Origin of the sequence: Streptomyces sp. TM32 (assembly GCF_004122755.1) — a bacterium.
Classification (GTDB): Bacteria; Actinomycetota; Actinomycetes; order Streptomycetales; family Streptomycetaceae; genus Streptomyces; species Streptomyces sioyaensis.
Genome location: NZ_SDIG01000004.1, coordinates 57,672 through 98,445, shown reverse-complemented (window position 1 = coordinate 98,445; position 40,774 = coordinate 57,672). Strand labels below are relative to the sequence as shown.

The 40,774-nt window shown below is 72.4% G+C and carries 31 protein-coding genes and 1 pseudogene (1 of these 32 running past the window's edge); 17 read left to right on the top strand and 15 right to left on the bottom strand.

From position 1 onward, the window contains the following. Nucleotides 1–140 precede the first annotated feature (140 nt). From EST92_RS02120 to EST92_RS02105, 4 genes are all read right to left on the bottom strand, one after another. A complete protein-coding gene (locus tag EST92_RS02120) occupies nucleotides 141–1,181 on the bottom strand; it encodes a BadF/BadG/BcrA/BcrD ATPase family protein (protein WP_129279272.1) in 1,041 nt (346 codons plus the stop codon). Then, on the bottom strand, nucleotides 1,172–2,488 hold the full coding sequence (locus EST92_RS02115) for a 6-phospho-beta-glucosidase (RefSeq protein WP_129279271.1): 1,317 nt from the start codon (nucleotides 2,486–2,488) through the stop codon (nucleotides 1,172–1,174). Before EST92_RS02115 ends, EST92_RS02120 begins: the two co-directional genes overlap by 10 nt. 144 nt (nucleotides 2,489–2,632) lie before the next feature. Next, nucleotides 2,633–3,829 carry an ROK family transcriptional regulator gene (locus EST92_RS02110; protein ID WP_129279270.1) on the bottom strand — a complete coding sequence of 399 codons (1,197 nt, stop codon included), beginning with the start codon at nucleotides 3,827–3,829 and terminating at the stop codon, nucleotides 2,633–2,635. 343 nt (nucleotides 3,830–4,172) lie between these two features. Further along, entirely contained in the window at nucleotides 4,173–5,261 is a 1,089-nt protein-coding gene (locus tag EST92_RS02105) for a mechanosensitive ion channel family protein (RefSeq protein WP_129279269.1), read from the bottom strand. Nucleotides 5,262–5,548: 287 nt separating this feature from the next. On the opposite strand from EST92_RS02105, the gene EST92_RS02100 reads away from it, so the two are divergent. Beyond that, nucleotides 5,549–6,085: an HNH endonuclease gene (locus EST92_RS02100; protein ID WP_006605595.1), complete on the top strand. Its 537-nt coding sequence runs from the start codon at nucleotides 5,549–5,551 to the stop codon at nucleotides 6,083–6,085. A 144-nt stretch (nucleotides 6,086–6,229) separates the two neighbouring features. Here the strand turns inward: EST92_RS02100 and EST92_RS02095 are convergent, their stop codons facing one another. Further along, complete coding sequence (locus EST92_RS02095) at nucleotides 6,230–9,187, bottom strand: beta-N-acetylglucosaminidase domain-containing protein (RefSeq protein ID WP_129279268.1); 2,958 nt, start codon at nucleotides 9,185–9,187, stop codon at nucleotides 6,230–6,232. Between the two features lie 472 nt (nucleotides 9,188–9,659). Between EST92_RS02095 and EST92_RS02090 the strand changes: the two genes are divergently transcribed. From EST92_RS02090 to alc, 7 genes and pseudogenes are all read left to right on the top strand, one after another. Beyond that, nucleotides 9,660–9,929 carry a hypothetical protein gene (locus EST92_RS02090; protein WP_040899264.1) on the top strand — a complete coding sequence of 90 codons (270 nt, stop codon included), beginning with the start codon at nucleotides 9,660–9,662 and terminating at the stop codon, nucleotides 9,927–9,929. Nucleotides 9,930–9,935: 6 nt separating this feature from the next. Next, nucleotides 9,936–12,128: a 4-alpha-glucanotransferase gene (gene malQ / locus EST92_RS02085; protein WP_129279267.1), complete on the top strand. Its 2,193-nt coding sequence runs from the start codon at nucleotides 9,936–9,938 to the stop codon at nucleotides 12,126–12,128. An 84-nt stretch (nucleotides 12,129–12,212) separates the two neighbouring features. Further along, nucleotides 12,213–12,611: pseudogene (locus EST92_RS02080) on the top strand (alpha-L-fucosidase); the annotation flags it as partial. A 128-nt stretch (nucleotides 12,612–12,739) separates the two neighbouring features. Further along, a complete protein-coding gene (locus tag EST92_RS02075) occupies nucleotides 12,740–12,988 on the top strand; it encodes a hypothetical protein (RefSeq protein ID WP_129279266.1) in 249 nt (82 codons plus the stop codon). A 238-nt stretch (nucleotides 12,989–13,226) separates the two neighbouring features. Beyond that, complete coding sequence (locus EST92_RS02070; RefSeq protein WP_129279265.1) at nucleotides 13,227–14,207, top strand: acyl-ACP desaturase; 981 nt, start codon at nucleotides 13,227–13,229, stop codon at nucleotides 14,205–14,207. 88 nt (nucleotides 14,208–14,295) lie between these two features. Next, complete coding sequence (locus EST92_RS02065; protein WP_129279264.1) at nucleotides 14,296–15,300, top strand: LysR family transcriptional regulator; 1,005 nt, start codon at nucleotides 14,296–14,298, stop codon at nucleotides 15,298–15,300. A 92-nt stretch (nucleotides 15,301–15,392) separates the two neighbouring features. Continuing rightward, on the top strand, nucleotides 15,393–16,544 hold the full coding sequence (alc, locus tag EST92_RS02060; RefSeq protein ID WP_129279263.1) for an allantoicase: 1,152 nt from the start codon (nucleotides 15,393–15,395) through the stop codon (nucleotides 16,542–16,544). Between the two features lie 76 nt (nucleotides 16,545–16,620). Here alc and pepN (EST92_RS02055) read toward each other — a convergent pair whose 3' ends face one another. After that, entirely contained in the window at nucleotides 16,621–19,209 is a 2,589-nt protein-coding gene (pepN, locus tag EST92_RS02055) for an aminopeptidase N (protein ID WP_129279262.1), read from the bottom strand. Between the two features lie 123 nt (nucleotides 19,210–19,332). On the opposite strand from pepN (EST92_RS02055), the gene EST92_RS02050 reads away from it, so the two are divergent. Both EST92_RS02050 and EST92_RS02045 read left to right on the top strand, forming a co-directional pair. Continuing rightward, nucleotides 19,333–19,563 (top strand): ribbon-helix-helix domain-containing protein, encoded by a 231-nt coding sequence (locus EST92_RS02050; protein WP_129279261.1) that lies wholly within the window; start codon nucleotides 19,333–19,335, stop codon nucleotides 19,561–19,563. Between the two features lie 7 nt (nucleotides 19,564–19,570). After that, nucleotides 19,571–19,897, top strand: coding sequence for a type II toxin-antitoxin system PemK/MazF family toxin (locus tag EST92_RS02045; RefSeq protein ID WP_254068409.1), 327 nt, complete (start codon nucleotides 19,571–19,573; stop codon nucleotides 19,895–19,897). A gap of 93 nt (nucleotides 19,898–19,990) precedes the next feature. On the opposite strand, the gene EST92_RS02040 is transcribed toward EST92_RS02045, so the two are convergent. Continuing rightward, nucleotides 19,991–21,022: an aspartate-semialdehyde dehydrogenase gene (locus EST92_RS02040; RefSeq protein ID WP_129246395.1), complete on the bottom strand. Its 1,032-nt coding sequence runs from the start codon at nucleotides 21,020–21,022 to the stop codon at nucleotides 19,991–19,993. Between the two features lie 403 nt (nucleotides 21,023–21,425). On the opposite strand from EST92_RS02040, the gene EST92_RS02035 reads away from it, so the two are divergent. After that, nucleotides 21,426–23,171 (top strand): TIGR03767 family metallophosphoesterase, encoded by a 1,746-nt coding sequence (locus EST92_RS02035; protein WP_129279259.1) that lies wholly within the window; start codon nucleotides 21,426–21,428, stop codon nucleotides 23,169–23,171. Nucleotides 23,172–23,244: 73 nt separating this feature from the next. On the opposite strand, the gene EST92_RS02030 is transcribed toward EST92_RS02035, so the two are convergent. Both EST92_RS02030 and pepN (EST92_RS02025) read right to left on the bottom strand, forming a co-directional pair. Continuing rightward, nucleotides 23,245–24,267, bottom strand: a complete 1,023-nt coding sequence (locus EST92_RS02030) for a hypothetical protein (RefSeq protein WP_129279258.1) — start codon at nucleotides 24,265–24,267, stop codon at nucleotides 23,245–23,247. 124 nt (nucleotides 24,268–24,391) lie between these two features. Continuing rightward, on the bottom strand, nucleotides 24,392–26,995 hold the full coding sequence (gene pepN / locus EST92_RS02025) for an aminopeptidase N (RefSeq protein ID WP_129279257.1): 2,604 nt from the start codon (nucleotides 26,993–26,995) through the stop codon (nucleotides 24,392–24,394). Between the two features lie 120 nt (nucleotides 26,996–27,115). On the opposite strand from pepN (EST92_RS02025), the gene EST92_RS02020 reads away from it, so the two are divergent. After that, nucleotides 27,116–27,751: a DsbA family protein gene (locus EST92_RS02020; RefSeq protein ID WP_129279256.1), complete on the top strand. Its 636-nt coding sequence runs from the start codon at nucleotides 27,116–27,118 to the stop codon at nucleotides 27,749–27,751. A gap of 148 nt (nucleotides 27,752–27,899) precedes the next feature. Here EST92_RS02020 and EST92_RS02015 read toward each other — a convergent pair whose 3' ends face one another. From EST92_RS02015 to EST92_RS02005, 3 genes are all read right to left on the bottom strand, one after another. Continuing rightward, nucleotides 27,900–28,541 (bottom strand): superoxide dismutase, encoded by a 642-nt coding sequence (locus tag EST92_RS02015; RefSeq protein ID WP_129279255.1) that lies wholly within the window; start codon nucleotides 28,539–28,541, stop codon nucleotides 27,900–27,902. 215 nt (nucleotides 28,542–28,756) lie between these two features. After that, nucleotides 28,757–30,193, bottom strand: a complete 1,437-nt coding sequence (locus EST92_RS02010) for an amino acid permease (protein ID WP_129279254.1) — start codon at nucleotides 30,191–30,193, stop codon at nucleotides 28,757–28,759. A 289-nt stretch (nucleotides 30,194–30,482) separates the two neighbouring features. Next, entirely contained in the window at nucleotides 30,483–31,799 is a 1,317-nt protein-coding gene (locus tag EST92_RS02005) for an amino acid permease (protein WP_254068411.1), read from the bottom strand. Nucleotides 31,800–32,282: 483 nt separating this feature from the next. Between EST92_RS02005 and EST92_RS02000 the strand changes: the two genes are divergently transcribed. Then, nucleotides 32,283–32,879: a biotin transporter BioY gene (locus EST92_RS02000; RefSeq protein ID WP_129279252.1), complete on the top strand. Its 597-nt coding sequence runs from the start codon at nucleotides 32,283–32,285 to the stop codon at nucleotides 32,877–32,879. A gap of 163 nt (nucleotides 32,880–33,042) precedes the next feature. Here the strand turns inward: EST92_RS02000 and EST92_RS01995 are convergent, their stop codons facing one another. Then, entirely contained in the window at nucleotides 33,043–34,530 is a 1,488-nt protein-coding gene (locus tag EST92_RS01995; RefSeq protein ID WP_129279251.1) for an amino acid permease, read from the bottom strand. Nucleotides 34,531–34,740: 210 nt separating this feature from the next. On the opposite strand from EST92_RS01995, the gene EST92_RS01990 reads away from it, so the two are divergent. Both EST92_RS01990 and EST92_RS01985 read left to right on the top strand, forming a co-directional pair. Further along, entirely contained in the window at nucleotides 34,741–35,226 is a 486-nt protein-coding gene (locus tag EST92_RS01990) for a ribose-5-phosphate isomerase (RefSeq protein WP_129279250.1), read from the top strand. Nucleotides 35,227–35,297: 71 nt separating this feature from the next. After that, a complete protein-coding gene (locus EST92_RS01985) occupies nucleotides 35,298–36,119 on the top strand; it encodes a DNA-formamidopyrimidine glycosylase family protein (protein WP_129279249.1) in 822 nt (273 codons plus the stop codon). A gap of 69 nt (nucleotides 36,120–36,188) precedes the next feature. On the opposite strand, the gene EST92_RS01980 is transcribed toward EST92_RS01985, so the two are convergent. Further along, nucleotides 36,189–37,418, bottom strand: a complete 1,230-nt coding sequence (locus EST92_RS01980) for a GNAT family N-acetyltransferase (protein WP_129279248.1) — start codon at nucleotides 37,416–37,418, stop codon at nucleotides 36,189–36,191. Between the two features lie 127 nt (nucleotides 37,419–37,545). On the opposite strand from EST92_RS01980, the gene EST92_RS01975 reads away from it, so the two are divergent. Next, entirely contained in the window at nucleotides 37,546–38,691 is a 1,146-nt protein-coding gene (locus EST92_RS01975; RefSeq protein ID WP_129279247.1) for a PP2C family protein-serine/threonine phosphatase, read from the top strand. A gap of 116 nt (nucleotides 38,692–38,807) precedes the next feature. On the opposite strand, the gene EST92_RS01970 is transcribed toward EST92_RS01975, so the two are convergent. Further along, on the bottom strand, nucleotides 38,808–39,968 hold the full coding sequence (locus EST92_RS01970; protein WP_129279246.1) for an acyltransferase family protein: 1,161 nt from the start codon (nucleotides 39,966–39,968) through the stop codon (nucleotides 38,808–38,810). Between the two features lie 613 nt (nucleotides 39,969–40,581). Between EST92_RS01970 and EST92_RS01965 the strand changes: the two genes are divergently transcribed. After that, nucleotides 40,582–40,774: the 5' portion of a hypothetical protein gene (locus EST92_RS01965; RefSeq protein ID WP_093483217.1), read on the top strand. 2 nt of this gene lie beyond the right edge of the window; 193 of the gene's 195 nt are visible here — the first part of the coding sequence; it begins with the start codon at nucleotides 40,582–40,584; the stop codon is cut by the window's right edge — 1 of its three bases falls inside, at nucleotide 40,774.

Genomic DNA, 40,774 nt, shown 5'->3' with positions numbered 1-40,774 from the left:
GGCCTATGAGCGGCTGAGAGGGGCTTGGGGGCAGGGACCGGAGGGGGCCGGAGGTAGGGGAGGCGGCGGAGGCGACTGTCCTGCGGTGCCCCCTTGTGCCTCGGGCGGTCCCCGCACCCCCAGTGGCATGGGCCCGGTGGCTAGGGGCCCCGGTGGCCAGGGAGCCTTGGCCGCCCTCCTGTTCCTGCCCCCTCCGGTCCCTGCCCCCAAGCCCCTCTCAGCCGCTCATAGGCCTCCGCCGTCGCGCCCGCCCGGTCCAGGGTGTCGAGGGCGGCGCCCAGGACCGGTGGGGCGGTGACCACCCGCGGGACGGCCTTCGGGGCGCGTTCGGAAAGGAGTTGGGTGATCCGGTCGTCGAGGAGCGGGTGGCGGGCGGCGAGGACGCCGCCGCCGAGGATCACGGGAGCGGGCTCGTCGAGCAGGCCGAGGCGCCGGAGGGCGACCGTGGCCATCAGGGCGACCTCCTCGGCCTGGCGGACCACGAGGGTGCGGGCCACGGCGTCCCCGCAGGCCGCGACGGCGAAGAGGACCGGGACCAGTTCATGGCGGCGCTGGCCGGGGAGGGCGCGGAGGTGGAACGCCTCGATCAGCTCCGGCACGGTCGCCAGCCCGAAGTGCGCGGGCAGGGCGCGGACCAGCTCGGTCGGTGCGCCGCGGCCGTCCTCGGCACGGGCGGCGGCCCACAGCGCCTCCTCCGCGAGGTGCGAACCGCCGCCCCAGTCACCGGAGATCCGGCCGACGGCGGGGAAGCGGGCGGTGGCCCCGCCGTGCCCGAGGCCGGCGCAGTTGATGCCGGCTCCGCACACCACGGCGACGCCGAGCGGCTCCCCGTCGTCCGGCAGCCCGGCCCGCAGCAGGGCGAAGGTGTCGTTGCGGACGGAGACCGTGTGCGCCCAGCCGCGCCCGGCGAGTTCGGCGGTCAGGTCCGCCTCTTCGGAAGGGAGATCGGCGTTGGCGAGAAAGGCGGAGAGATGCCCGACGGGGCCCGTGCGCCCCGCCTGTTCCGTGACCGAGGCCACCAGGGGTGCCAGCACGTCGACCGCCGGCCCGGCGCCCACCCGCGGTGGCTGGAAGCCGCCGCCGCGGGCCGCGCCGAGCAGACTGCCGTCCGTGGCCACCAGCGCCACCTCGGTCTTGGTGTTGCCCGCGTCGACGGCGAGCGCCGTGCCGGTCAGGCCCATGGGAGGTGGTCCCGGTTGTGCGCGATCAGCTCGTTGGCGAGCCGGTCCGCGTGGTCGCTCTGACCGATGAGGGGGTGGGCGAGGAGGGCGGCGAACACGGCCTTGCGCCCGGCGGCCCGGTCGGTGTTCCGGTCGTCCCTGCCCAGCAGGGCCGCCTCCAGAGCGAGGTGTTCATAGGCGGTGACATGGGCGACCAGCCCGGCGTACTGCGGTTCCAGGGGGCGTACGGGCAGTGGCGCAGCGCCCGTCGGATCCACGGTCGCGGGGGCCTCGATCACCGCGTCGTCGGGCAAGAACGGCAGGGTGCCGGCGTTGTGGGTGTTGACGACCTGGACGCCCCTGGGGCCGCCCAGCAGCGACGAGGTCAGCGCGACCGCGGCTTCGGAGTAGTAGGCGCCGCCGCGCCGGGAGAGGAGGTCCGGCTTCTCGTCGAGAGCCGGGTCGCCGTACATACCGAGCAGTTGTTGTTCGAGGGCGGCGACCTGGGTCGCGCGGGACGGCTGGGTGCGCAACTCCCGTACGACGGCGTCGTGCCGGTAGTAGTAGCGAAGGTAGGAGGAGGGGAGGACGCCGAGATGGTCGAGGAGAGGGCGGGGCAGGTGCAGTGTCCCGGCGAGGGTGTCGCCGTGTTCCGCCAGCAGCCGGGGCAGGGCGTCCGCACCCGCGACGCGCACCGCGCGCTCCCAGGTGAGGTGGTTGAGGCCGATGTGCTCCAGCTCCACCTGCTCGGGGGACACGTCCAGCAGCCCGGCGAGGATGCGCTGCAGGCCGATGGCGACATTGCACAGCCCGACGGCGCGGTGGCCCTGGGCGAGCAGCGCCCTGGTGACGATGCCGACGGGATTGGTGAAGTCGACGATCCAGGCGCCGGGGTTGCGGCGGCGCACCCGCTCGGCGATGTCGAGCACGACGGGCACGGTGCGCAGTGCCTTGGCGAGGCCGCCGGCGCCGGTGGTCTCCTGGCCGACGCAGCCGCACTCCAGCGGCCAGGTCTCGTCCCGGAGGCGGGCGGCCTGACCGCCGACCCGCAGTTGCAGCAGCACGGCGTCCGCGCCGTCCACACCGGCGTCCAGGTCACCGGTCCAGGAGATCCGTCCCGGATGTCCCTGCCGGGCGAAGATCCGCCGGGCCAGGCCGCCGACCACCGCCAGCCGGCCGGCGTCCGGGTCGACGAGGACGAGCTCCTCCAGCGGCAGGACGTCACGCAACCGCGCGAAGCCGTCGATGAGTTCGGGGGTATAGGTCGAGCCGCCACCGACCACGGCGAGCTTGCGGCGGCGCGGGGTGCGTCCCTGGGGAGACGGCATAGAGGATCAGCCCTTCACTCCGGTGAGCGTGACGCCTTCGACGAAGGCCTTCTGTGTGAAGAAGTCAGGGGGTGTGGCAAGCGGTGCCGGTGGTGCCGTGGGACGCGGGCGGTGCGGGCCGGGGCGCCGGGTGTAGCGGAGTGCTCAGCCGGTGTGGAACACCGCCCCCCGCGCCTGTGCCAGTGCCGTCCGCAGGGCGCCGAGGAGGATCGGATTGCCGTCGACCCGGCTGAGCCGCAGGGCGGGGCGGGGCAGCGCAAGGCCGGTGAACTCCGCCTCGACCAGGGCGCGCAGCGCCTCCCCGCCGGCCTGGGGCACCGCGCCGGAGAGCACCACCAGCCCTGGATCGACGACCGCGGCCACCGCCGCGAGCCCGGTCGCCAGCCGCCGCGCGACCTCGGCACGTACCGCGTCGTGGGTCAGCGCACCGGCGACCGTACGCACTTCGGGACCCCCCAACTCCCGGCCCAGCGCGCGCACGCTCGGCGCGCCGACCAGCCGCTGGAAGCCGCCGCCGGCGTCGGGCCGGGCGGCGCTGCGGTCGCCGCCCCGGGACAACGGGGCGCCGGGCAGCGGCAGATAGCCGATCTCGCCGGCGCCGCCGGTGGCCCCGCGCAGCAGCCGCCCGCCCAGTACGAGCGCGGCGCCGATCCCCTCGTCGACCCACACCAGCACGAAGTCGTCGACGCCCCGCGCGGCCCCGTCGTACTGCTCGGCGACCGCCGCCAGATTCACATCGTTCTCCAGGGTGAGTGGCATCCCCAGCGCTTCGGCCAGCTCTTCCTTCAGCCCGTCCGACGGCAGGCCCGGCAGGTGCGGCGCACCGCGCAGCCGCCCGGTCCGCGGGTCCAGTGCGCCGGGTGTGCCGATCACCGCACCGTGCACCCGGTCCCGCCCCAGCCCCGCCTTGGCCAGCGCCCCGTCGAGCGCCCGTGCGGCCAGCCGCGCCATACGCTGCGGCGCCCCTGTGCCCACGGCCTCGGAGCCCGCCGCCTCGGTGCGCACGACCTCCTTGCCCACCGCCGCCGAGCCGACCGCCTCCGTGCCGACCCGTTCCTCGCCGAGCAACCGCCCGGTGATGTCGGCGACCGCCGCGGTGACCCCCCGCCCGTCGACGGCCAGCGCGGCGACCCGCGCCGCCGCCGGGTTGATCTCGTACAACTGCGCACTGGGCCCCGGCCGCCCGGTCACGCTCCCGGTCGTCCGCACCAGCCCCGCGGCCGTCAGCCGCGCCAGCAGCTGCGAGGCGGTGGGCTTGGACAGCCCGGTCAGCTGCCCGATCCGGGAACGGGTCAACGGCCCCTGCGACACCAGCAGTTCGAGCGCGGCCCGGTCGTTCATGGCCCGAAGCACCCGCGGCGTCCCGGGAGTTCCCCGTGTCTGCTGCTCACCGGCCATGACCGCCCCCCCGCTCACCGGTGCCCGAGAGGCCCGGCCGCCGCGTCTCCGCCGAGAAGTCCGTGAAGAAACCGCCTGGGAAGAACCCAGCCTGGGAAGAGACCAGTCTGTTAAGAAACCTTCCCATCGCTCCCCAGGAACGTAGGCGGGGGCCGGAAGGGCGTCAACGGGGCGGGCGCGGTGCGCTGCCGTCCCCGGGGGCCGCCCCGCGCGAGACGGCGAAAAGGGGCGCACCGGCGGTCACCGATACGCCCCTTCGCGGTCCGCCCATGCGGCCCCGGGCGGGCTACTTCCCCGCCTTAGGGGATGCCGCGAGCGGTTCCGTTGCCAGGGACTGGGGGGACGTCGGGTTGTTGAGCACCGAGGGGGCGGCGACGCCGGCGGTGGGGTCCGCGGTCTCCGGGGTCTCCTCCTCGGGCAGCGGGCGCGGGGCGAGGTGGACGCCCGCGGCGTCCAGGGCGCGCTTGATGCGCCAGCGCAGTTCGCGCTCCACTCCGGCGGCCTTGCCCGGCATGGTCCGGGCCGACACGCTGATGGTGACCGTGTCCAGGTGCACCTCGCTCAGGCCGAGGACCTCCACCGGCTCCCACAACTGCTCGTTCCAGGGCTCGGCCTTGGACATCTCCTCGCCGGCGCCGGTGATGATGTCGCGGGCGCGCTCCAGGTCCTGGTCGGCGGCGATCACCACATCGACGGCGGCCGTGGACCAGCCCTGGCTGAGGTTGCCGATCCGCTTGACCTCGCCATTGCGTATGTACCAGATCGCGCCGTTGGGACCGCGCAGCTTGGTGACGCGCAGGCCGACCTCGATGACCGTGCCGTTGGCCACTCCCGCGTCGATCTCGTCGCCGACGCCGTACTGGTCCTCCAGGATCATGAAGACCCCGGAGAGGAAGTCGGTGACGAGGTTGCGGGCGCCGAAACCGATGGCGACACCGGCCACACCGGCGCTCGCCAGCAGCGGGGCCAGGTTGATCTCCAGGACGGACAGCACCGTCAGCGCGGCCGTGCCCATGATCACAAAGGAGGCGACGCTGCGCAGCACCGAGCCGATGGCCTCGGAGCGCTGCCGGCGGCGCTCGGCGTTGACCAGCAGCCCGCCCAGCGCGGTGCCCTGGGCGGCGGCCGCGGTGCGGTTCATCCGCTCGATGAACTTGGTGATCGTGCGCCGGATCACATGCCGCAGCACCACCGCGATCACGATGATCAGCAGGATCCTCAGGCCGGACGTGAGCCACGTCCCCCAGTTCTCCTCGATCCAGCCGGCGGCGTTGGTGGCCTTCTGCGTGGCCTCGTCCAGCGAGGTCGGGCCGGTTGAGCCCGGTGCGGCGGCGCGCGGGGGTGCGCCGGTGACCGGCGAAGCGGACCAGAACACAGTCGAACCTTCCGTGTGGGACAGCAGGCCCGGACCGCGGGGTCCCCGGGAACCGGGCAGACCAACCACACTAACGGGGCAAGGAGGGCGGTCCGCGCCCTTGTTCGACACGCCACAATCCGCCGCGGCCGGATTGCGCCTGATCGAGCGGGCCGTTCCGGGGTGTGGTGGAAAACACCTCCGGCCCGTTACTCGGTCATGGTGGCGCTCCGACCAGGCACCGGGGGACACTGTGGGGAGATCGTCCCGGCGCGAGCCACGCGCCGCCGGCGTACAAGGAGGCACCCGTGCCGCATGTCCTGGTCCTCAATGCGTCGTACGAGCCGCTCGGCGTCGTACCGCTCCGCCGCGCGCTCATCCTCGTGCTCAATGAGAAGGCTGTGAGTCTCGAGGAATCCGGCGCCCTGATGCACAGCGCGACCCATGTCATCCCCGCTCCGAGTGTGGTCCGCTTGAAGCGGTTTGTGCGGGTGCCCTTTCGCGGCCCCGTCCCCCTGACCCGCCGGGCGCTGTTCGCCCGTGACGGCGGGCGCTGTATGTACTGCGGTGGCGTCGCAACCAGCGTCGACCACGTCATCCCGCGCAGCCGCGGAGGTCAGCACACCTGGGAGAACGTCGTCGCCGCCTGCCGGCGCTGCAATCACGTCAAGGCCGACCGCCATGTCGCCGAGATCGGCTGGCGGCTGCGGCACCAGCCCGCCCCGCCGTCAGGACTGGCGTGGCGGATCATCGGTACGGGCCATCGCGACCCGCGCTGGCTGCCGTATTTGCAGCCGTACGGCGCGGATGACGCCCTGGCCCGGATCGACGCCGTATCGGCGTAGGTCCGGGTTCTTCCGTCCGGGGCGGTGCTGCCGGACGGAACGCTCCGTCCGGGGCGGGTGCCGCCGGGCCCCTGCCGCCACGGTCCACACCGCGGCGGCAGGGGCCCGGCGGCACGACCGGCCACGGTCCCCGCGTCGGCCGGCTCAGCGCTGCTGCTCGACCGCGTAGGCCTCCACCGACCACAGCGAGTAGCCGAAGCGGGTGGCCCGTTTGTCGCCCTGGATGCGGACGAACCGCGCGTCCTTGGCGTCCATCCGGACCGACTCCCGGCCGCCCTTTCCGTCGCGGACCGTGGCCGCCGTGCGCCAGCTGCGGCCGTCCGGCGAGACCTGGACGCGGTATCGGGCGGCGTAGGCGTCCTGCCAGGTCAGGACGAGCCGGCCCAGCCGGGTCGGATGGGCCAGGGCGAACTGGAGCCAGGCGCCGTCCTCGGCGGGCGAGGACCAGCGCGTCCTCGGGTTGCCGTCGGTGGCCGCCGAGGCCGGGAAGTCGGGCGTCTCGTCCCCGGAGGAGGTGGCGACGGTCCCGCGCGCCAGGTCCTTGCCACCGGTGCGCGGGAACACCCGCACGGTCAGCGTCTGCTCCTCGCCCTGATAGTCCACCGGGATCTCGTACGTCCCGGAGCGGGTGCCCTCGGGCACATCGACGGCGATACGGACCGTGGCCGTGCCGCCACGCGGTGCGGTGACCTCCTGCGGCGCATGCACCGTGAAGCCCTTCGGTGCCTTCACGGTCAGCTTCTCGCGGACGTCGCCGGGGCGGCGGGAGAAGATCCGGGCGTCCACCGTCGCACTGCCGCCGGGCGGTGCGTCCAGCTCCTTGCGGGACAGTTCGAGGCCGGCCGGCGGGGTGTCGTCGAACCACGGCGTGAGCGCGTGCACGGACGGCGCGTCCGCGCCCTTCGCCCAGGTCAGCCGGACCGCGTCGGCCCGCAGTCGGGGCGTGCGCGACTCGGTCCAGCCCGTGGGGGAGAGCGCGTCGAGGCGGCGCCAGCCCTCGCCCGGGACGTGCGCCTCCAGGGACACGGCGCCCGCGCCCGGGCCCGGCTCGGTCAGCGCGGTGACCGCGGCCAGCCGGCGGGCCCGCTCGAAGGGGACTGTGAGGGACGTCGAGCCGGCGCCCTCGTCCCGCCGGGGGGCGTCGTGGCGGGCCCCGGTCCAGGCGTCGGCCTCGGACATCGCCCGCTGGAGGAACGGTGCCAGCACCCCCTTGCCGACGGTCGCCGGGCTGCGCCCGATCACCGTGCGCAGCCGCTGGACCGCGCGCTGGGCCGACCAGGCGGCGTCGCCGTCGTCGCGGGCCTGCGCCATCAGCGTGTCCACGGCGAGTTCGCCGGCGCTGCCGTAGCGGGCCAGCTGCTCGGCCCACGGCCGGATCTCGGCGGCCAGATCGGAGTGCAGGTTCCGCGGCGCGGTGCTCATGGTGTGGAACGCGGCCCGCAGCGCCTTGGCGGCGTCGGCGAGGTCCGCGTCCCGGCCGGGCCGGCCGTGGTTGGTCGCCGCCTCGCGGGCCTGCCAGAAGCGGTCGATCAGCTGCTGGAGGTAGCCCGACTCGTCCCGGTCCAGCAGCGAGGACGCGTCGTTGCCGGCCAGCGCGTGCAGCGCCTCCCGGGCCCGCGGATCGCCGCCGGCCAGATCGTCGACGGCCGCGGCCCAGGACTCCGCCGGGCGGTAGTCGCGCGGGTTCCAGGCGTAGTCGGCGGCCGTGAACAGCGGGATGCGCGAGGCGAGCGGCTGCTCCATGGCATTGGCCAGCAGCGCCGTGGAGCCGGTGGCGACGGCCGGCTCGCGGCCGCGGTAGGGCCCGAGGAAGATCCGGTCCTGCGCGTAGTCGTTGACCGGATAGTTGTCCATGGTGACCAGCGGGTGGCCCAACGCCTGGCGGGCGGCGGACAGTTCACCGCCGGTGATGGTCCGCGGGACCACCCCCACCCCGGTCCAGGCCACCGCCACCCGGTCGTCGAGCGCATCGGACAGCGCACCGCGGTACGGCGTCGAGCCGTCCTGGTAGTACTCGGTCGGCATCAGCGTCAGCGGCGCGGACCCGGGATGGCGCCGCGCCAGGTGGTCGGCGAGCGCGTTGGCGACCCGGGCCTGCGCCTTCGCCGCGGCCTCCGGGCCGGTGCCGAAGGCGTCCCGGTCCGCGTCGCAGTGCCATTCGCTGTAGCTGACGTCCTGGAACTGCAGCTGGAAGGAGCGCACCCCCAGCGCCCACATCGCGTCCACCTTGCGCCGCAGCGCCCGCAGATCCTCCTCGGAGGAGAAGCACATCGCCTGTCCGGGGGCGAGGGCCCAGCCCAGCGTGACGTGGTTGGCGCGGGCCCGCTCGGCCAGCGCCCGGAAGTCGGCGCGCTGTGCGGCCGGGTAGGGCTCGCGCCACTGGGCCTGGCGATACGGATCGTCACCGGGCGCGTACAGATAGCGGTTCTGCTTGGTGCGCCCCATGAAGTCCAGCTGGGCGAGCCGCTGCGGCCGGCTCCAGGGCTGCCCGAAGAACCCCTCGGTGGTGCCGCGCACCGCCGTGCCGGGCCAGTCGCGTACGACGACCGAGGCCAGCTGCCGCCGGCCCGTCCCACCCGTCACCAGCTGCCGCAGCGTCTGCGCGGCATGGAAGAGCCCGTCCGGGCCGACGCCGTCCATGGCGATCGTGTCCCGGCCCGCGACCTGGCCCACGGCCAGGCGGTAGCCGCCGGAGGGCAGATCCCCGCGGGCCGGCGCCCGCAGCGCCCGCAGCGCGTCCGCGGCCTGCTCGCCGCCGACCCGGAACACCGGCCCGGCCGCGGGCAGCCGGTCGCCCGGCGCGAGCGTGTGCACCGTACGGACCCCGGCGTCGCGCAGCAGACCGCGCAGCACGTCCAGCGCATACGGGTCGGTGTCCGGCTCCGCCACCAGCGCCGCCTCCTCGCCCAGCGGTACGGCGTCGCCGAGTTCCTGCAGGGACTGCGGGCGCGGCCAGACGGCCGGCGGCGCGCCCGCGCCGGCCGGGCGGTCCGGCCGGTCGGGGGTGCCGATGGCGGGGTCCGCGGGCGCCGCCTGGGCGCTGGGCACCCCGCCGAGCAGACCCCCGATCACGGCCGCCGCCAGCGCGGTGGTCCCCGCCACCCGCGCCCGGGTCCCCGCGCCGCTCTCCCCGCCCCTACCGATTCTTCCGACGCTCCATCCGCCCCGGCCTCGCACGGCTGCTCCTCGTCCCGTCCCTCATGTACCGGCCTGCCGCCGGCGCCCCGTTCCCCGTTGTTCCCCGCCGGCGCCTCGTCGGGCAGTCCCTCGGCGGTGAGCCCACCATTGTGGCGGTGAGGGTGTCAACCGGGCCATGGCGGGGTGCCGGAGGGCCGGTCACGGGCGGTTTTCGGCCGTGCGGCGGGCGGCCGTACGGGGGCCCGCCGCTCCGCAGAACTTCCGGTGCGGTACCCGCTTCCTCCGCGTTCTCTGCGTCCCCCGGTCTTCCCCGCAGGGAAATCGCCTGCGTGAGGCATAATATGACGTGGGTCACGTTTCGTGAGCAGATGCGTCTGCGATCGTGCCGAGTGGGTAGGGCCCACGTGTCCCACTACCGATGAACGGGAGGCCCTCAGTGGCCGCATCCGCTCAACTGCTCCTCGACGCTCTGTCCTCGAAACCGGGAGGTGCGGCGATGGAGTCCGACATGTACGACGGGGTATCCGACCCCGATTCCGGGCTGGACGGCTCCGGCTCCTTCAGCTTCGTCGAGCCGCCCCTGACCAGCGAGCCCCCGCTCGCCGACGCCGCGCCGCTGACCAGCGAGGTCCCGATCGCCGCCGAGCTGCCCCTGACCAGCGAGCCGACGGCCGCCGGTATGGGCACGGAGTCCATGGAGGTCTGAGGACCCATGGGCCGCGCGCGGCTCGCCCGGCTGCACGGCATCGCCACGTCGTACGAGCCCGCACCGGGCAGAAGCGTCCAGATCACCGACGACACCGTCGTCGCCGTGCTCGCCGCACTGGGAGTCGACGCCTCGACTCCGCACGCCGTCCGTACCGCCCTGGCCGCCCGCGCGGACGCCACGGGCGCGGCCCTGCTGCCGCGCACCGTCGTCGCCCGGCCGGCCCGGCCGCCCGACCTCACGGGTCTCCCCGAAGGCAGCGTCCTCGGGGTGGAGACCGAGGACGGCGCCGCGCAGGAGCTGGGGGCGCCCGATCCCGCGGCCCTCGCCCGGCTGCCCCTGGGCATCCATGTGCTGCATGCGCACAGCCCGGACGGCCGGACCGCCCGCGCCCCGCTGATCGTCGCGCCCGACCGGGTGCCCGTACCACCCCGCCGCAGCCACGGCTTCCTGGTGCAGCTCTACTCCCTGCTGTCCCAGCAGTCCTGGGGCATGGGTGACCTCGGGGACCTCACCGACCTCGCCGCCTGGTCCGGGCGTGCCCTGGGCACCGGCTTCGTCCAGCTCAACCCGCTGCACGCGGCCGTCCCCGGCCCGCCCACCGACCCGTCCCCCTACCGGCCCTCCTCGCGCCTCTTCCCCGACCCGGTCCATCTGCGGATCGCGCACATCCCGGAGTACGCCCACCTCACCGGCGCCGCGCGCTTACGGGCCGACGCACTGGCCGCGCGGGCGGCCGCGCTGCGGGCCGGCGTGCTCGAAGGGGGCGCGCTGATCGACCGGGACGCGGTCTGGGCGCTCAAGCGCGAGGCCCTGGAGCTGCTGTGGCGGGTCCCGCTGGGCCCGGGGCGGCGGGCCGAATACTGCGACTTCCTCGCCGAGCAGGGCCAGGCCCTGGAGGACTACGCCACCTGGTGCGCGATCGCCGAGCGGCACGGCCCCAACTGGCGCGGCTGGCCCGCCGGTCTGCGGGAGCCGCGGGCCGCGGAGGTCGCCCGGCTGCGCCCGCAGCTGCTCGACCGGATCGACTTCCACTGCCGGCTCGCCTGGTTCACCGATCAGCAGCTGGCCGGTGCGCAGCGGGCCGCACGGGAGGCCGGGATGGGCATCGGGCTGGTGCACGACCTCGCCGTCGGTGTCCATCCGTCCGGTGCCGACACCTGGGTCCAGCAGGACGCCTTCGCCGCCGGGATGTCCGTCGGGGCGCCGCCGGACGTCTTCAACGCCCGTGGCCAGGACTGGGGGCTGCCGCCCTGGCGCCCGGACGCCCTGGCGGCCGCGGGCTGTGCCCCCTATCGCGAGCTGGTGCGCCAGCTGCTGCGGCACGCCGGTGCGCTGCGGATCGACCATGTGATGGGGCTGTTCCGGCTGTGGTGGATCCCGGAGGGCCGGCCGCCGACGGAGGGCGCCTACGTCCGCTACGACAGCGAGGCGATGCTGTCGGTGCTGGCCCTGGAGGCGCACCGCGCGGGCGCCGCAGTGATCGGTGAGGACCTGGGCACCGTCGAGCCGGGCGCCCGCGAGGCGCTCGCCGAACGAGGCGTCCTGGGCACCTCCGTGCTGTGGTTCGAGCGGGACTACAGGGACTGCGGAGCGGGCGCCCAGGGAGAGGCGGACGGGGCGTCGCGGGCGGAGTCCGCGGACCGGCCCGGCGCGACCGAGGCGCCGGAATCCGCCGCCGGCGCCCGCATCCTGGCGCCCGACGAGTGGCGCGGCGGCTGTCTCGCCACCGTCACCACGCACGATCTGCCGCCCACCGCGGCCCGGCTGACCGGTGAAGACGTCGCGCTGCGTGAACGGCTCGGGCTGCTCGCCGGGCCGCCGGAGCGGGAGCACGCCCGTGCCCGGTACGAACTCGCCGAGTGGCTGCGGGAGTTGGCCCGGCGCGGGCTGCTGCCGGAGGGGGCGGGCAACGAGGAGGCGGTGGTCCGGGCCGTCCACCGCTTCCTGCTGCGCACCCCGGCGCGGATGATCGGCGTCTGGCTGCCCGACGCGGTGGGGGACCGCCGTCCGCAGAACGTGCCCGGGACATGGGAGGAATACCCGAACTGGCGCGTACCGATCGCGGGTCCCGACGGGCGCCCGCACACCCTGGAGGAGCTGGCCGCCTCGCCCCGACTCCACGCGCTGATGCGGGAGTTGTCGGACGGATGGTTTCAGGACGCCCGCGACCGCTCGTCGTACGCACCCTTCCGGTAGGTCACGCCGTCCGGAACCATGCCGTGGACACCGTCCAGACATCCGACCATTCGCGCCTGCGTGGTCGGTGAGGGGGAGGGAACCATGGCCCTGTGCCGCACCCGGCGGACGCTGTGCGTGCTCGCGCTCACCGCGGCCGCCGCGCTCGCCCCCGTCCAGAGCTCCCTGGCCCGGCCGTCGTCGGCCGCCCCCGCCGCCGGCCCCTGCGACCGGCCCGTGCACCCCGCCTCCCAGATGGCCGTCGAGCCCTGCGACACCCCCGCCCGGATCGTCGAGAAGGCCGCCCGTGTCGTCCCGACCCCGGGGCAACTCGCCTGGCAGCAGCGGGAGGTGACCGCCTTCACGCACTTCGGCATGGACACCTTCACCAACCGGGAATGGGGCTCCGGCACCGAGGACGAGAAGTGGTTCGCGCCGTCCCGCATGGACGTCGACCAGTGGATGCGCGCCTACAAGGCGGCCGGCGCCGAGCAGGTGATGGTCGGCGACGGCCGTCCAGGTCCCGCCCGGAGCCGGGTCGCGGGAGGATGAGCGCCCGCGGGCCCGGCCCGGGCGGCCCGTTGCGCCACCCCGGGCGCGCGGGGCGGCAGGGCGTCCGATACGTTGACTTCGTGAGCAACAAGGTCAATAAGAATGTCCTGCGCGCCGGAACCATCACCGCCGGCACCGCGCTGATGCTGCTGATGTCGTCCCCCGCGTTTGCGCTCACCCGCGACGACGGTGACGACCCGGGTCCGGGCCTGAGCGTGATCCAGACGCTCGGCCTCTATGTCGCTGCACCCATCGTGCTCTTCCTGATCATCGCCGGACTGGTCATGGCGGGCGACAAGGCCGACAAGAAGGCCAAGTCCAAGGGCTGACGCCGGCACCACAATGACGCCTCCAGGGCGCCCAACGGTCACAAGACCGCGGGGCGCCCTTTGTCGTACCCGGATATTTCCGCAGGTGAAAAAGGGGTTGCGAGGCGGCTATCGCGCAATTTTCGCCTGATTTGCGGGGGCGCAGTGTTTAACCGGCCCTAACCTACGATGACGTAACCTACGCAGCCGTAGGTCAAACCTACGGCCCCGTAGGTCGTCGTCCCCCAGGAGTTCCCCCGTGACCATCGCCCCCGCCCGCCATAACGGAGAGCGCGGCCAGACCGCATGGAGCGACGCCCAACTGCTCTACGCACTCGAAGAGGTCGTCGAAAAGGAACTCAACCGGCATTTGAAGATCGTCAAGGACTGGATGCCGCACGAGTACGTGCCGTGGAGCGACGGACGGAACTTCACCGGCGTCCTGGACGACGGTGAGCCGTGGGCCCCCGAGCAGTCCAAGGTCAGCGACATCGGCCGGATCGCGCTCGTGGTCAACCTCCTCACCGAGGACAACCTCCCCAGCTACCACCACGAGATCGCCACCCTCTTCGGCCGGGACGGCGCCTGGGGTACCTGGGTGCACCGCTGGACCGCCGAGGAGGGCCGGCACGGCATCGTGATGCGGGACTACCTGCTCACCAGCCGGGCCGTCGACCCGGACGAGCTGGAGCGGTTCCGCATGGCGCACATGTCGGAGGGCTTCGAGTCGGACAACTCGCACAGCATGCTGCACTCGGTGGCGTACGTCGCCTTCCAGGAGCTGGCCACCCGGATCTCGCACCGCAACACCGGCCACCACTCCGGCGACCCGGTCTGCGACCGGATGCTGGCCCGGATCGCCACCGACGAGAACCTCCACATGGTCTTCTACCGCAACCTCCTGGGCGCGGCCTTCGAGCTGGCGCCGGACCAGACCATGTGCGCGGTGCGCGATGTCGTCACCGGCTTCCGGATGCCCGGCCACGGCATGCCCGGCTTCGAGCGGTCGGCGGCCCGGATGGCCATAGGCGGCATCTACAACCTGCGCATCCACCACGACGACGTGCTGCAGCCGGTGCTGCGCCATCTGAAGGTGCTGGAGATCGGCGGCCTGGGCCCGGCCGGGCTCGCGGCGCAGGAGGAGCTGGGGCTGTTCATGGGCGGCCTGGACGGCCAGGCGCGGAAGTTCGACGAGCGACAGGCGGCCATCCTCGCCCGCCGCCAGGCCAAGCGCGGCTGAACCGGCCGGCCGCGGCGGGGCCCCCGCCGCACCCGCCGCGGCCCCGCGGTACCCGCTGACCGCGCCGGCGGATGCGTACGCTGCCCGCATGGCCGACTGGGACCTCAAGAAGCTGCACATCCTGCGCACCCTCCAGGAGCGGGGCACGGTCACCGCGACCGCCGAGGCGCTGCACATGACGCCCTCGGCGGTCTCCCAGCAGCTGACCGGGCTGGCCCGGACGCTCGGGGTGACGCTGCTGGAGGCCCACGGCCGGCGGGTCCGGCTGACCGACGCCGCCCAGCTGGTGCTGCGGCACGCCGAGGCGGTCTTCGCCGAGCTGGAGCGCGCGGACGCGGAGCTGCTCGGCCATCTCCGGGGCGAGGCGGGCCAGGTGCGGGTCGGGGCGTTCGCCACCGCCGTCCCCGCGCTGGTGGTGCCCGCCGTCCAGGAGCTGCGCCGCAGCCACCCGGGGCTGTCGGTCGCCGTACGGGAGGCCGAGGCGGAGGCCGCGTACGAGCTGCTGGCACACGGCAGTGTCGATCTGGCGCTGTCCCTGGCGGCGCACGCCCCCACGCCGCGCGACCCCCGGTTCAGCCGGGTCGAGCTGCTGGCCGACCCGCTGGACGTGGCGCTGCCGGCCGGCCACCGGCTGGCCGCCGCGCCCGAGCTGCGGCTGGCCGATCTGGCGGACGAGCCCTGGATCTTCGGCAGCAGCGGCCCCTGGTCGCAGATCACCACCACCGTCTGCGAGAGCGCCGGCTTCGTGCCCGAGCAGGCGCACGCCGCCGCCGACTGGAGCGCGATCTGGGCGATGGTCGCTGCCGGGATGGGCGTCGCGCTGGTGCCCCGGATGGCGATGGCGGGCGGCGTCGGCGGCGCGGGGGAGGGGCCCGCGGGAGAGAGCCGCGCGGGAGAGGGCCGCGCACGGGGGGAAGCCGCCGCCGGGGGAGTGGCGCTGCGGGTCCTGCGCGCCGACCGGCCGCGGCGGCATGTGATCGCCGCCGTCCGGCGCGGTGCGGAGGGGGCGCCGGGACTCGCCCGGGTGCTGGCGGCGCTGCGGCAGGCGGCCGCCGCCCAGGCGCCGGAAGACCCGACCGTTCAGTCCAGCTGAACGTATTGCTCAAAAACTTTCGATGGACCTGAGGGGTGACCCGCTGCGACCGTGGCGTGGTCCGCTCCCTTCGCCCCCGTCGAAAGGCCACGATGACCAGCCTCCCCGCCGACAGCCACGACCCGCACGCCAACGACGCCGCCCCGTACGGCGGCGGCGATCCCTACGCCGACTACCGCGGCGGGGACTTCCCCTTCACCTCGCTCGTGGATCTCGCCGACCGCCGGCTCGGCGCCGGGGTGATCGCCGCGAACGACGAGTTCTTCGCCGAGCGGGAGAATCTGCTGACGCCGACCGAGGCGGTCTTCGACCCCGAGCGCTTCGGTCACAAGGGCAAGATCATGGACGGCTGGGAGACCCGGCGCCGCCGCGGCGCCGACGCCGAGCACCCCTTTCCGGCCGACCACGAGCACGACTGGGCGCTGATCCGGCTCGCCGCCCCCGGCGTGATCCGCGGCATCGTCGTCGACACCGCCCACTTCCGCGGCAACTACCCGCAGCAGATATCCGTCGAGGCCACCGCGCTGCCCGGCAGCCCCGGCCCCCACGAACTGCTCGCCGACGACGTGACCTGGCACGAGCTGGTCCCGCGCACGCCGGTCCGCGGCCACGCCGCCAACGGCTTCGCGGTCGAGGCCGAGCGCCGTTTCACCCACCTCCGCCTCAAGCAGTACCCCGACGGCGGCATCGCCCGCCTGCGGGTGCACGGCGAGGTCGTGCCGGACCCGGAGTGGCTCGACGTGCTCAGCACCCTCGACCTGGCCTCCGTGCTGCACGGCGGCACCGTCGAGGACGCCTCCGACCGCTTCTACTCCTCGCCCACCCAGCTCATCCGGCCCGATCTGTCCCGCAAGATGGACGACGGCTGGGAGAACCGCCGCCGCCGGGTCAAGGGCACGAACGACTGGGTGCGCTTCCGGCTCGCCGCCCGGGGCGAGATCCGCGCCGTCGAGATCGACACCGCGTACCTCAAGGGCAACTCCGCGGGCTGGGCGGCGCTGTACGGCTGCGACGCCGAATCGGCCGACCCGGCGGACCCGTCGGCCTGGTACGAGATCCTGCCGCGCACCACGCTGCAGCCCGACACCCCGCACCGCTTCCGGCTCCCGAGGGCCTACGCCGCCACCCACGTCCGGCTGGACGTCTTCCCCGACGGTGGTCTCGCCCGGCTGCGGCTGTACGGAGCGCTCACCGGGACCGGCCGCGCCGCGCTCGTCCGCCGCTTCGACGAGCTGAGCGACTGAGCCGCGACCCGGCGCCCGGCACCCGACGGGCCCCCACCGCCGGTGCGGTGGGGGCCCGTCGGGGGCAGCGGGGCGCCTACGCCGCCGCGTCCGCCGCCTGCGCCTTGAGCGCCCGCTCGATGCCGGCCCGCGACTCGCTGATCAGCCGGCGCAGCGCGGCGCTCGGCTCGGCCGCGGCCAGCCAGGCGTCCGTCGCGTCCAGCGTCTCCTGCGACACCTGGAGCGCCGGGTAGAGACCCACCGCGATCTGCTGCGCCATCTCGTGGCTGCGGGACTCCCAGATGTCCTTCACCGCGTCGAAGTACTTCGCGGTGTACGGCGCCAGCAGCTCCCGCTGGTCGCTCTGCACGAAGCCGCCGATGACGGCCTCCTGCACGGCGTTGGGCAGCCGGTCGGACTCCACGACCGAGGCCCAGGCCTCGCCCTTGGCCCGTTCGGTCGGCCGCGCCGCGCGCGCCGTCGCGGCATGCCGCTCGCCCGCCGAGGTCTTGTCCCGCTCCAGCTCCGCCGCGATGGCCTTCTCGTCCGCCCGGCCGGTGGCGGCCAGCCGCTGCACCAGCGACCAGCGCAGCTCGGTGTCCACGGCCAGCCCGGAGATCTCCTCCGTGCCGTCCAACAGGCCCTGGAGCAGGTCCAGTTGCTCGTCGGTACGGGCCGAAGCAGCGAACGCACGGGCCCAGGCCAGCTGGTGGTCGCTGCCCGGCTCGGCCGCCCGCAGCTGCTCCAGGGTCTCCGTCGTCCAGACCGCCAGGCCCGTCTCGCGCCACTCCGGTGCCGCGTACAGGTCCAGCGCCAGCTTCACCTGGCGGTGCAGCGACTGGACCACGCCGATGTCCGACTCCTTGCCGATGCCGGAGCGCACCAGCGCGAGGTAGTCACGGGCGGGGAGTTCGGCGTCCCGCGTCATGTCCCAGGCCGATGCCCACGACAGGGCGCGCGGCAGCGATTCGGTGAAGTCCCCGAGGTGCTCGGTGACGACCTTCAGCGACTCCTCGTCCAGCCGGACCTTGGCGTACGACAGATCGTCGTCGTTGAGGAGGAGGACGGCGGGCCGCCGGGTGCCGGCCAGCTGCGGTACGGGGGTCAGCGCACCGTCCACGTCCAGCTCGATCCGCCCGGTGCGCACCAGCTTGCCGTCCGTCAGCTCGTACGAGCCGATCGCGATGCGGTGCGGCCGCAGCACCGGCTCGCCCTTGGCGCCCGGCGGCAGCGCCGGAGCCTCCTGCTTCACCGCGAAGGAGGTGATCACGCCCTGGGCGTCCACCTCGATCTCCGGCCGCAGGATGTTGATCCCCGCGGTCTCCAGCCACTTCTTCGACCAGGTCTTCAGATCCCGTCCGCTGGTCTCCTCCAGCGCACCGAGCAGGTCCGACAGCCGGGTGTTCTTGAAGGCGTGCGCCTTGAAGTAGGCCTGCACGCCCTGGAAGAACTCGTCCCTGCCGACGTAGGCGACCAGCTGCTTGAGGACGCTGGCGCCCTTGGCGTAGGTGATGCCGTCGAAGTTGACCAGCACGTCGTCGAGGTCGTTGATCTCGGCCATGATCGGGTGGGTCGACGGCAGCTGGTCCTGCCGGTAGGCCCAGGTCTTCATGGAGTTGGCGAACGTCGTCCACGAGTGCGGCCACTTCGAGCCCGGGGCGTAGGCCTGGCAGGCGATCGAGGTGTAGGTGGCGAACGACTCGTTCAGCCACAGGTCGTTCCACCACTCCATGGTGACCAGATCGCCGAACCACATGTGCGCCAGCTCGTGCAGGATCGTCTCCGCACGCACCTCGTACGCCGCGTCCGTCACCTTCGACCGGAAGACGTACTGGTCGCGGATGGTCACCGCGCCCGCGTTCTCCATCGCGCCGGCGTTGAACTCCGGCACGAAGAGCTGGTCGTACTTCGCGAACGGGTAGGCGTAGTCGAACTTCTCCTGGAACCACTCGAAGCCCTGCCGGGTGACCTCGAAGATCTGCTCCGCGTCCAGGTGCTCGGCCAGCGACGGGCGGCAGTAGATGCCCAGCGGCACCGACCGCCCGTCCTTCTCGTAGGTGCTGTGCACGCTGTGGTACGGACCGGCGATCAGCGCCGTGATGTAGGTCGAGATCCGCGGCGTGGGCTCGAAGCGCCAGACGTTCCCGCTCGGCTCCGGCGTCGGCGAGTTGGAGATCACCGTCCAGCCCTCCGGGGCCTTCACGGTGAACTGGAACGTCGCCTTCAGGTCCGGCTGCTCGAAGGAGGCATAGACCCGCCGCGCATCCGGCACCTCGAACTGTGTGTACAGATAGGCCTGCTGGTCCACCGGGTCGACAAAACGGTGCAGCCCCTCACCGGTATTGGTGTAGGCGCAGTCCGCCACGACCCGCAATTCGTTCCGGCCGGCCCGCAGCCCCGTCAGCGCGATCCGCGAGTCCTTGAACACCTCGCCCGCGTCGAGCGCCTCGCCGTTCAGCCGCACCTCGTGCACGGCCGGCGCGACCAGGTCGATGAAGGAGTCCGCGCCCGCCTCGGCCGAGTCGAACCGCACCGTGGTCACGGACCGGAACGTGCCGTGGTCGCTGCCGTCCGCGTCTCCCCCCTCCTGTGCGCCGGAGAGGTCGAGATCGATCTCGTACGCGTCCACGGTCAGCAGGCGCGCCCGCTGCTGCGCCTCGTCGCGGGTCAGATTCGTGCCAGGCACCCGTTCATCTCCTTCGCATTGGTCATTGCATCGGAAGTTTCGGCCATCCTTCCATGTGGGCGGGGGCTGCCGAGGGGGATATCCGAGGTAGCACAGTGGTAGCTATATGGGTAGCATCGAGGTATGAAGATTAGTGTGAGTCTGCCTCAGGAGGACCTCGCCTTCGTCGACGAGTACGCATCGAGAACGGAGGCGGAGTCCCGGTCCGCCGTGATACACGCCGCCATCGAACTGCTGCGTGCCGCGGAACTCGAATCGGAGTACACCGAGGCGTTCGAGGAGTGGGACGCGAGCGAGGATGCGGCGCTCTGGGACCGGACGAGCGGGGACGGGCTTGCCGATGCGGCGCGGTGACGTCCACATGATCGATCTGGAACCGGCGCGCGGCAGTGCGGCCAGCAAGATCCGCCCGGCCGTGATCGTGTCCAACAACGGCGCCAATCAGTCCGTCGAGAGCAACCGGCGGGGGGTGGTCACGGTCGTTCCCCTGACGTCGAACACCGCGCGTGTTCTTACGTTCCAGGTGTTCCTCGACGCCGAGGAGTGCCGTCTGCCCAAGGACTCCAAGGCCCAGTGCGAACAGGTCCGCGCCGTCGCCCTGGAGCGCGTGCGCCAAAGGGTCGGCTCGGTGCCCAGACAGCGCATGGTGGAGATCGACGTCGCGCTCCGGCGGCATCTGGCGCTCTGAACGGACCGCCGGGCACGCCGCCCGAAAAGCGCGGGTGCCCGTACGGAGGTCGACTCCGTACGGGCACCCGGCAGTGTGGTGCGAGCTGTGCGGTCAGCCGCGCAGCTCGGCCGCGACCAGCTCCGCGATCTGGACGGCGTTCAGCGCCGCGCCCTTGCGGAGGTTGTCGTTCGAGACGAACAGCGACAGGCCGTTCTCGGCGGTCTCGTCGTTACGGATCCGGCCCACGAAGGACGCGTCCTGGCCGGCGGCCTGGAGCGGGGTGGGCACGTCGGAGAGGGCCACGCCGGGGGCGCCGGCCAGCAGCTCCTGGGCGCGGGCGGGGCTGAGCGGACGCGCGAAGCGCGCGTTGACCTGCAGCGAGTGGCCGGTGAAGACCGGGACGCGGACGCAGGTGCCGGCCACCTTCAGGTCCGGGATCTCCAGGATCTTGCGGCTCTCGTGGCGGAGCTTCTGCTCCTCGTCGGTCTCGTTGAGCCCGTCGTCGACGATCGAGCCGGCCATCGGCAGCACATTGAAGGCGATGGGGCGGACGTAGGTGTCCGGGGCGGGGAACTCCACGGCCGAGCCGTCGTGCGTCAGCTTGGTGGCGTCCTGCTCGACGGCCTTGCGGACCTGGCCGTCCAGCTCCTCCACGCCGGCCAGACCGCTGCCGGAGACCGCCTGGTAGGTGGCGACGACCAGGGAGACCAGGCCGGCCTCGGCGTGCAGCGGGCGCAGCACCGGCATCGCGGCCATGGTGGTGCAGTTCGGGTTGGCGATGATCCCCTTGGGGCGCTCGGTGATCGCCGAGGGGTTGACCTCGGAGACGACCAGCGGCACCTGGGGGTCACGGCGCCAGGCCGAGGAGTTGTCGATCACGACCGGGCCGGCGTCGGCGACCTTCTCCGCCAGCGCCTTGGAGGTGGCACCGCCGGCCGAGAAGATCACGATGTCCAGCGCCGAGTAGTCGGCGGTGGCCGCGTCCTCGACGGTGATCTCGGTGTCCTGCCAGGGCAGCGTACGTCCGGCGGACCGGGCCGAAGCGAACAGCCGGAGCTGCTCGACCGGGAAGTTCCGCTCGGCGAGGATGCCCCGCACCACACCGCCGACCTGTCCGGTGGCTCCGACGATTCCGATCCTCATGGGACTCCTTCTTTCTGGCCTGGCTCGGGTGTCTGCTCGGAACACCTGCTCAGTAGTGCCTCCATCATGTGTGTGACACCCGTCGCCTTGTCCAATCCGTTCCATTCCGTGGCGGGTCGGGGGGCGGATCGGGACGGAGCGCGCCCACTCGCTCACGGTGCGTGGCATCCACCCGGCCGTGTGCGCTGCGGATACCCCGCGGGGTGAACATCCGGTGACCGCCGGCCACACCCCCGGGCAGGGCTCCGTGACCGGCCGGTGGCGGGCAGATCCCTGTGCGGTGATGGGTTCCCCGCGTTGCGGTGGCGTTCACGCGCAGGTCATTCCCGATGCCAACCATCCCAGGTGACAGGGCAGTTGTGCTGCCCGGCCGCCTTCGCGTTCGCACTCGGGGAGCCTGCGTATGTCCCGTATACGGTCCGCCGCCACCTTCGACCGCCGTACGTTCCTCACCGCCACCGGGGCCGTCGGCGCCGCCACCGGGCTGGGGCTCGCCTTCGGCGTCGGCCCGGACCGGCCGGCCCAGGCCGCCGCCGTCACCACCGGCCCGGCCCCGGCCGCGCCGGCGCCGGTCGACGCCCCCGCCGTCCCCCATGTGCCGTACACCAAGGGCACCACCCTCGGCAGTGTGTCCGCCCCGCGCGGCAGCGGAGGCTACCGCCGGCTCGCCGACGGCCCCGCATGGAACCGGGTGGTACGCGCCGACCTGGCCACCGCACACGGCGGGCGCGACCGGCGGCGGACCGCCCTGGCGTCGTTCGTGCAGTTCACCGACCTGCATCTGGTCGATGTGCAGAGCCCGCTGCGCTACGAGTACCTGCGCGCCGAGACCGCCAGCGCCTGGCGGCCGCAGGAGGCGCTGTCCGTGGCCGGCGTCGTCTCGCTGATCGAGCGGGTCAACGCGCTGCCCGGCGGGCCCGCCACGGGTACCCCGCTGTCCTTCGTGATGACCACCGGCGACAACACCGACAACAACTCCAAGCTGGAGCTGGAGTGGTTCCTGACCGCGATGAGCGGCGGCCGGATCACCCCCAACTCCGGCGACCCGCGCCGCTACGAGGGCGTCCAGGACAGCGGGCTCGCGCTGTACTGGCAGCCGGACAGCGCGCTGCGCGACGCCGACAAGAAGCGGGGCTTCCCGCATCTGCACGGCTTCCTCCAGGCGGCGATCCGGACCGTGCACAGCCCCGGCCTGCGGCTGCCCTGGTACTCGACGGTCGGCAACCACGACTCGCTGCCCGGCGGCTGCTACGCCCCCGGCGACCCCTTCTGGACCGAGATCGCCACCGGGGGCCGCAAGCTGGAGACGCTGCCCGCCGCCGAGGCCGCGAAGGTGTGGAAGGCGGTCAAGGAGGGCCTCGACCCCAAGGGCGCGGACTTCAAGCGCCTGCTGACCTCGCACCGCAAGCAGGCCAGGAGCGTCACCCCCGACGCGCGGCGCGCCCCCTTCACCCGGGCCGAGTATCTGCGCGCCCATCTCGACCCGGCGCACACCGGCCCCGGCCCGCACGGCCACGGCTACACCGCGGCGGCTCTGTCCGAGGACCGGCTCTACTACACCTTCAAGATCTCCGATGACGTCCTCGGGATCAGCCTGGACACCACCGACCCCGGCGGCCACTACACCGGCTCGGTCGGCGACGCCCAACTGAGCTGGCTGGAAGGGGTGCTGAAGAAGAACGAGAAGGGGGACAAGCAGCACGTCCTCGTCTTCAGCCACCACACCGGCAAGACGATGAACAACACCCGGCCCGACCCCGCCCGCCCGCACGAGAAGCGGCACGGCGGTCCGGAGCTGATCGAGGTGCTGGCCGCGCACCCCCGGGTGGTCGGCTGGATCAACGGCCACAGCCACAAGAACGAGATCATCGCGCACGGCAGCTTCTGGGAGATCTCCACCGCCTCGCACATCGACTTCCCGCAACTGGCCCGGGTCATCGAGCTGGTGGACAACCACGACGGCACGCTGTCGCTGTTCGCCACCCTGGTCGAGTCGGCCGCCCCGCACCGTACGGACTTCACCGACCTCTCGCAGACCGGGCTGGCCGCCCTCTACCGCGAGCTGTCCTTCAACGCGCCCGAGGCCCGTACCGACCTCGCGGGCACGGCCCGGGACCGCAACGTCGAGCTGCTGCTCAAGCGGCGCTGACGGGGCCCGCGCGGGCGCGCATCCCCGGGGCGCGGCCGGCGCCCCGAAGCACCCGGCTAGGGGGAGACACCCCCTAGCGCGGCAGTACCACCACATACGCACCCGGCTCCCGGTCCCCGGCCGCCATCAGGGCCGTACGGACCACCGCGGCCTGCTGGTCGGGCGTCTCGCGCAGGGTGCGGGGCAGACAGCGCACGACGGTGATGCCCAGCCGCTCCAGGTGCTCGCGCTTGTGGAAGAAGGGGGACGCCAGTGGGTCCTCCTCGGGGCGGGGCGCCCGGGTGTCGATCTCCAGGGCCACCCCGTACTCGGGCCAGAAGGCGTCCACGCCGCCCAGGTGCGGCCCGCCCGGCAGCCGCAGATCGACGTTCCACAGCGGGTCGGGCAGCCCGTGCTCCCGCACCATGGCGTAGAGCCGCTGCTCGGCCAGCGCCCGGCCCTCGGCCAGCAGGGTGTCCACCGCGTCCACCACGTGCGGCCGGGTCAGCAGCCGGGCCCGGCTCAGCTCCCGCACCACCGCGGTCGCCTCGCAGTGACCGCCGCGCACCGCCTCGGTCAGCAGCCGGCGCACGGTGGGCGCGTCGGTGAGCCCGCCGACCGCGTCCGCCAGGGCGCGCGGCACCGGCGCGGCCGGCACCCCGGTGATCTCCTGCGCGACGGGCAGCTCCACCGCCCGCAGGATCCGCGCGAAACCGGTCGAGCGCAGCCGCCGGGTGCGCGACACCAGCACGTCGATGCGGTCCAGGCCGAGCAGCGGGGGCGCCTCCGCGAAGCCGTGCAGGACGAGCGCCGCCAGACCCGTGATCATCGCCTCGGGGGCGTCCTCGGACGCGGCGCCCTGCCGGGGCACGGTCGGCCCCCGATGACTGGCGTAGAGCAGCACCGCCTGTAGCCGTTCCTCGCTGGTGGGCGGCCCCGGGTGCAGCAGATAGACGCCCGGCAGCAGTTGCTGCCAGGGGCCGCCGGCGCGGCAGCGTTCGGTGGTCTCGGCCGCCGGGATGCCGTGCTCGCGCAGCTGACGGGTGGTCATCACCCGGCTGCGGACGTCGGAGAGGTGGCGGAGGGGGAGGGGCGAGAGCGGGGTGTCGTGGTTCATGCGGGCCAGATTCCCGCGCCCGCTCCGCCCCCTAACCGCTGTTACACGCTCGTACCACAAACCGGACAACCCTGTACTAAAGTACGGGCGTTCGACTGCCGAAAAGGGCTGGTCGCCACGGGGGTTACGGCCTGGCCCCGGCCGCCGCGTCACAAGCCTGTGCCCGCAGTGCCCGGGCCAGATCGTCCCGCTTCTCCAGGACCAGCCGGCGCAGCGCGGGCGCCGCCCGGTCGTGCTCCGCCAGCCAGCGGTCCGCGGCCTCCAGCGTGGAGTGCTCCACCAGCCAGCTCGGGAACAGCCCGCGCACCACAGCCATCCCGATCTCGATGGACCGCTCCCGCCACACCCGCTCGACGGCCTCGAAGTAGCGCGGGGCGTAGGGCGCCAGCAACTCGTGCTGCCCCGGCTGGCCGAAACCCGCGATGGTCGCCTCCACCAGTGCGTTCGACAGTACGTCGGACTCCACGACCGCCTGCCACGCCTGCTGCTTGACCTCGGCCGAGGGCCGGGCCGCAAGGCAGCGCACCTGCTGGCGCCGGCCGGACGCGGTGTCGTCGCGGGCCAGCTCCGCGGCGATCACGGCCTCGTCCGCGAGACCGTGCGCGGCCAGCGGCTCCAGCAGGGTCCAGCGCAGCTCCTGGTCCACGTCCAGGCCGTCGATCTTCGCCGTGCCGTCCAGCAGGCCCTGGACCAGCTGGAGATCGGCGGGGGACGTGGCGACGGCGGCGACGTGCCGGGCCCAGGTGAGCTGATGGCCGCTGCCGGGCTCGGCCAGCCGCAGCTCCCGCAGCGCGCCCTCGGCCAGCTCCCGGCCGGCGGACTCCCGGTGCTCGGGCGCCGCGTAGTGCTCCAGCGCGGTCTGCGCCTGGTCGTGCAGGGACTGGAGCACCCCGATGTCGGTCTCCCGGCCGGCGAACCGCCGCACCAGGTCGAGGTAGTCGCGGGCCGGCATCAGCCCGTCCCGGGTCAGCCCCCACAGCGCCGCCCAGCACTGCGCGCGCGCCATCGGGTCGGCCAGCTCGCCGAGCCGGGCCCGCAGGGTGGCCAGCGACCCCTCGTCGAAACGGACCTTGCCGTACGTCAGGTCCTCGTCGTTGACCAGGATCAGCTCCGGCCGCTCCAGACCGGCCAGCTCCGGCACCACCGTGTGCGGCCCGGAGACGTCCACCTCGGCGCGGGCGTAGCGCACCAGCGCCGGATCCCCGCCCTCCGCGAACCCGTCCTGCCGGCGGTAGAGGCCCACCGCCACCCGGTGCGGCCGCAGCTCGGGGTGCGAGGCCGCCGCCTCCTGGAGGATGCCCAGCTCGGTGATCCGGTCCTGGGCGTCACAGGTGACCTGCGGGGTGAGGGAGTTGACACCCGCGGTCTCCAGCCAGGCCCGCGACCATGCCGCCAGGTCCCGCCCGGAGGTCTCCTCCAGCACCGTCAGCAGGTCCGTGAGACGGGTGTTGCCGTAGGCATGCCGCTTGAAGTAGCGCCGGGCGCCCTCCAGGAACGCCTCCCGCCCCACGTACGCCACCAGCTGCTTGAGCACCGCGGCACCCTTGGCGTAGGTGATGCCGTCGAAGTTGAGCTTGGCGTCCTCCAGGTCCCGGATGTCGGCGGTGACCGGGTGGGTGGAGGGCAGCTGGTCGGCGCGGTAGGCCCAGGACTTGCGCCGGTTGGCGAAGGTGATCCAGCCGTCCGTGAAGCGCGTCGCCTCCACCAGCGCGAAGGACCCCATGAAGTCCGCGAAGGACTCCTTCAGCCACAGGTCGTCCCACCACTCCATGGTGACCAGGTCGCCGAACCACATGTGTGCCATCTCGTGCAGGATGACGTTGGCCCGCCGCTCGTAGGACGCCTCGGTCACCTTCCCGCGGAAGATGAACTCCTCGCGGAAGGTGACACAGCCCGGGTTCTCCATCGCACCGAGGTTGTACTCCGGGACGAACGCCTGGTCGTACTTCCCGAAGGGGTACGGGAAGTCGAAGTGGTCGTGGAAGAAGTCCAGGCCCTGCTTGGTGACCGTGAAGACGTCGTCCGCGTCGAAGTACTTCGCCAGCCCCTTGCGGCACAGCGCGCCCAGCGGGATCTCCAGCGTGGTGCCGTCCTTGAAGGTGCGGCGGTAACTGTCGGAGACGTAGTGGTACGGGCCGGCGACCACGGCCGTGATGTACGTGGAGATCGGCCGGGTCGTCGCGAAGCGGTGCCGGCCGTCCTCGGCCGCGCCGTCCTGGGCGCCGTTGCTGAGCACGACCCAGCCCTCGGGGGCGGTCACCTCGAAGGTGAACGGGGCCTTCAGATCGGGCTGTTCGAAGTTGGCGAAGACCCGGCGGGAATCGGCGGGTTCGTACTGGGTGTAGAGGTAGACCTCGCCGTCCTCGGGGTCCACGAAGCGGTGCAGCCCCTCACCGGTCCGGCTGTAGGCGCACTGCGCGTCGACGACGAGGACGTTCTCCGCGGCCAGCGCTGCCAGCGTGATCCGGGTGCCGTCGAAGACCGCCGCGGGGTCCAGCTCCCGGCCGTTGAGGGTGACCGAGGTGACCGACGGCGCCAGCAGGTCCGCGAAGGTGGCGGCGCCGGGCTCGGCGCAGCGGAAGCGGATGGTCGTCCGGGAGCGGAAGGTGTCCGCGTCCGCACCGTGGGCGAGCGCCGAGCGGACGTCCAGCGCCACGTCGTACGCGTCGACGCTCAGCAGCCGGCCGCGCTCCTGCGCCTCGTCCCGGGACAGATTCTCACCTGGCACGACGTGACTCCCTCATGCTCGTCTCGGATATCGAACACGGGGAATCATGGCACGCCCGCCGGCGGTTGAACCGTGCACATATAAGCTCCGTTGCCGCACCGCTCTCAAGAGGAGACCCCCGTGTCCGAGACCGCGAAGACCCCCGCAGACTTCTGGTTCGACCCGCTGTGCCCCTGGGCGTGGATGACCTCCCGCTGGATGCTGGAGGTGGAGAAGGTCCGCCCGGTCGAGGTGCGCTGGCACGTGATGAGCCTGGCGGTGCTCAACGAGGACAAGCTGGACGAGCTCCCGGAGAACTACCGCGACCTGCTGGCGACCGCCTGGGGCCCGGTGCGGGTGTGCATCGCCGCCGAGCAGCAGCACGGCAGCGAGGTGCTCGGCCCGCTCTACGCCGCGCTCGGCACCCGCTTCCACAACCGCGGCCTGGACCGCACCCGCGAGACCCTCGTCGACGCCCTTCAGGAGGCCGGTCTGCCCGCCGAACTGGCCGACGCCGCGGACTCCGACGCCTACGACGCGCAGCTGCGCGCCTCCCACAAGGAGGGCATCGACCTGGTCGGCCAGGAGGTCGGCACCCCGGTCATCGCCGTCCCCGGGCACGACGGCGAGCAGATCGCCTTCTTCGGCCCGGTCGTCACCCCCGCCCCCAAGGGCGAGGAGGCCGCCAAACTGTGGGACGGGACGCTGATGGTCGCCTCGATCCCCGGCTTCTACGAGATCAAGCGGACGCGGACCCAGGGGCCGATTTTCGACTGAGGTCCCGGCACCGATGTCCGGCCACTGATGCCCATGGGAGCGCCCCCGCACGTATCGGACGTGCGGGGGCGCTCCGTCATTCCGCCTGCCAGGTGAAGGGTGAGAAGACGATCACGAGGCAGGACGACCGGTGGCGCCGGTGCCGGCGTTACGGGGCCAGCAGCAGGTTGTGCGCGCGCTGCTTGGCGGACGCGTACCGCTTGGCGACGTCCTGCCAGTTCACGACCTGCCACATGGCCTCGATGAAGTCCACCTTCTGGTTCTTGTACTGCAGGTAGAAGGCGTGCTCCCAGGCGTCGAAGACCAGGATCGGGACCGAGCCCTGCCCGACGTTGCCCTGGTGGTCGTAGATCTGCTCCACGATCAGCCGGCCGGTGACCGGCTCGTAGGCCAGGACGCCCCAGCCGGAGCCCTGGGTGGTGGCGGCGGCCTTGGTCAGCTGGGCCTTGAAGCCGGCGTACGAGCCGAAGCTCTCCGCGAGGGCGTCGGCCAGCTCGCCCACGCCGTCCTTCTCGTGCGGCTCGCCGCCGCCGTCGCCGGTCATGTTGTGCCAGTAGATGCTGTGCAGGATGTGGCCGGAGAGGTGGAACGCGAGGTTCTTCTCCAGGCCGTTGATGTGGCCCCACGCTTCCTTGTCGCGGGCCTCGGCGAGCTGCTCCAGGGTGTCGTTCGCGCCCTTCACGTACGCCGCGTGGTGCTTGTCATGGTGCAGCTCGATGATCTCGGGGCTGATGACCGGAGCCAGCGCCGCGTAGTCGTACGGAAGTTCAGGAAGTGTGTAGGTGGCCATGCCGATCCCGCCTCCAAGCTGCGTACATGCAGTAGTTGCAAACAATGTGCAAGAACACGCTATCAGCAGGAGTGCTCGCCGGCCGGTGACGGGACCGGCCTGGTGCCAAAGACGGAGGCGGGGCGGGACCTCGGAAGGAGGTCCCGCCCCGCCTGTGGGGAATCCGGAGAGCGCTAGGTGTGTTGTCCCGGCACGTTGGTGACGGGACAACACACCTAGGGCGTGTCCGGGCCGCTGCCCAGCGACCGCTGCCGGGCCAGGCCGACGAGCGCCAGCACGATCCCGAAGCCACCGGTGAACATCAGCTGGATCCGCTGGTTCTCATCGCGCAGCATCAGCAGCAGCACGGCGGCGATACCCGCCAGCGCCACCCAGGTCAGCACCGGGAAGGCCCACATCTTCACCACGAGCTTCTCCGGCGCCTCGCGCTCCAGCGCCCGCCGCAGCCGCAGTTGGGCGGCGGCGATGAAGCCCCACACCACCAGCACGGCCGCACCGACCATGTTCAGCAGCCACTGGAAGACCGTGTCGGGCCACACGATGCTCAGCAGCACCGCGACGAAGCCGAAGGCGGCGCACATCAGCACCGCCCGGCGCGGCACCCCGCCGCTGACCTTCGACAGGAACGCCGGGCCCTGGCCGCGGGCGGTCAGCGAGAACGCCATCCGGGACGAGCCGTAGAGGTTGGCATTCATCGCGGACAGCAGGGCCACCAGGATGACCACGTTCATGATCTGGCCGGCTGCCGGGATGTCGAGGTAGTCCAGCACCGCGACGTAGGGGCCGCTCTTGGCGATCGAGGAGTCGTTCCAGGGGATGACGGTGACGATGACGGCCATCGAGCCCACGTAGAAGAGAGCGATCCGCCACATCGCGGTCCGCACCGCCCGCGCGACCCCGCGCACCGGGTCCTTGGACTCGGCGGCCGCGATGGTCACCGTCTCCAGACCGCCGTACGCGAACACCGAGGCCAGCAGGCCGACCATCAGGCCGTTCAGGCCCTTGGGGAGGAAGCCGCCGTCGCCGGTGAGGTGCGCGGTGCCCGGCGCATGGGTGCCGGGGAGCACGCCGAAGATGGCCAGCAGACCCAGGACCAGGAAGATGCCGATCGCCGCGACCTTCAGGGCGGCGAACCAGAACTCGAACTCACCGAAGTTGCTGACCGCGGCCAGGTTCGTGCCGGTGAAGATCACCATGAACAGCAGCACCCACATCCACGGCTGGCTGCCCGGGAACCACTGGACCATGACGTCCGCGGCGCCCAGCGCCTCGGCGGCCACCGCCACGCACAGCAGCGCGGTGAACATCCAGCCCACCGTGAATCCGGCCCAGGATCCGATGGAGCGCTCGGCGTGCACGGAGAAGGAGCCGGAGGCCGGATTGGCCGCGGCCATCTCCCCGAGCATCCGCATGACCAGCATGACCAGGGCGCCGGAGACGGCATAGGCCAGCACGATCGACGGGCCGGCCGCCGCGATGCCCTCGCGCGAGCCGACGAACAGGCCCGCGCCGATCACCCCGCCCAGGGCGATCATCGAGAGGTGGCGCTGCTTGAGGCCGTTGGACAGCGTGGAGCCGCTGTCGGGGCCGGCGCCCTGAACCGCGTCGGCCTGCTCGCGCGCGGCGGCGGCGGACGAGGGTGTCCGATTCATGTGGTTCCTGTCCCAGTAGGTGAGAGCGGAGCGAGGCGTTACTGCGTTCTCCCGGGGCCGCGAGCGGTGCGACGGTGCTGCCGGCCCCCGGACCCCGGTGGGGCGGCAGGTCGCATGGGCCTGCCGACAGCACGATTCCGGGGTCCTCGGCAAAGCGGGCTCAGTCTGGGGGCCGGTGTCCGCTCAGGGCAACAGTCGTGCAGCGAATGTTCGATATTCAGACGTGATCGTCACCATGGGTATCCGAACGGGCGTCAGTTACCACGCGGTGTGATCCCCGTCTCGGGCTTCAGTCGCCCGCGCGGCGCTCCCGGAGCGCGCGCAGGCCCGCGGCGAGCAGCACCGCGCCGGTCGCCCCGGCCGACCACAACAGCTGTGGACGGGCCGCGTCATCGGTCAGCATCAGCACCAGCACGGCACCCATGGCCGCCAGCGCCACCCAGGTCAGATACGGGAAGGCCCACATCCGCAGGGCCAGTTGCCCCGGTGCCTCGCGCTCGATCCGCCCCCGCAGCCGCAGTTGGGAGATGGCGATCAGTGCCCAGACGAACAACAGCACCGCGCCGACCGCGTTGAGCATGTAGAGGAAGACCGAATCCGGCCATTCCAGATTCAGCAGCACCGAGACGAAGCCGAAGGCCACCGAGGCCAGCACCGCCCGGCGCGGCACCCCTCCGCCGCTCGACACCTTCAGCAGCGCGCGCGGCGCCTCACCCCGCTCGGCCAGCGAGAACACCATCCGCGAGGAGCCGTAGAGATTGGCGTTCAGCGCGGAGAGCAGCGCCACGAACACCACGATGTTCATGATCTGGCCGGCCCCCGGCACACCGACGCGGTCCAGCACCGCCACGTACGGGCTCTTGCCCGGCTCCATCGACGACCACGGCAGCAGGGTCACGATGACCACCATCGAGCCGACGTAGAAGAACAGGATGCGCCACACCGCACTGCGCACCGCCCGGCCCACCGCCCGCGCCGGGTCGTCCGACTCGGCCGCGGCGATGGTGACGACCTCCAGGCCGCCGAAGGCGAACACCACGGCCAGGACCCCGGAGACCACCCCGCCCCAGCCGTGCGGCAGCAGCCCGCCGTGCCCGGTGAGGTTGCCCAGCCCGACCGGCTCGGCGTTCGGCAGCACCCCGAAGACCGCCAGCAGGCTCAGCACGAGGAACAGCACGATCGCGGTGACCTTCAGGGCGGCGAACCAGAACTCGAACTCTCCGAAGTTCTTCACCGCGGACAGATTGGCGGCGGTGAAGACCGTCATGAAGAGCAGCACCCAGGCCCACTGCGGCACCGCCGGCACCCAGCCGTTCGCGATCTGCGCCGCACCGGTGGCCTCCACCGCCAGCACCACGACCAGCAGGAACCAGTACAGCCAGCCGACGCTGAAACCGGCCCAGCGGCCCAGCGCCCGCTCCGCGTGGACGGAGAACGCCCCGGAGGCCGGCATCGCCGCCGACATCTCGCCGAGCATCCGCATGACCAGCATCGCCAGCGCGCCCGCGATCAGATACGACAGCACGATCCCCGGCCCGGCCACCGCGATGCCGGCCCCGGAGCCCACGAACAGACCCGCGCCGATCACCCCGCCCAGGCCCAGCATCGTCAGGTGACGCTGCTTGAGGCCCGCGGACAACGGCTCCTGCCCACCGGCGACCGCGCCGGGAGCGGCGGTACCAGGAGAGGCGACACCGGGGGAGCCGGCGCCAGGAGAACTGGCACCGGGAGAAGACTCGCCGGCGCGGGTCGGTACGTCGTGCATGGCTCGTACTCTCGCAAGGGCCGGGCGGTGATGCCGCCGGCAGGTTTGGGGGAACTCCACAGCTCGCCGCGGAGTGGACCCAGTGTCGCCGCAGGTCGCGCGCTACCACAAAACCGGCCCCGCAGCACCTTGGCGGCCGTGATGAGCATCACGTGACCTGCAAAGACGCCGCACGGCTCAACAAGGCCGGGCAGGCTGGCGGTTGATCGGAACTCTCCAAGCGGGCCGGTACGGCTTTGTCACCGCCACACGATGATCGCCGGCGGCCCGCTGAACTAACGTCGTCGCGTCCCGTCCCTTCCTTCTCACCCCCGCGAGGTCCCGATGAGCACAGCCGCCCTCACCTCCGCCGGAGAGGTCCTCGCCGACCTGCTGCCGGCCACCACCGCCTCCCGCGCCCGCGTCCGGGACGCCGCGCTGGTGCTCGGTGGCGCCGCGCTCACCGGCATCGCGGCCCAGATCGCGGTCCCCGTCCCCGGCTCCCCGGTTCCGGTCACCGGCCAGACCTTCGCGGCCCTCCTGGTCGGCGCCTCGCTCGGCACGCGCCGCGGTCTGCTGTCGCTGGCGCTGTACGCCCTGGCCGGGATGGCGGGGATGCCCTGGTTCGCCGGCGGTGCCTCCGGCGCCGGCGGAGCCACCTTCGGCTACGTCATGGGGATGCTGCTCGCCGCCGGCCTCGTCGGCGCGCTGGCCCGCCGCGGCGGCGACCGCAGCGTGCTGCGCACCGCCGCCACCATGGCCGCCGGCACCGCCGTGATCTACGCCGTCGGCGTGCCCTACCTGGCGCTGAGCACCGGGATGCCCTTCGGCCAGGCGGTCGCCGTCGGCCTGGTCCCGTTCCTGATCGGTGACGCGCTCAAGGCCGCACTGGCGATGGGCGCGCTGCCCACCGCCTGGAAGCTGTCCCCCCATTGCGGCTAAACCGCCGCCGCTTTCGCGGAGGGGGTTGCTCGCCGTGGGGGTTCCTCAATTGATGGCTGAGGTAGCCGATTGATGGCTGAGGTAGCCGATGCGAAGAGGGCGGGGGCCGCACCATTTCGGTATCCCGGTGCGGGGCCCGCCCTCTTCGTGCCGTCGTACGGCGTTACGCGCGCTCGGTCCCGACCGCGTCCTGCTTCCGCGGGCGCCGCCGCTCCAGCAGCAGCCCGACCGCCAGCACGACCACGGCCGCGATCACCGACAGCACCATCTGCTTGCGCCCGTCCGGGTCGTAGAACATGTAGCCCACCACGAACACGATCATCGCGATCGTCGCGTAGGTCAGCCACGGGTACAGCCACATCCGCACCGTCAGCCGCTCCGGGGTCTCCCGCTCGATGGTCCGGCGCATCCGCAGCTGCGAGAAGCAGATGACCAGCCATACGAACAGCGCCACCGCGCCGGACGAGTTGAGCAGGAACTGGAAGACGGTGTCCTTCGAGGTGTAGCTGAAGATCGTCGCGATGAAGCCGAAGGCGACCGACGCATAGGTGGCGACCGCCGGCACCCCGCCCTTGTTGACGGTGGCGAACGACTTCGGGGCGTCACCGCGCTCGCCGAGCGAGAACGCCATCCGGGAGGCGGTGTAGAGCCCGGAGTTCAGACAGGACAGCACGGCGGTCAGCACCACGATGTCCATCACGGTGCCCGCGTACGGGATGTCCAGCGACTCCAGCACGGCCACGTACGGGCTCTTGGCCACCGCCTTGTCGTTCCACGGCAGCAGGGTCACGATCACGCCGATCGAGCCGAGGTAGAACAGCGCGATCCGCCAGATGACGCTGTTGACGGCCTTGCGGACGGCCTGCACCGGGTTCGGCGCCTCGCTCGCCGCGAGCGTGACGATCTCGCTGCCCATGAAGGAGAAGACCACCAGCAGCATGCCGGAGAGGATCGCGCCGGGACCGTGTGGCAGGAAGCCGCCGTGCCCGGTCAGGTTCGCGACGCCGACCGGGTCGTCGCCCGGCGGCAGCCCGAATATCGCCAGCGCGCCGACCACGATGAAGACCACGATCGCGACGACCTTGATGCCGGCGAACCAGAACTCGAACTCGCCGAACGAGCCCACCGAGATCAGGTTCGTACCGGTCAGCACGATCATCACCAGCAGCGCCCAGGCCCACTGCGGGACGGCGGGGACCCAGCCGGTGAGGATCGAGGCGGCCGCGGTCGCCTCGACGGCCAGCACGACCGACCAGAAGAACCAGTACAGCCAGCCGATGGTGAAGCCGGCCCAGCGCCCCAGCGCCCGGTCGGCGTAAGCGGAGAACGAGCCGGACGTGGGGGAGGCGGCGGCCATCTCGCCCAGCATCCGCATCACCAGCACGACCAGCAGCCCGGTCAGTGCGTAGGAGAGCAGGATGCCGGGTCCCGCGGCCGCGATACCGGCGCCGGAACCGACGAACAGGCCGGCGCCGATCACCCCGCCGATGGCGATCATCGACAGGTGGCGGTTCTTGAGTCCTGCCTGCAGCCCGTCCGGCGACTGCCCCCCGGTCGATCCGCCGCTGGGATCGCCGGCAGGCGGGAACGCTGTGGTGGTGGGGGTGCCCCCTGCTCCGGTGGAGCTGGGGGGAGGGGGGTGCGCGCCCATGAGCACCGTCCTTCGTGGTTCGCGGAAGAGATCTCTGGCATTAGATCTTCGTTATCCGTTGATTGGAAGGCCTGGAGTCGGATTGTTGTGTGAAACCCTGGGCGGTTACGCGATGCGCTTGCGTACGGAAGGCGGGAGCGGTGGCCCGTGCGCCCGGGCCCGGGACGACCCCGCGACGCCTGCCCGGCCCCCTCGTGTCACACTCATCGCATGCGCGTGTACCTCGGCTCCGACCATGCAGGTTTCGACCTCAAGAACCACCTCGTCGAATGGCTCAAGGCCCATGGCCACGAGCCCGTCGACTGCGGCCCCCATCTCTACGACGCCCAGGACGACTACCCGCCGTTCTGCCTGCGCGCCGCGGAGAAGACCGCCGCCGACCCGGAGAGCCTCGGCATCGTGATCGGCGGCTCCGGCAACGGCGAGCAGATCGCCGCCAACAAGGTCAAGGGCGTACGGGCCGCGCTGGCCTGGAGCGAGGAGACCGCCAAGCTCGGCCGCGAGCACAACAACGCCAACGTGATCTCCGTCGGCGGCCGGATGCACACCGAGGAAGAGGCGACCAGGTTCATCGAGGTCTTCCTCAGCACGCCCTACTCGGGTGAGGAGCGGCACACCCGCCGCATCGAGATGCTCTCGGCCTACGAGACCACCGGCGAACTGCCCGCCATCCCCGCCCACCACCCGCAGGGCTGACCCCCGCTCGTCCCGCCGCCCGCCCGCCCCGGCCGCCGGGGCGGGCGGGCGCGCCCACTGGAGGAACACCCGTGCCCGAGGGGCATACGATCCACCGCCTCGCCCTGGACCACCGCTCCCGTTTCGAGGGCGAAGCCGTCCGGGTGAGCAGCCCGCAGGGCAAGTTCGCCGGCGGCGCCGCCCTCGTCGACGGCCAGGTCATGACCGCCGCCGAGGCGCACGGCAAACACCTCTTCCTCGGCTTCGGCCCGGATCGCTGGATCCACATCCACCTCGGCCTCTTCGGCAAGCTCGGCTTCGGCACCGCGCCCGCCCCGCCGCCCACCGACACCGTCCGGCTGCGCCTGGCCACCGCCCACCACCACGCGGACCTGCGCGGACCCACCACCTGCGCACTGATCACCGAAGCCGAGAAGCAGGCGATACACGAGCGGCTCGGCCCCGACCCGCTGCGCCCCGGCGACGACGGCACCCGCGCCTGGCAGCGGATCTCCCGCAGCCGGACGACCATCGCGGCGCTGCTGCTCGACCAGAAGATCATCGCCGGCGTCGGCAACGTCTACCGCGCCGAGGTCCTCTTCCGGCACCGGATCGACCCCTACCGCGCCGGCCGTGACCTCACCCGCGCCGAATGGGACGCCCTCTGGGACGACCTGGTGTTCCTGATGGCCGAGGGCGTCCGGCACAACCGGATCGACACCGTCCGCCCGGAGCACCTCCCCGAGGCCATGGGCCGCCCGCCCCGGGTCGACGACCACGGCGGCGAGGTCTACGTCTACCGCCGCGCCCCGCAGGGCTGCCACATCTGCGGCAGCGAGATCCGCACCGCCGGCCTCGCCGCCCGCAACCTCTTCTGGTGCCCGGGCTGCCAGCCGTCCGCCGGCGGCGGCTGACGGTCCCCGGCGGCGTCCGGCACGGCCCCGCGCCACCCCCGTACGCCGGGGGCCGGAGCCCGGACCCGCTCAGAACCCGTGCGGCAGCCAGGGCGCCACGTCCGACCCGAACGCCCTCGACGCGGGCGCCAGCGCACCGGGCCGCAGCTCCCGCACCCGGCCCGCCGCCGCCAGCGCCGTCAGCGCGAAGCCACCCAGATACGCCGAGCCCACCTCGCGTACGGACAGCGCCAGTTCGGCCTCGTCGCGGGTCCGCACACAGGACGCGCCGCTCGCGTCACCGGTCAGCCGCCAACGCCCCTCGTTCCAGGGGCAGAACGGATCCGCGACCTCCAGCACCACGTCCACCGGCGTCCGGTACGTCCGGGCCGCCAGCGCCGCGCCCACCTCCACCGGCCGGACGAACAGGGACTCCCGCAGCTCCATCGCGCAGCGCCGCATGTCCGCGACGAGCAGCGGCAGCGCATCGTCCACCGGCCGGGTGCGCACCGCCACCGACGACGTCAGATCGATCCCGAACAGGAAGCGCCACAGCGCCGCGTACACCACCGGGTCCAGCGCGTCGAGATGCCGGACGACCACCGTCCCCGCGGGCCCGCCCCGGTCCCAGGCCGGTTTGACCGCAAAGCGCGCGTAGCCCCGCACCTCGCCGTCCACCTCGGCCACCACGCACTGGAGCATCCCGGCCCCGTCCCGCTCCTCGGGCGGGTCCTGCACGGCTATCCGGTCCCAGCCCGGCAGCCGGGCGAGCATCCCGGGGCGGGACGGCACCAGTTGGGCGTAGACCCGCTCGCAGTCGGCGAGCGCGGCCGCCGGATCCACCAGCCGCAGCCGCACACCGTCCGTGCCGGGCAGCTCGGGGGCGGCCAGCCGATCCGTGTCCACGGTCAGCTGCATGTCCAGGGCCGCCGCCCCGTAGCCGAACCGGCCGTAGATCGCCGGTTCCGACGCGGTGAGCACCGCCAGCGGTTCACCGCGCTCGCGGACGTCCGCGAGCTGGTGCCGCATCATCGACCGCAGCAGCCCGCGACGGCGGTGCGTCGGCTGCACGCTGACCATCGTGACCCCGGCCGCCGGCACCCCGGACCCGCCCGGCACGGTGAGCCGGAACGAGAGCGCCCCCGCCGTGGCGACGCAGTCGTCGCCGTCCCAGATCCCGATCGAGCGCTCGATCTCGGTGGCCGCCCGCCGGAGGGACCGCCGCTCAGGGGGCGGGGGCAGCTCGCCGAACGCCAGATCCAGCTTGTCGGACCAGTCGTCCCACTCGACGTCCCGCACGCCCCGCAGTTCCGTTGCCATGCCCCATCCCTAGCAGGCCGCTCTCCGGCCGCGCGACCGGATTTCGAACGGAGTTTCCCGGCAATTGGCCGGGCCGTCGTGCGGCGAATCGACGCGCCGCCGAACGGGTGGATAGGGTCCCAGAGCAATGACAAGCGGCCAGGGCACGGACTCCCTGACGGCCCGGATGCACAAAGGTCTGCACCGGGCCCGCATCGGCGTGCGCAAGGCCGGGGTCGACTACTTCCGTGGTGAGGGCTCCGACCGGTTCGCACTGGCCGTCCTGCTCCTGGCCATACCCGCCATCGCCGCGGGCACGCTCCGGTTCCCCGAGTGGGTCGCCCCGACCGCCCTGGTCCTCCCGGTCATCGCCGGCGGACTGGTGCTGCGGCCGGCCAACCTCCTCGTGCTGTACGGCGCCTCCGCGACCGCGCTGGTCGTCGAGTCCGCGCTGTTCGGCCCGTATGACGAAGGACCGGACCGGATCACTCCGGGCACCGTGCTGGTGGTCGCCGCGGTCGGGTTCTTCGGGCTGCTGATCGCGCAGTTCCGCAGCCGGGTCGGGGTGCCCTGGCGGCGCGGCGGCACCATGCTCTTCGACCTGCGCGAGCGGATCCGCGTCCAGAGCCAACTGCCCAAGCTGCCCCAGGGCTGGCACCGCGAGATGGCGCTGCGCCCGGCCGGCGGGCAGTCCTTCTCCGGCGACTTCGTGGTGGCCTCCCGCACCCACGGCGGCAGCATCCTCGAAGTGGTGCTGACCGATGTCTCCGGCAAGGGCATGGACGCCGCCTCCCGCGCGCTGCTGCTGTCCGGCGCCTTCGGCGGCCTGCTCGGCTCGCTGCCGCCGCACGCCTTCCTGCCCGCCGCCAACGGCTACCTCCTGCGCCAGGACTGGGACGAGGGCTTCGCCACCTCCATCCATCTCGTCCTGGACCTGGAATCCGGCGACTACGAGCTGCTCTCCGCCGGGCATCTGCCGGCCCTGCAACTCAGCGCGGGCACCGGCCGCTGGGAGGAGAAGTCGGGGGAGGGGCCGCTGCTCGGCGTCTACGACGGCGCCCAGTTCGACCCGGTCAAGGGCACGCTGCGGACGGGCGATGTGCTGATGCTGTTCACCGACGGCCTGGTCGAGGCCGCCGACCGCGATATCGCCGAGGGCATCGACCGGCTGACCGGCGAGGCCGACCGCTATGTCGCCAGCGGCTTCGCCGGCGCGGCCTGGCACCTGATCGAGGCCGTCGCCAAGGACGTCAACGACGACCGGGCGCTGCTGCTGATCTGCCGGGACGCCTGAGGCGACGGCTGACCCGGGGGCACCGTCCGAGCGGCTCCTTCTTCGCCGGTCTCCCCGGGTGGGCTCACCGGCCGTCCCGGCGCTCGGGCACCGCGCCGCCGGGCCGGGGCCCGCGCTCAGGCGCTGACGCGGGCCCGCGCCGTATCGGCCGGGTCCTTGCGGAACGCCCAGGCCATCGTCGGCTCCATCGCGAAGCGGAACACCTTGCGGACCGGCGGGGTGCACAGGGCCGTCACGATGGCCCCGGCGATCAGCGTGACCGCGATCTCACCGAGCGGGGTGTGCAGCCAGGCGTAGTCGTCGAACCAGCCCCAGAAGCGCGAGCCCTTGGCCAGGAAGCCGTGCAGCAGATAGCCGTACAGCGTCCCCGCGCCCAGCACCGTGAACCACGTCCGCCGCGTCGGTACCCAGGAGAAGAAGCAGGCGGTGAGCACGATCGAGCAGCCGAACAGCGCCAGCGTCATCACCGCGCCGATCCACCAGGTGGTACCCAACTCCTGGGCGCTGTCGCGGTGGTAGAACCACGCCGAGGTCATCCGGGGCGCCGCCCAGTAAGCCATCACCAGCGCGGCTGCGAAGACGGGAATCGAGGCGATCCGCACCGCCCGCCGCTGCACCATCGCGAAGTGCTCCGCCCGCAGCGAGAGCCCCAGGACGAAGAACGGCAGGAACTGGAGCACCCGCTGGAGGTCCAGATCGTCACCGATGTCCGGTGAGACGGACGCGAGGACCGCGATGGCCACCGCGAGCGGGATCGGCCAGCGCACGATCTTCCACAGCGGGGTGGTCAGCCGCCAGATGAACAGGGCCACCAGGAACCACGTCAGGAACCACGGGTCGAGCAGGCTGACGGGCTGCCCCGGGTCGTCGTCCGCCCAGCGCTTGAAGAAGGCGTAGGCGGTCTCGAAGAGGACGTAGGGGACCGCGACCCCGGTGACCAGCCGCTGCAACCGGTCCTTGCGCATGTCGAAGCTGCGCGAGAAGTAGCCCGAAATGATGATGAAGGCCGGCATGTGGAACGTGTAGACGGTCATGTAGAACGCCTCGGCGGCCCGACTGCCGTCGGTCAGCGGCTCCCAGGAGTGCCCCATCGCCACCAGCACGATGGCCAGGTACTTCGCGTTGTCGAAGAACGGATTGCGGCTACCGGCTTTGGGGGAGGGCGGCTCGGCCGCCTCCGGTCCGCCGGACGGCCCGGCCGTCGCCTCCGTCCGGTCCGTGTCCGCCGCCCGGGCAGCGGGGAGTGCGCGTCGGGGTGTCGGGGCAGCGGAAAACATTGGAGGCACGATAGCGGCGGTCGACGAATGCGTAAAACCGCGTGCTGCCCCTTTCTTTATTTCTCCCCGGCGCCGCCGCGGATGAAGAACGGATAAACCCGCGATCACCGGGTAGGAGCTGGTCAGAGGCCGCCCGACTCGTCCCCTATCATCCCTTGAAATCCCCCCGTATCCCCCGCAAACGACTCCGCGGTAATGTCCCATCCCTTGCTCTTATGTCCGAATGCTAATAAGCCCTTGCGGCACCCGGTAAAGCAGTGACGGACGCCACGAATTTCCCTTTCCGTGGATCCGGGGGAGGGGACGAGCGGCACCGGAGAAAGATCGGAACGATGTGCCGGGGCGGCGTCGGGCCGGGAAGAATTCCCCGCCCGGCCCGGCCTCTCCTGAGGACGTCGCCCCTACGTCACCCGCTCCGCCACCCCGCGCACCGCCAGGTCGCACCCTGCGGTCCCCCAGCTGGTCACCCAGCGTCGGGAATCGGGCAAAGCGTTGGCCGATGATTCGTCACCGGTATCCAGTGGGCATGGAGTTGGTGGCACGATGGTGCAGGGGGGTGTGCGAGGCATGCTCCCGGGCCGGTGAGGCGTTCCGACCGAGGGTGTGATCAGTTGTGGCTCTTTCGCTGTCTGTGGTGCTGCTGTTGGGGATCATCCTGATCGTGTTGATCAGAGGGAAATCCATCAAGGCAGGTCCGGCGCTCGTCGCCATACTGTTCGGCTTCTTCCTCGCCTCCACGGGCATGGCGCCGTCGATCAACCGGTTCCTCAACTCCCTGGCAAACACCATCAACCACATCACCTTCT

What these genes read in the sequence shown, in the direction of transcription:
- EST92_RS02050 (WP_129279261.1), top strand. Translation starts at nt 19,333, where the DNA reads ATGAAGATTAGTGTGAGTCTGCCTCAGGAGGACCTCGCCTTCGTCGAC.
- EST92_RS02110 (WP_129279270.1), bottom strand. Translation starts at nt 3,829, where the DNA reads ATGAACGACCGGGCCGCGCTCGAACTGCTGGTGTCGCAGGGGCCGTTG.
- malQ (WP_129279267.1), top strand. Translation starts at nt 9,936, where the DNA reads ATGGGCCGCGCGCGGCTCGCCCGGCTGCACGGCATCGCCACGTCGTAC.
- EST92_RS02010 (WP_129279254.1), bottom strand. Translation starts at nt 30,193, where the DNA reads ATGAATCGGACACCCTCGTCCGCCGCCGCCGCGCGCGAGCAGGCCGAC.
- EST92_RS02035 (WP_129279259.1), top strand. Translation starts at nt 21,426, where the DNA reads ATGTCCCGTATACGGTCCGCCGCCACCTTCGACCGCCGTACGTTCCTC.
- EST92_RS02000 (WP_129279252.1), top strand. Translation starts at nt 32,283, where the DNA reads ATGAGCACAGCCGCCCTCACCTCCGCCGGAGAGGTCCTCGCCGACCTG.
- EST92_RS01990 (WP_129279250.1), top strand. Translation starts at nt 34,741, where the DNA reads ATGCGCGTGTACCTCGGCTCCGACCATGCAGGTTTCGACCTCAAGAAC.
- EST92_RS02120 (WP_129279272.1), bottom strand. Translation starts at nt 1,181, where the DNA reads ATGGGCCTGACCGGCACGGCGCTCGCCGTCGACGCGGGCAACACCAAG.
- EST92_RS02115 (WP_129279271.1), bottom strand. Translation starts at nt 2,488, where the DNA reads ATGCCGTCTCCCCAGGGACGCACCCCGCGCCGCCGCAAGCTCGCCGTG.
- alc (WP_129279263.1), top strand. Translation starts at nt 15,393, where the DNA reads ATGACCAGCCTCCCCGCCGACAGCCACGACCCGCACGCCAACGACGCC.
- EST92_RS02030 (WP_129279258.1), bottom strand. Translation starts at nt 24,267, where the DNA reads ATGAACCACGACACCCCGCTCTCGCCCCTCCCCCTCCGCCACCTCTCC.
- EST92_RS01970 (WP_129279246.1), bottom strand. Translation starts at nt 39,968, where the DNA reads ATGTTTTCCGCTGCCCCGACACCCCGACGCGCACTCCCCGCTGCCCGG.
- EST92_RS01975 (WP_129279247.1), top strand. Translation starts at nt 37,546, where the DNA reads ATGACAAGCGGCCAGGGCACGGACTCCCTGACGGCCCGGATGCACAAA.
- EST92_RS02015 (WP_129279255.1), bottom strand. Translation starts at nt 28,541, where the DNA reads ATGGCCACCTACACACTTCCTGAACTTCCGTACGACTACGCGGCGCTG.
- EST92_RS02040 (WP_129246395.1), bottom strand. Translation starts at nt 21,022, where the DNA reads ATGAGGATCGGAATCGTCGGAGCCACCGGACAGGTCGGCGGTGTGGTG.
- EST92_RS02065 (WP_129279264.1), top strand. Translation starts at nt 14,296, where the DNA reads ATGGCCGACTGGGACCTCAAGAAGCTGCACATCCTGCGCACCCTCCAG.
- EST92_RS01995 (WP_129279251.1), bottom strand. Translation starts at nt 34,530, where the DNA reads ATGGGCGCGCACCCCCCTCCCCCCAGCTCCACCGGAGCAGGGGGCACC.
- EST92_RS02005 (WP_254068411.1), bottom strand. Translation starts at nt 31,799, where the DNA reads ATGCTGGGCCTGGGCGGGGTGATCGGCGCGGGTCTGTTCGTGGGCTCC.
- EST92_RS01980 (WP_129279248.1), bottom strand. Translation starts at nt 37,418, where the DNA reads ATGGCAACGGAACTGCGGGGCGTGCGGGACGTCGAGTGGGACGACTGG.
- EST92_RS02045 (WP_254068409.1), top strand. Translation starts at nt 19,571, where the DNA reads ATGATCGATCTGGAACCGGCGCGCGGCAGTGCGGCCAGCAAGATCCGC.